This is a genomic window from Ensifer sp. VA4 (genome assembly GCF_055710065.1).
Genome location: NZ_JBVQPO010000016.1, coordinates 55876 through 109313, shown reverse-complemented (window position 1 = coordinate 109313; position 53438 = coordinate 55876). Strand labels below are relative to the sequence as shown.

45 protein-coding genes and 10 pseudogenes (1 of these 55 running past the window's edge) are annotated in these 53438 nt (G+C 61.6%); 26 read left to right on the top strand and 29 right to left on the bottom strand.

Annotated elements, in window-relative coordinates; all coding sequences use genetic code 11:
- Positions 1 to 397 (bottom strand): aldehyde dehydrogenase family protein (locus AC0C6X_RS26205; RefSeq protein WP_472955978.1); only part of this gene is annotated, 397 nt, incomplete at its 3' end.
- Positions 398 to 618: 221 nt separating this feature from the next.
- On the opposite strand from AC0C6X_RS26205, the gene AC0C6X_RS26200 reads away from it, so the two are divergent.
- The 8 genes from AC0C6X_RS26200 (at position 619) to AC0C6X_RS26165 (ending at position 9052) form a co-directional block, all read left to right on the top strand.
- The gene (locus tag AC0C6X_RS26200; protein ID WP_173519326.1) at positions 619 to 1653 is read left to right on the top strand and encodes an ABC transporter substrate-binding protein; all 1035 of its coding nucleotides are present in this window, start codon (positions 619 to 621) and stop codon (positions 1651 to 1653) included.
- A gap of 4 nt (positions 1654 to 1657) precedes the next feature.
- Complete coding sequence (locus tag AC0C6X_RS26195; RefSeq protein ID WP_247960778.1) at positions 1658 to 2461, top strand: ABC transporter ATP-binding protein; 804 nt, start codon at positions 1658 to 1660, stop codon at positions 2459 to 2461.
- A gap of 62 nt (positions 2462 to 2523) precedes the next feature.
- The gene (locus tag AC0C6X_RS26190) at positions 2524 to 3297 is read left to right on the top strand and encodes an ABC transporter permease (protein ID WP_376741718.1); all 774 of its coding nucleotides are present in this window, start codon (positions 2524 to 2526) and stop codon (positions 3295 to 3297) included.
- Between the two features lie 114 nt (positions 3298 to 3411).
- Entirely contained in the window at positions 3412 to 4767 is a 1356-nt protein-coding gene (locus AC0C6X_RS26185; RefSeq protein WP_247960779.1) for an FAD-dependent oxidoreductase, read from the top strand.
- Positions 4764 to 5921 (top strand): CaiB/BaiF CoA transferase family protein, encoded by a 1158-nt coding sequence (locus AC0C6X_RS26180; protein ID WP_173519322.1) that lies wholly within the window; start codon positions 4764 to 4766, stop codon positions 5919 to 5921. Before AC0C6X_RS26185 ends, AC0C6X_RS26180 begins: the two co-directional genes overlap by 4 nt.
- The gene (locus AC0C6X_RS26175) at positions 5918 to 6691 is read left to right on the top strand and encodes an enoyl-CoA hydratase-related protein (RefSeq protein ID WP_173519321.1); all 774 of its coding nucleotides are present in this window, start codon (positions 5918 to 5920) and stop codon (positions 6689 to 6691) included. Before AC0C6X_RS26180 ends, AC0C6X_RS26175 begins: the two co-directional genes overlap by 4 nt.
- Before the next feature lie 43 nt (positions 6692 to 6734).
- Complete coding sequence (locus tag AC0C6X_RS26170) at positions 6735 to 7658, top strand: LysR family transcriptional regulator (protein WP_472955975.1); 924 nt, start codon at positions 6735 to 6737, stop codon at positions 7656 to 7658.
- A 128-nt stretch (positions 7659 to 7786) separates the two neighbouring features.
- The gene (locus AC0C6X_RS26165; RefSeq protein WP_173519319.1) at positions 7787 to 9052 is read left to right on the top strand and encodes an amidohydrolase family protein; all 1266 of its coding nucleotides are present in this window, start codon (positions 7787 to 7789) and stop codon (positions 9050 to 9052) included.
- A gap of 126 nt (positions 9053 to 9178) precedes the next feature.
- On the opposite strand, the gene fdxA is transcribed toward AC0C6X_RS26165, so the two are convergent.
- From fdxA to AC0C6X_RS26150, 3 genes are all read right to left on the bottom strand, one after another.
- Positions 9179 to 9517 (bottom strand): ferredoxin, encoded by a 339-nt coding sequence (gene fdxA / locus AC0C6X_RS26160; protein WP_173519318.1) that lies wholly within the window; start codon positions 9515 to 9517, stop codon positions 9179 to 9181.
- Between the two features lie 1692 nt (positions 9518 to 11209).
- Entirely contained in the window at positions 11210 to 12544 is a 1335-nt protein-coding gene (locus tag AC0C6X_RS26155) for a TadE/TadG family type IV pilus assembly protein (protein WP_247960782.1), read from the bottom strand.
- A 242-nt stretch (positions 12545 to 12786) separates the two neighbouring features.
- Positions 12787 to 13392 carry a transposase gene (locus AC0C6X_RS26150; RefSeq protein WP_349508053.1) on the bottom strand — a complete coding sequence of 202 codons (606 nt, stop codon included), beginning with the start codon at positions 13390 to 13392 and terminating at the stop codon, positions 12787 to 12789.
- Between the two features lie 144 nt (positions 13393 to 13536).
- On the opposite strand from AC0C6X_RS26150, the pseudogene AC0C6X_RS26145 reads away from it, so the two are divergent.
- The 6 genes and pseudogenes from AC0C6X_RS26145 to AC0C6X_RS26120 form a co-directional block, all read left to right on the top strand.
- Positions 13537 to 14030 (top strand): annotated as a pseudogene (locus AC0C6X_RS26145) (NAD(P)H-dependent oxidoreductase); the annotation flags it as partial.
- A gap of 26 nt (positions 14031 to 14056) precedes the next feature.
- Positions 14057 to 15161, top strand: a pseudogene (gene sfnG, locus AC0C6X_RS26140) (dimethylsulfone monooxygenase SfnG).
- 60 nt (positions 15162 to 15221) lie between these two features.
- Positions 15222 to 15362, top strand: a pseudogene (locus AC0C6X_RS26135) (branched-chain amino acid ABC transporter permease); the annotation flags it as partial.
- Between the two features lie 94 nt (positions 15363 to 15456).
- Complete coding sequence (locus tag AC0C6X_RS26130; protein WP_247960783.1) at positions 15457 to 16791, top strand: ABC transporter substrate-binding protein; 1335 nt, start codon at positions 15457 to 15459, stop codon at positions 16789 to 16791.
- Positions 16792 to 16825: 34 nt separating this feature from the next.
- Positions 16826 to 17209: pseudogene (locus AC0C6X_RS26125) on the top strand (ATP-binding cassette domain-containing protein); the annotation flags it as partial.
- Positions 17210 to 17230: 21 nt separating this feature from the next.
- Positions 17231 to 18464: pseudogene (locus tag AC0C6X_RS26120) on the top strand (SfnB family sulfur acquisition oxidoreductase).
- Between the two features lie 389 nt (positions 18465 to 18853).
- Here AC0C6X_RS26120 and pqqE read toward each other — a convergent pair.
- The 10 genes from pqqE to AC0C6X_RS26070 all read right to left on the bottom strand — a co-directional run bounded on the left by pqqE (position 18854) and on the right by AC0C6X_RS26070 (position 28644).
- Complete coding sequence (gene pqqE, locus AC0C6X_RS26115; protein WP_472955971.1) at positions 18854 to 19942, bottom strand: pyrroloquinoline quinone biosynthesis protein PqqE; 1089 nt, start codon at positions 19940 to 19942, stop codon at positions 18854 to 18856.
- On the bottom strand, positions 19939 to 20211 hold the full coding sequence (gene pqqD / locus AC0C6X_RS26110) for a pyrroloquinoline quinone biosynthesis peptide chaperone PqqD (protein ID WP_173519315.1): 273 nt from the start codon (positions 20209 to 20211) through the stop codon (positions 19939 to 19941). Before pqqD ends, pqqE begins: the two co-directional genes overlap by 4 nt.
- Positions 20208 to 20978, bottom strand: coding sequence for a pyrroloquinoline-quinone synthase PqqC (gene pqqC / locus AC0C6X_RS26105; RefSeq protein WP_247960786.1), 771 nt, complete (start codon positions 20976 to 20978; stop codon positions 20208 to 20210). Before pqqC ends, pqqD begins: the two co-directional genes overlap by 4 nt.
- Positions 20975 to 21862 (bottom strand): pyrroloquinoline quinone biosynthesis protein PqqB, encoded by an 888-nt coding sequence (pqqB, locus tag AC0C6X_RS26100; protein WP_247960787.1) that lies wholly within the window; start codon positions 21860 to 21862, stop codon positions 20975 to 20977. The genes pqqC and pqqB overlap by 4 nt, the downstream gene beginning before the upstream one ends.
- A gap of 9 nt (positions 21863 to 21871) precedes the next feature.
- Positions 21872 to 21973 carry a pyrroloquinoline quinone precursor peptide PqqA gene (gene pqqA / locus AC0C6X_RS26095; protein ID WP_173519312.1) on the bottom strand — a complete coding sequence of 34 codons (102 nt, stop codon included), beginning with the start codon at positions 21971 to 21973 and terminating at the stop codon, positions 21872 to 21874.
- 133 nt (positions 21974 to 22106) lie between these two features.
- Entirely contained in the window at positions 22107 to 22547 is a 441-nt protein-coding gene (locus AC0C6X_RS26090; protein WP_247960788.1) for a pseudoazurin, read from the bottom strand.
- 83 nt (positions 22548 to 22630) lie between these two features.
- Positions 22631 to 24823, bottom strand: coding sequence for a PAS-domain containing protein (locus tag AC0C6X_RS26085; RefSeq protein ID WP_247960789.1), 2193 nt, complete (start codon positions 24821 to 24823; stop codon positions 22631 to 22633).
- Positions 24820 to 25971, bottom strand: a complete 1152-nt coding sequence (locus AC0C6X_RS26080; protein ID WP_173519309.1) for an FIST N-terminal domain-containing protein — start codon at positions 25969 to 25971, stop codon at positions 24820 to 24822. Before AC0C6X_RS26080 ends, AC0C6X_RS26085 begins: the two co-directional genes overlap by 4 nt.
- Before the next feature lie 103 nt (positions 25972 to 26074).
- Positions 26075 to 26764: a response regulator gene (locus AC0C6X_RS26075; RefSeq protein WP_246304542.1), complete on the bottom strand. Its 690-nt coding sequence runs from the start codon at positions 26762 to 26764 to the stop codon at positions 26075 to 26077.
- 113 nt (positions 26765 to 26877) lie between these two features.
- Complete coding sequence (locus AC0C6X_RS26070; RefSeq protein WP_247960790.1) at positions 26878 to 28644, bottom strand: PQQ-dependent methanol/ethanol family dehydrogenase; 1767 nt, start codon at positions 28642 to 28644, stop codon at positions 26878 to 26880.
- Between the two features lie 202 nt (positions 28645 to 28846).
- Here AC0C6X_RS26070 and AC0C6X_RS26065 point away from each other — a divergent pair, with 202 nt between their 5' ends.
- Entirely contained in the window at positions 28847 to 29821 is a 975-nt protein-coding gene (locus tag AC0C6X_RS26065; RefSeq protein WP_247960791.1) for an ABC transporter substrate-binding protein, read from the top strand.
- Positions 29793 to 30473, top strand: coding sequence for an ABC transporter ATP-binding protein (locus tag AC0C6X_RS26060; protein WP_246304540.1), 681 nt, complete (start codon positions 29793 to 29795; stop codon positions 30471 to 30473). The genes AC0C6X_RS26065 and AC0C6X_RS26060 overlap by 29 nt, the downstream gene beginning before the upstream one ends.
- A 400-nt stretch (positions 30474 to 30873) precedes the next feature.
- On the opposite strand, the gene AC0C6X_RS26055 is transcribed toward AC0C6X_RS26060, so the two are convergent.
- From AC0C6X_RS26055 to AC0C6X_RS26035, 5 genes are read right to left on the bottom strand one after another with little or no spacing between them, the layout of a single operon-like run.
- Positions 30874 to 31716 carry an ABC transporter permease gene (locus tag AC0C6X_RS26055; RefSeq protein ID WP_247960792.1) on the bottom strand — a complete coding sequence of 281 codons (843 nt, stop codon included), beginning with the start codon at positions 31714 to 31716 and terminating at the stop codon, positions 30874 to 30876.
- Complete coding sequence (locus AC0C6X_RS26050) at positions 31713 to 32426, bottom strand: ABC transporter ATP-binding protein (protein ID WP_247960793.1); 714 nt, start codon at positions 32424 to 32426, stop codon at positions 31713 to 31715. The genes AC0C6X_RS26055 and AC0C6X_RS26050 overlap by 4 nt, the downstream gene beginning before the upstream one ends.
- Before the next feature lie 6 nt (positions 32427 to 32432).
- The gene (locus tag AC0C6X_RS26045; RefSeq protein ID WP_472955967.1) at positions 32433 to 32888 is read right to left on the bottom strand and encodes a cupredoxin domain-containing protein; all 456 of its coding nucleotides are present in this window, start codon (positions 32886 to 32888) and stop codon (positions 32433 to 32435) included.
- Between the two features lie 18 nt (positions 32889 to 32906).
- Complete coding sequence (locus AC0C6X_RS26040; protein WP_247960795.1) at positions 32907 to 33869, bottom strand: YVTN family beta-propeller repeat protein; 963 nt, start codon at positions 33867 to 33869, stop codon at positions 32907 to 32909.
- Between the two features lies 1 nt (position 33870).
- Positions 33871 to 35058: an ABC transporter substrate-binding protein gene (locus tag AC0C6X_RS26035; RefSeq protein ID WP_472955966.1), complete on the bottom strand. Its 1188-nt coding sequence runs from the start codon at positions 35056 to 35058 to the stop codon at positions 33871 to 33873.
- Between the two features lie 150 nt (positions 35059 to 35208).
- Here AC0C6X_RS26035 and pedF point away from each other — a divergent pair, with 150 nt between their 5' ends.
- Both pedF and AC0C6X_RS26025 read left to right on the top strand, forming a co-directional pair.
- Positions 35209 to 35895, top strand: coding sequence for a cytochrome c-550 PedF (gene pedF / locus AC0C6X_RS26030; RefSeq protein WP_247960797.1), 687 nt, complete (start codon positions 35209 to 35211; stop codon positions 35893 to 35895).
- Between the two features lie 8 nt (positions 35896 to 35903).
- On the top strand, positions 35904 to 36797 hold the full coding sequence (locus tag AC0C6X_RS26025; RefSeq protein ID WP_173519299.1) for a substrate-binding periplasmic protein: 894 nt from the start codon (positions 35904 to 35906) through the stop codon (positions 36795 to 36797).
- Here the strand turns inward: AC0C6X_RS26025 and AC0C6X_RS26020 are convergent.
- Together AC0C6X_RS26020 and AC0C6X_RS26015 are read right to left on the bottom strand one after the other, a co-directional pair.
- On the bottom strand, positions 36794 to 37675 hold the full coding sequence (locus AC0C6X_RS26020) for an FAD:protein FMN transferase (protein ID WP_173519298.1): 882 nt from the start codon (positions 37673 to 37675) through the stop codon (positions 36794 to 36796). The two genes, AC0C6X_RS26025 and AC0C6X_RS26020, sit on opposite strands and share 4 nt — an antisense overlap.
- The gene (locus AC0C6X_RS26015) at positions 37672 to 39768 is read right to left on the bottom strand and encodes a 4Fe-4S binding protein (RefSeq protein WP_472955964.1); all 2097 of its coding nucleotides are present in this window, start codon (positions 39766 to 39768) and stop codon (positions 37672 to 37674) included. Before AC0C6X_RS26015 ends, AC0C6X_RS26020 begins: the two co-directional genes overlap by 4 nt.
- Before the next feature lie 116 nt (positions 39769 to 39884).
- Between AC0C6X_RS26015 and AC0C6X_RS26010 the strand changes: the two genes are divergently transcribed.
- Positions 39885 to 40658 (top strand): ABC transporter permease, encoded by a 774-nt coding sequence (locus tag AC0C6X_RS26010; protein ID WP_173519297.1) that lies wholly within the window; start codon positions 39885 to 39887, stop codon positions 40656 to 40658.
- A gap of 588 nt (positions 40659 to 41246) precedes the next feature.
- Here the strand turns inward: AC0C6X_RS26010 and AC0C6X_RS26005 are convergent.
- The 4 genes and pseudogenes from AC0C6X_RS26005 to AC0C6X_RS25990 form a co-directional block, all read right to left on the bottom strand.
- Entirely contained in the window at positions 41247 to 41525 is a 279-nt protein-coding gene (locus AC0C6X_RS26005; RefSeq protein WP_173519296.1) for a helix-turn-helix transcriptional regulator, read from the bottom strand.
- Between the two features lie 17 nt (positions 41526 to 41542).
- Positions 41543 to 42865, bottom strand: a complete 1323-nt coding sequence (locus AC0C6X_RS26000) for a type II toxin-antitoxin system HipA family toxin (protein WP_173519295.1) — start codon at positions 42863 to 42865, stop codon at positions 41543 to 41545.
- 406 nt (positions 42866 to 43271) lie between these two features.
- Positions 43272 to 43571, bottom strand: coding sequence for a HigA family addiction module antitoxin (locus AC0C6X_RS25995; protein ID WP_173519294.1), 300 nt, complete (start codon positions 43569 to 43571; stop codon positions 43272 to 43274).
- Between the two features lie 30 nt (positions 43572 to 43601).
- Positions 43602 to 43878: pseudogene (locus AC0C6X_RS25990) on the bottom strand (type II toxin-antitoxin system RelE/ParE family toxin).
- A gap of 361 nt (positions 43879 to 44239) precedes the next feature.
- Between AC0C6X_RS25990 and AC0C6X_RS25985 the strand changes: the two are divergent.
- Positions 44240 to 44419 (top strand): annotated as a pseudogene (locus AC0C6X_RS25985) (adenylate/guanylate cyclase domain-containing protein); the annotation flags it as partial.
- 176 nt (positions 44420 to 44595) lie between these two features.
- Here AC0C6X_RS25985 and AC0C6X_RS25980 read toward each other — a convergent pair.
- A pseudogene (locus AC0C6X_RS25980) lies at positions 44596 to 44790 on the bottom strand (IS30 family transposase); the annotation flags it as partial.
- Positions 44791 to 45909: 1119 nt separating this feature from the next.
- Positions 45910 to 46800 carry a LysR family transcriptional regulator gene (locus AC0C6X_RS25975; protein ID WP_173519289.1) on the bottom strand — a complete coding sequence of 297 codons (891 nt, stop codon included), beginning with the start codon at positions 46798 to 46800 and terminating at the stop codon, positions 45910 to 45912.
- A 99-nt stretch (positions 46801 to 46899) separates the two neighbouring features.
- On the opposite strand from AC0C6X_RS25975, the gene AC0C6X_RS25970 reads away from it, so the two are divergent.
- The gene (locus AC0C6X_RS25970) at positions 46900 to 48354 is read left to right on the top strand and encodes an LVIVD repeat-containing protein (RefSeq protein ID WP_472955961.1); all 1455 of its coding nucleotides are present in this window, start codon (positions 46900 to 46902) and stop codon (positions 48352 to 48354) included.
- A gap of 175 nt (positions 48355 to 48529) precedes the next feature.
- Here AC0C6X_RS25970 and AC0C6X_RS25965 read toward each other — a convergent pair whose 3' ends face one another.
- Entirely contained in the window at positions 48530 to 49459 is a 930-nt protein-coding gene (locus AC0C6X_RS25965; protein WP_173519287.1) for a LysR family transcriptional regulator, read from the bottom strand.
- Between the two features lie 200 nt (positions 49460 to 49659).
- Here AC0C6X_RS25965 and AC0C6X_RS25960 point away from each other — a divergent pair, with 200 nt between their 5' ends.
- From AC0C6X_RS25960 to AC0C6X_RS25950, 3 genes and pseudogenes are all read left to right on the top strand, one after another.
- The gene (locus AC0C6X_RS25960; RefSeq protein ID WP_247960806.1) at positions 49660 to 50646 is read left to right on the top strand and encodes an alpha/beta fold hydrolase; all 987 of its coding nucleotides are present in this window, start codon (positions 49660 to 49662) and stop codon (positions 50644 to 50646) included.
- A 76-nt stretch (positions 50647 to 50722) separates the two neighbouring features.
- A pseudogene (locus AC0C6X_RS25955) lies at positions 50723 to 51157 on the top strand (IS21 family transposase); the annotation flags it as partial.
- Positions 51158 to 51173: 16 nt separating this feature from the next.
- Positions 51174 to 51468, top strand: a pseudogene (locus AC0C6X_RS25950) (ATP-binding protein); the annotation flags it as partial.
- 287 nt (positions 51469 to 51755) lie between these two features.
- Here the strand turns inward: AC0C6X_RS25950 and AC0C6X_RS25945 are convergent.
- A complete protein-coding gene (locus AC0C6X_RS25945) occupies positions 51756 to 52712 on the bottom strand; it encodes a LysR substrate-binding domain-containing protein (protein ID WP_472955960.1) in 957 nt (318 codons plus the stop codon).
- A 59-nt stretch (positions 52713 to 52771) separates the two neighbouring features.
- Between AC0C6X_RS25945 and AC0C6X_RS25940 the strand changes: the two genes are divergently transcribed.
- On the top strand, positions 52772 to 53278 hold the full coding sequence (locus tag AC0C6X_RS25940; protein ID WP_312033060.1) for a RidA family protein: 507 nt from the start codon (positions 52772 to 52774) through the stop codon (positions 53276 to 53278).
- Positions 53272 to 53438, top strand: the start of a protein-coding gene (locus tag AC0C6X_RS25935) for an aminotransferase class V-fold PLP-dependent enzyme (protein WP_173519285.1). 1030 nt of this gene lie beyond the right edge of the window; 167 of the gene's 1197 nt are visible here — the first part of the coding sequence; it begins with the start codon at positions 53272 to 53274; the stop codon falls past the right edge of the window. The genes AC0C6X_RS25940 and AC0C6X_RS25935 overlap by 7 nt, the downstream gene beginning before the upstream one ends.

Here is a 53438-nt window from a genome sequence, read left to right as displayed (position 1 = left end):
TCTCGACGCCGATATTGGGCCGGGCGGACGGCAGGACTTCGCCGGCCAGGCGCAGGCACTCGCCGGCGAAGAAGTCGAAGATCTGGCCGGCGCGCACGGTCTCGCCGATGCCTTCGACCAGCGTCTTGCCTTCCTCGCGCGATAGAAGCTTTCCGAGCTCGTCCTTGCGGGCGAGGATCTCGTCGGCGGTCTTCCTCAGGATCGCATGGCGCTCGAGGATGCCGGAGCGCGACCAGGCGGGAAACGCCGCCTTGGCCGCCGCGATAGCAGCTCGCGCATCGTCAGCCGAGGCGCGGGCATATTCGCCCACCACGTCATTGGTGTTCGACGGGTTGATGCTGCGGAACGCTTCGCTACCGGCGATCCACTCCCCATCGATCAGGTTTTTCTGCACCATATCTATCCTCCGCGGCGCTCAGACTTTGACTATGTCTTCGCTTATCGGACGCGGTCGAGCTCGCACAAAGAACAATCTTTAGACCTCACCATTGCCAAAACGGCAAACCCCGGCACGCCTCGTGGGTGTTGCCATATCGGCAACGCGAACCGCTAAAAATTGTGCTTTATGAGATGCCAAATTCCATCATCATCGATCCCATAACAAGCAAGGGGAACGATATGTCTCGTTTTATGATGAACCGCCGAGGTTTCCTTTCGAATGCAGCCGCCGTGGGCGCGATCGCTGCGACCCATAGCCTTATCAATGTTTCGCCCGGCCTGGCTGGCGATTCCACGACGATTCGGATGCAGCTCGGTTGGCTGCCTTCCAACGGGCTTCTCGGAGAACTCGTTGCCCGCAAGAAGGGCTATTACGCCGAGAAGGGCATCGAGCTCGAAATCGTGCCTGGCGGACCGAATGTCGATGGCGTGGCGGGCGTTGCCGTCGGCCAGTCGACCATCGGTCAGATCTCATCCAGCCCGTCGGTGATGCTCGCCCGTTCGGCCGGCGCGCCGATCAAGGCATTCGCGGCCGGCTACCAGAAACATCCCTTCGCCTATTTCTCCCGCAAGGCAAACCCGATCGCCAAGCCGCAGGACATGATCGGTAAGACGATCGCCGCGATCCCGACTTCGGTCATTCTGCTGCGGGCGCTTCTTGCCAAGAACGGGATATCGGAAGACCAGGTCAAGATCGTCAACATGGGCTCGGACATGAACCAGCTCGTAACCGGCCAGGCCGATGCGGTCTGTGGCTGGCTGACGAACGTCAACGCCCTGAAGGTGCTGGGCGACGACCGGGTTGATCTGACCCTCTGGGATGGCGGCATCCGCCTTTATGCCAACGTCTACTATACCACCGACGACCAGTTGCAAAATCACGCGGACCAGCTTGCGGCGTTCGTATCCGGCTCGGCTCGCGGATGGGGCTATGCGCGCGATCATCACGAAGAGGCCGTCGATATCCTGCTCGAATCCTATCCGAACCTAGACAAGGCGAGCGAACTCGAAGCGATCGGGCCGCTGATGAAGTTCGTATTCAACGAAACCACAGCGACCGAGGGCTGGGGTGGCATGGACCGGGCAAACTGGGAAGAGCAGATCAAGACCTATGCGGACCTCGGCCAGTTCACCGGCTTCGTCCCGAATGCGAACGACGTCTACACGATGGCGATCCTGGATGCGACAGCCGACGTCCGCAAGAGCGTAGGATAAGTCAATGCTGGAAACGCTGAATAGATCCGGCCAGGATTCGGTCGGTAACTCCGCAGTGTCGGTGAAGAACCTTCATATTCGCTTCGGCGCAGATGATTCCGGCTTCACCGCGCTCTCCGACGTTTCGGTCGAGATCCCGGCCGGATCGCTTGTGACCATGCTTGGTCCGTCCGGCTGCGGTAAGTCCACCTTGTTGCGAACTGTCGCGGATCTCGTCCACATCACCGACGGTTCGGTGTCGGTGCATGGCCAGACGCCACGCAAGGCGCGCGAGGGACGCGACTTCGCCTTCGTCTTCCAGGAAGCGACGCTGCTGCCGTGGCGCAATGTGATCGACAACGTGCGTCTCCCCCTGCTGGTGGGGAAACGCGAGGCGGGCGCGACATATGCCGATCCGGAAGAGCTTCTGGCGCTCGTGGGGCTCAAGGGACGCGAGAAGTCGATGCCGCACGAATTGTCGGGCGGCCAGCGTCAGCGCGTGGCGATCGCCCGGGCGCTGGTGACCCGCCCCCGCATCCTGCTGATGGACGAGCCCTTCGGCGCGCTCGACGAGATCACGCGCGACAAGCTGAACGAAGAACTGCTGCGCCTGTGGCAGGAAACCGGGACGACGATCCTCTTCGTCACCCATTCGATCCCCGAGGCGGTCTTTCTCGGTCAACACGTGCTGATGCTCGCCGCCCATCCCGGCCGCGTCAAAGAGTTCATGAGGGTCGACTTGCCCTATCCGCGATCCCTGGCGATGCGCGACACGGTCGAGTTCATCCAGGTGACCGCCCACCTGCGCAAACTTTTGGGAGAATGCTGATGGCGAATGCCCTTCCTTCACAGGCGGAAGGCCGCGCCTTGACCGACGGCAACCGCTTCCGAATGCTCGATACGGCTGCCGGCGCGGTCCTGCGGCATCTACCGGCAACACTCGCGATCCTTGGCTGCATCCTCTTGTGGCAACTGGTTGTCTGGGGCTTTTCCGTACCGACATTTATGGCGCCGGGGCCGGTCGACGTTATCAAGGCTTTTGGCGAAAATGCCGGCGTCTTGTGGACGAACTTCTGGCCGACGCTCATGGAAGCCGTTCTCGGCTTCATCTTCGGCAATGTCATTGCCGTCCTTCTGGCGGTCTGGTTCGTGTATAGCCCGCTCGCGGAGCGAGCCTTCTATCCGATCGCCGTCATCATCAAGTCGATCCCGATCATCGCGCTTGCGCCGATCCTGGTGCTCCTCGTCGGTAACGGCATCGCGCCGAAGATCATCATCGCCGGCCTGATCTGCTTCTTCCCGACGCTGGTCAACATGGTGCAGGGACTGAAGTCGGCGAGCCCCGCAATGCTCGATCTGATGCGGATTCTGTCTGCCAGCAATTCCGAGATCTTCTGGAAGGTTCGCCTGCCGGGCTCGCTGCCTTTCCTGTTCGCCGCGCTCAAGATTGCGGCAACCAGCAGCGTGATGGGCGCAATCGTCGCCGAATGGATCGGCTCCAGCTACGGTCTCGGTGCGCTCATCATCGAGGCGACCTACAATTTCCGCTCGCCGCTGCTCTATGCGACGGTGGTGATTGCGGCCTCGCTTGCCGTGGTTCTCTTCTTCGCCGTCTCCTACGCGGAATCGAAGATCGTCCGCTGGAAACCGACGACGGACCACTGATCCCAAACGCCTTTGCTGCCGGACCTGGATATCCGGGTCCGGTCAACCGACGAAGTCACTGGCTGTGAGCTCCCTCACATTTCGCCGGACACTTTCCCTATGGAGGAAACGATTATGGAAACCATCAGAGAACGCCTGCGCAATGCCCGGATCGTCGACCGCTCGGACGTGGTCGTCGTCGGCGGCGGACCGGCCGGGATCTCCGCCGCGGTTTCGGCAGCCCGCACCGGGGCCAGCGTCACGTTGCTCGAACGCTATCCCTATGTCGGCGGGCTTGCCGCAGGCGGCATGGTTCTGGTGCTCGACGACATGGTCAACGGCGTCGAGATCACCGTGCGCGGCATCTGCATGGAAATGATCGAGCGGATGAAGACGCTCGGTCTCTGCGTCACGCCGACGGACGGCGACCGCCAGCTCGACATTCGCGACACGCCGGAAGCCTGGCGTCGTTGGGCGCGCTGGGGCCTGTTCGACTTCCACACGCCGTCTGCACCGCATCCGATCTGCTATGCTGCGGCCTTTGATCCGGACGCTTTCAAGCGCGTCTCCTACGACATCCTTCGCGAATCCGGCGTGAAGCTCAGGACGCACAGCTGGTTCTCCTCGGCGATCGTCGAGAACGGCACGATCAAGGGTGTGGTTTGCCAGACGAAATCCGGCCGCGAGGCCATCATGGGCGACGTCGTCATCGACGCCTCGGGCGACCTCGACGTTGCGGCCGATGCCGGCGCCCAGCATACGGACGGCAATTTCATTCTGACGACGGTTTCTCGCTGGGGCGGCATCGACACTGAAGCCGCCGAGCGCTTTGAATTCGAGGAACCCGAAAAGTTCAAGGCAATCGATCACGAGGCCAAGCGCCTGATCGGTGGCTGCTGGTCGTTCTGGTGGTTGAAGACCCCGCTGCCGGGCGTCATCTGGCTCAACTGCCCGCACATGCCGAAGCTCTCCGGCCTCCGTGTCGAAGACTTAACCTATGCGGAACTCGAGGGCCGTGGCCGCATTGCCCGCCTGCTCGACTTCGCCCGCGCCAACCTGCCGGGCTTCGAAAATGCCCATGTGATCGACTTTGCGCCGCAGACGGGCGTGCGCCAGTCGCGACTGCTCCAGGGCGAATATGTCGTCACGAAGGACGACGTGATGAACCGCCAGCACTTCACCGACACGGTGTGCCGTGGCCGCGACTACTACACGCCCTATAGGGCCATGCTGCCCAAGGAGGTCGATCAGTTGATCGTCGCAGGCCGGCATTATTCCGCGACCATCCAGGCGCAGAAGTCGAGCCGCGAGATCCCGCCATGCATGGCGATGGGCGAGGCGGCCGGTGTTGCCGCCACCGTCGCGCTCAATGCCGGCGTCAAGGTGCGAGACGCCGATGTCAAGGCGATCCAGAAGCAGCTGCGGGCGCAGGGCGCCGATCCCGGCGACGTACCATCCGAAAATGCAACCTATTTGGAGGCCGCAGAATGACGTCTCTTCCTCTCGACGGTATCCGCGTCGTCGACTTCACCCAGGTCATGCTTGGCCCGTGCTGCACGCAGATGCTGGCCGACTACGGCGCCGAGGTCATCAAGGTCGAAAAGGCCAAGATAGGCGACCTCTCGCGCTGGTCGCTGGGCTCGGATCCGGATGGCCTCAACAATCCGGTGTTCTCGTCGCTCAACCGCAACAAGAAGAGTCTGGCGCTCGACCTCAAGCAGGAGGAGGCGCGAGCCGCCGTCCGCGCGTTGATCGACACGGCCGACGTGGTCGTCAACAATTTCCGTCCTGACGTCATGGAGCGCATGGGCTTCGGCTATGATGAGCTGAAGCGGACAAACCCACGGCTGATCTACGCTGTCGGCACAGGCTTCGGCCTTGAGGGTCCCTACCGGCACAAGGGCGGGCAGGACATCCTGGCGCAGGCGCTTTCCGGCGTCATGCGGCGCAAGTCCGATGCCAGCCATCCGCTGTCGATCTATGCGACGCCGCTTGCCGACTACTCGGCCGGCATGCACCTGGTGCAGGGCATTCTGCTGGCATTGCTGCATCGCGAGAAGACCGGGCACGGCCAGCAGGTGGCGGTCAGTCTCTACAGCTCGATGCTCGCGATGCAGATGCAGGAGGGCACGACACATATGATGCGGGAGAAAGACCTGAACTGGGGCGCTTTCCCGCTGACGGGCGTGTTCGAAACCACCGACGGCGCCATCGTCATGGTCGGGGCTTTCAAGCAGAACCCGCTGCGCGACATCTGCACTGCGCTCGAGATCGAGGACCTGTCCCCCCAACCGCAATTTGCCGACTTCGACGCGCAGATGCAGCGCCGCCCGGAATTGCAGCAAATCTTCCGCGAGGCGTTCGCAAAGAACAGCAGCGCCCATTGGCTCGGCCGCTTGGAACAGGTGGATATTCTCTGCGCACCGGTACGCTCGCTTTCCGAAGCACTCGACGACGAACAGACGACGATCAACGGCATGATCCTGGACGCGGGAGAGACGAAGGCCGGTCCGATCCGGCTGGTTGGTTCGCCTATCGACATGTCGGCGGCGACCGTGACGGTTCGCATCGCGCCGCCGAAGCTCGGCGAGCACAATGACGAGATCCTCGCGGGGCTTTCGGTTCGTCAGGGAGATGCGGCATGAGCGTCACCTTCGTCGTAGAGGATCGCGTCGCGAGCGTCACCCTCAACCGTCCGGAGCGGATGAACGCCGTGGACGTGGCTACCGAACGCGAACTGGAGGCGGTCTGGGAAGAGATCGAAGCGCGCGACGACATCAGTTGCGTCGTCTTGACGGGCGCCGGCCAACGGGCGTTCTGCGCCGGGGCGGATCTGAAGGGGGCTGAAAAGACCGGCCTTGATTACTGGACCGAAAGCCGGCCGAACGGCTTTGGAGGACTGGCCTTTCGCCGCTCTCTGGATGTTCCCGTCATCGCGAGGGTCAATGGCTATGCGCTCGGTGGTGGGTTCGAGATGGTTCTCGGCTGCGATATCGTCATAGCTTCGACGGAGGCGGCCTTCGGCCTCCCCGAGGCTCGCGTCGGGCGCCTGCCGCTCGATGGCGGTATGGTGCTTCTCCAGCGCAGGATCCCGCACAACCTTGCCATGGGTGTGCTGTTGACCGGTCGGCGGTTCTCCGCAGCCGAGATGCACGCCTTCGGTATTGTCAACGAACTTGCCGAACCGGGCGAGCTCGATTCTGCCGTCTCCCGCTGGGTGAAGGAAATCGTCGCCTGTGCGCCGCTCTCGCTGCGCGCCATCAAGCAGACGGTCAATCGCACTGGGCATCTGTCTCCGGCGGAGGCCCAGGGATTGCGTACGCCTGCGCTCGTGAGAGCGCTGAACAGCGAGGATGCCCTGGAAGGCGTCCGCGCCTTTCAGGAGAAGCGTGCGCCCGTTTGGAGGGGACGGTGAGCGTGTTATAGGTCGGGGCCTAGGGGAGGAGGGGTCCAATCGAATGCACGCCAGTATCCTGAAATACTTCGTCTCGGTCGCGCGGTCCGGGTCCATCCGCAAGGCCTCCGAGGAGCTTCACGTCGCATCCTCGGCGGTCAGCCGGCAGATCAAGAAACTGGAGGAAGAGCTCGGGATCGCGCTTTTCGAGCGGCTCTCGAACGGCCTGAGGTTGACCGTCGCGGGGGAAAACGTGCTGCGCCACGCCCGGGTGACGCTCGAGAATTTCGAACTGCTGCGCAGCGACCTCGGCGCCCTGCAGGGGAAGAAGACCGGTCGCGTGCAGATGTCCTGTCTCGACAGCCTGGCCATCCAGTTCCTGCCGGACATGGTCAACGCGTTCCACCGCATCCATCCCGGCGTGAGTTTTCACATCCACACCGCCGGTCACGGCAACATCAGCAGCCTGGTCGCCGAAGGCGATGTCGACATGGGTCTGACCTTCGATCTGGCCCGGCCTGATGATACCGAGATGCTCTTTCGCGTGCCGATGCCGCTGATGGCCTTCGTCGGACGGGACCACCCGCTGGCCAAGCTGCGGGAGGTGTCGCTCGCCGAGTGCGCCCAATACGACCTTCTTCTGCAACTGGATACACAACCGATCCGCTCGCTGATCGAGATCGAGCTTTCGGTCTTCGAACGGACTGGCCGGCCCTTTGTGCTCTCGAACAGCCAGATGATGCTCAAACCTTTCATCCTGTCCGGTCAGGGCGTGGCTTTCTTCACGCCGATCGGTTTCCTCGCCGAGATCAGATCGGGCGATCTCGTCGCCATACCGCTTTCCGGCTCGCGCCTTCAGAACCTGCATGTCGGGATTCTGGTGCAGCGACGCCGGCAGCGCACGCACGCGGCTGAGGCCGTCATCGAATTCGTTGGCGCGGAACTGCAGAGGTTCAGCGACCAGATCATGGAGTCGATCCATCCGTGAATACAGCATCCGTTCCCGGGCGACTTCTCTTGCGACCGGGCCACGAGGCCGCAGGGCGCACGCAAAATCTGTTGGATCATTTGCCTGGGGGCGCCTCATGGACGACGATCCCGGCCGGTGCTCTGCTTATGCCGCCGCCCGTCAACGCCCATGACCATGGTTATGGCATCCGCACGCTCGATTTTGGCAACGCGGACGATGCCCTGGAAGTGTGGATCCCGGGACTTCGGCTTCGACCGCGAACCGAGCCCTATCTGGAAGCGCTGGTGGCCTTCTCAAGACTGGCGCAAAGGGGCGTCGGCGCCACCATGCATTGCCACAATTCTCTCAATGTCGACCGCCTCGTCGACGAGGCTGGCGCCGTGATGCGTGCGGCGCGCGACGTGGGCATAAGGCTTGCGATTTCCTGTCCGCTTCTCGACCATGATCCGTGGGCCTATGACGGCGGGCCTGAGCGATTGCGACCGTACCTCGCTCCGGCAGACTGGGACGAACTGAGTGTCTCGATACCCAGATATGCGCCACCCTCGGTGCAGATTACGGCGGCCGACGCCGTCGCTGCAGCCAATACCAGCCCATTGATCGATGTCCAGTATGGGCCGATCGGGCCGCAATGGTGCTCCAATGTACTGCTCGAAGCGATCGCCGAGGCCTCTCAGGCAACGGACCGGCGCATTCACATGCATCTCCTCGAAAGCCCGAGGCAGAGGCAGTGGCTGGATCGGCGCTTTCCGCAAGGGGTCGTCCGGTTTCTCGACGAGATCGGCTTCCTCTCGCCCCGCCTCGCCGTTGCCCATGGCGTCCAACTGCGGCCGGATGAGCTGGAGCTGCTGGCAGCAAGGGGCGTGCAGCTCGTGTCGAACCCGTCGGCGAACTTGCGGCTGCGTTCAGGCGTGGCACCGGTCGCCGCCATGCCGGCAAACGGTCCTCTCTTCGCTTTCGGTCTCGACGGGACAGGATTTGACGACGACCAGGATCTCTGGCGCGAATTGCGGCTCGCCCATCTGCTCCATGGCGGCCGCGGCTTGTCGCGGACCTTTACGGCAGGACGCGTTTTCGATGCCGCGATCCATGTCGGTGCCAAGGTTGTGAACGCGCCGGCGAACGAAGACTTGGTGCTCGTGGATTACGCTGCGCTGATTGCCGACAGCTTGATTGACGATCTGGATGAAGCGGAGGTTCTGCTCACCCGGATGACCGCCGCGCATGCGAAGGCGCTTTATGTAGCGGGACAGGAGGTCATGTGCGATGGGCGGCTGACCCGGGTTGATTTCGAGGCTGCCCGGGCCGAACTGCTGCAGCAGGCGCGTGCGGACCTTTCGCGGCTGACCGCCGAGCGCGGGCGCGTGACCAAACTGGCCGCCGCGACACGGGCCTATTATTCCGACTGGTGAGTGAGGGCAGCAAGCAAGTCGACGTATCCGTCGCATGCGAGCCGCCACTTGAAGGTTCGGTCTCTCAGTTTGGCGATCGGTTCGGAGTTGGCCGAACGCGAGCTGCCCTTCGCAGATCAGCACCTGCTACGCGATCACTGCCGCCTTCTCGAAGGCCGCAACGAACGGATGGTCCAGCTCCGTGGAGCACTCCTTGCTCCAGCCGCCTGGCGAGCCCAGCCCGGTGACGTCGGATCCGAAGAACTCCTTGTTCACAGCGATGAAATGGCGTTGTCCGTGCGATATCTCCTGATCCCAGACGATGGCATCGACGGGACAGATCGAGAGACAGAGGCCGCAATTGATGCACTCGTCCGGGTGGATGTAGAAGGTGCGCCCACCCTCGTAGATGCAGTCCACAGGGCAGGCGGCGGTACATTCGCCATCCTTCACGTCGATGCAGGGTTCGGTAATGACATAGGCCATCTTGCGGATCTCTGGAGGGTTGCTTGCACGGCCAATTATTCAGAGTTTCCCTTGCCGAAGAAGCACAGATATTCGCAAGGTCGATTGCCAAAAAGGCAACGTCCAATGCTTTTTCGATCTTGCGGGTCTATTTCTTCGAACTCGAGCGCGTCAACGAATCTTGAAATCTGGATGGTGAAATATCATCTGTCGGCCATCACCCGTTTCGATGCCGCTTTGCCGAGCAGCTTGGCTGCCGCGACGGTCGTCCGGGTCGGACAGGGCGCTCCCCGCAACGGGTTGAGCGCCCTGTCTTTTTTCAGCAGGCCGGTTTGGTCCAAGGCGAGGCGGATTTGCCGGCGCCGCCTTGCAGGCCAATAACGTGCGTCTCCGCCGCCGAGCAGAATGGCGCTTGAACGGCTGGTCTTCGCCGGTACGAGCTTAAAGCGACCGGATTTATGCCGGCTCCTATTTCTTCGGAAACAGGAAGGTGACGGCTAAGCGTACGCCGAAGCCGTCGGAGCGACGGGGCTGGATTGTCATCGGCCCAGCGGTAACGGTGGACGAAGCGCTGGCGCTGTTGGAAGAACAACTGCCATCTGTCACTATTCTCGACGTGACACTGAAGGACGGTATAGTGACCCCGGTTGGCAGAGGCACTTCGGGCAAGCAATATGTACCCTTTGTCATAGCCAGTGCGTATAAGACACCCGCGGAGGTCGGCGGATACGTCCTGGCGGGGGGCTCCCAATGTTGGTAAGCCCACAGACGCGCGCGATCTGCTCAGCGCTCTCGAACAGGTCGGTTAACCATGGGTCCTGCCCAGTTAACTTTATGGCCCACCCGTTTGAAGGCGGCCGACTCACAGTTTCGGCCATGCAGGAGGCGCGGCCTAGGGAAAGACCCCTCGCGCGGGTGGGCAAGGGGCCCAACAGCCGCGCCGTCGGTCATCTGCTGGTACCGGAGGCGCGAACCCCTACGGAGAGGAGAGAGTATATCGCCGTCAGATGAAGGAATGCTTGTCGCCTCGCGCGCAACGGGACAGAAAGAGTTGCTGTGGTCAGATTGGCCGCTATGGTGACGAGCCTTGTTACGACGCATCCACTCATTGCAGCGGAACTTCTTCGGTGTGAACCGGGCCGGCAAGGGCGGCTACGTCCGTTCCTGCACGGTAAGGACGGTTTCGGGCTCGACCTCTCCAACACGCATCGACGCCATGTTGGCGCAGTCGACTCTGAAACATCATTGACCTCTATGCGTTTTATGACGAGATCGGCCAATAGAGGTTTCAAATGTCCATGGCATGGTGCCACTGGAACAATCCGAGCACCGCCTCGCCGAGAGGACGAGCCCGAGTTGAATGACGATCAGCGTTTGCTTATTGAGGCTTATCGTTCTGGTCAGGTGCCTGAGGCGGCCTGGCGGGAGCACCTAGAGCACGACCCGCAGCTTGCACGATATTGGCGCGCGAATCCGCGGGACTAGTCATCTACCCGGATTGCGTTCGTAACAGGTTGCCGGCTAATTTGCGGCGTCTGCGAATTCGAACGCTCAGACAGAAGGCTCCAGATCATCCTCGTGGGATACTGGGGCCTTTTTCGACCTCAGATCGCCTCGCTCACGACTTGGGCTACAATCGACACCAACAAGGCCGCCAGTGCGACGGCCGTTCCAAATCGAATGATCTTCATCCGGCGCCCTGATTGATTTTTGTTATCTGACCAGACGAATTGCACCGGGGTTGTTAATGGTGTTGTTCGCGAGCGTCGCCTTGCAATCCAGCTTGAAGCTGCTGTTGCCGATCATGGTGATCTCCTGCGCGACGATGCGCACACATTCGCCGCCGGTGGAGCCACTGCCGGCATACTGGATCTCGCGTGATGCCGGCATGTAGATGATGCCCGCAAGCGACGAGGCGCTGTTGCCGTTGATCGTCGCGGTCGCCGTATTGTTCCGGGCGGCGACGATCGCGAAACCCGCCCAGTCCCCCGTCAGGGATGGTGTGATGTTGAAGGTCGAGCCGCCGTGAATGTCGAGTTGGGCGCCGTTCATCAGGAAGAACGTGACCCCCTCACCCGTGAGCACCGACTGGCTGGCAAGTTTCAGGACACCACCGTCGATGATGTAGGAGCCCGGCCGCAAGAGGACCTTGCCCTTGATCTCCAGACCGCCATAGGTGCCCGGCTTCAATTCGACGGTGTAGCCGACGGGTGCGTTGTTCGGCGTTTTGCTGGTGCCATTGCAGTCGCCATTGCCGCCACCGCCGGCCACGAAGTTCTGTCCGCATCCGGCGAGGTTCACCCAGCTCCCCGTCGTCGGCATTTTCCTGAACCGGAACGGGTCCAGGATCGGTGGAACATCCTCCACCGCCTTGCCGCAGGCGAGCTCGAGATGGGCCAGCGTTGCCGATACCTTGCCGGTGGCATAAAGACACTCGGCCTTCAAGCTGGCCGAACCACTGAGATAGATCGACTGGGCATCGCTCGAATTCGACGTGATGGTGCAGCCGGACGTATTGACGCTGGCACTGCCGCTCACTTCGAACGCCCGGGCTGCGGTCGAGCTAAGCGCCAGCATGCACGCTTCCCTTCCCGGCATGCGCGCCGCGACGCTTGCGCGGTCGATCGTATAGGGTTGAAGGCCCCAGAAGAGCGGATCGTATTTAAGCTCATAGGTCGCCGTTGCCGTGCTCTCCACGCCGGCTGTGCCGAAAGCGACCTTTATGGCCTGCGACGCCACCGGCGGCGAACTCCCCCCGTCGAGTTCGTCGACGAACTCCGGGATGCCAAAATTGGCAAGGAAGGTGTTGTTCGCCAGGTCTTTCGCCTGGGCTTCATCTTCCCCTTCTCCATAGGACTTGACCGCGGAGAAGGCGGCCGCATCGAGCGCGTCTTGCATCTTGGCGGCTTCGAGATTGATGCGGGCGAGATTGATGGCGATGGAAGCAGCCGTAAACAAGGGGACCATCGCCAGAGCTGTCATGACGGCAAAGTTGCCGTTTTCGTCCTTAAGGATGCGGATAAACGTGTTCTTCAGATCGCTTAGCATCTTGCTTCGTTGCCCCTGAACAGATCACGGCGGCCACACGTGACCCCCAAAGCAAAAAGGCGTCATCAATTGCACTGAGTTGGAGCGAGTGCGGCCAGTTGGAGTACCTTCCCTGCCGCCCCAATCCGTACATTAGGTATAGATAATGTTATGGGGACTAAGAAGTCGTTAAAGGAGGGCATAGCGTTGGATTCCCGCGAAACAACGCTAATGGGGAACCATCAGCATCATTTGATGGATGGTTAACACCGCGCGAGTTTCGGCCATGCGTTCAGAGCCAGTTTGGCGTCAGCCGTTGCAGTGCGTTCGGCCCGCCAGGTCGCGAGCTGTCCGGGATGGCAAGCCCCAGCTTTCCTTCCGCGCGCAGCAGGGCGAAGGTCGCGTATTGCAACAGATAATCCGATAACCTTGAAACTTCGCCATGCCCGGCTGCCATCGACCCAGATGCCGCCGGCCTGCAGACGATCGCGCAGGTGGACGAGGAGAGGACCGACACTTCCTAAGCGCGGAAGTCGATCTTCCGCCACCGGACGCCGGACACGTTGCCTCGGCACGTGCTTTGCGGCGAGCGCCGCCAAGAACTGCCAATACGGATTCTCCACCCAGCGCTCGACCGTCTCCTCGTCAGACAAGTCGTGGACATGCTTCAGGTAATGCAGCCCGACCATCAGCCGCGTCGGCTTGGCGGGGCGTTCGACCGGCCGATAGAACCCTCCGAACGCCTCGTCAAATCGTGCCCATGGGATCACGCCAGACAATCGCACCAGCGCGTGGCGCGGGTTGATGATCGCGTCCAGACGGTCGCGAAAAAGATCATTTCTACCGGAAGAGGGACGAGTTGGCCGCATACACGTCGCGTTCGGGGCCGAGAGCGGACTGACAGCTTTTAAGGCTTTGAACGGCGGAAGCGGACGCTCACTCGAACGTTTCTGGTTGTGAAGACCTCAACTCGACCTTAGTTCGAATGAAACCATCGTACCCAGAGACAATTGGGGGGCACAAAGCGTGTGATTGAGCTCGCACATGTAGCGCCCGTTCTCTTTCGCGTCTTGAGAGCCGACCAGCTCGACAATGAGGGACGAGACATCATCGATGCAGTCGAAGCTGCGGACCTTCTTGTCATAGGATCTCCTGTCTACCGCGCTTCCTATACGGGCGCACTGAAGCATCTCTTCGACCTGGTTGATTACCGAGCCCTTGCCGGAACGCCCGTCATCCTCGCTGCAACCGGCGGCACTCCACTCCATGGGCTGATGATAGAACATCAGTTGCGGCCACTTTTCGGTTTTTCAACGCACTCACGCTGCCGACCTCGATCTATGCGGTCGAAGCCGATTTCACCGATTACCGTCTTACCAACACCGCCCTGCTTGAACGCGTGGATCGTGCCATCGCCGACCTGGCGCGCGTGCTTCCCGCGGGCCAGCAGATCGGCGCAGACCATACCGCTGAAATCCGACCAGCCTTGGTTGCCGCCAACGCCTGAATAAATCTGAAGAGGGAGTTTTTGAAATGTCGAACTCAACAAGAGAACCGGTAAAATTCGCCTATTGGGTCCCGAACGTCTCGGGCGGGTTGGTGATCTCCAACATCGAACAGCGCACCAGCTGGACAATCGACTATAACCGCAAACTGGCGCAGATCGCCGAGGCAAGCGGTTTCGACTATGCGCTCAGCCAGATCCGATTTACGGGCTGGATATGGCGCCGAGTTCCAACATGAATCAGTTTCCTTCAGTCATGCACTTCTGGAGGCGACGACGAAGCTGAAGGTCATTGCGGCAATCCTGCCGGGACCATGGAACCCGGCACTAGCGGCCAAACAGATTGCTACAATCAACCACCTCACAAACGGGCGCGTCGCGGTCAACGTCGTCAGCGGCTGGTTCCGGGGCGAGTTCGCGGCGATCGGCGAGCATTGGCTCGATCATGACGAGAGGTACCGCCGTTCCGAAGAGTTCATTCGCGCGTTGCGGGGCATTTGGACAGAGGACAACTTTACCTTCCGAGGAGACTTCTACCGTTTCAACAATTACTCGCTGAAACCCAAGCCACTCGATCCGCAGCCGGAAATCTTCCAGGGCGGTTCCTCGCGCGCTGCACGCGACATGGCGGCCCGTGTGTCCGATTGGTATTTCACCAACGGCAATACGCCGGACCAAATCGCCAGGCAGGTGGATGATATCCGGGCGAAGGCCAAGGAGAACAACCACTCGGTCCGCGTCGGCGTCAACGCTTTCGCGATTGTGCGAGAGACGGAAGAAGAGGCCAGGGCCATTCTTGCCGAAATTATCGAGAAGGCCAATCCGGAGGCTGTCAATGCCTTTGGTCATGAAGTCAAGAACGCCGGCAAGGCTTCGCCCGAAGGCGAAGGCAATTGGGCGAAATCCACCTTCGAGGACCTGGTCCAATACAATGACGGCTTCCGGTCCAACCTGATCGGCACCCCACGGCAGGTGGCCGAGCGTATCGTCGGCCTGAAGCGGGCAGGGGCGGACCTCATCCTGCTCGGTTTCCTGCATTTCCAGGAAGAGGTCGAATACTTCGGAAAGCACGTCATTCCGCTCGTGCGCGAGCTCGAAGCGAGCGAAGCAGTCCAGCCGGTGGCGGCCGAATAGCCGTATTAAAACAGCGGGTCTCAACGCGACCCGCAACTTGAATGGAATGATCGGGATCTTGATTCCGGTGCGCTCGACATGAGCCAGCGTATCGTGCTCGGCGGCCTGATCATTCTCTTTCTCGTTCTTGAACCGGATGGGCTTGTCGCCCTCTGGGACAGAAGCGTGAGACGCCTCGGTTCCGTTTTCGCACGGAACTGAGGGCTCGGAGCGTCCGCTCCCAAAAGCAAGAAATCCATTTTCACCCAACAGGTCCGGTCAACGGCACCGGCCAACACCCGGAGTGTGTCCAAAAATGACGATCCTCAGCAAACTCAAGATCGCGGCCCTCGCCGCTGGCGTCGCCCTCACGATCTCACTTCCGGCAGCGCATGCGGACGAACAGTATTTCCCGCTGCAAAGCTACCGGGTCGGTCCCTATGCGGCTGGCGGGACCGGCTTCTTCGGCGGGTTCATCGACTACTTGAACCTGATCAACACCCGCGACGGCGGCGTTAACGGCGTCAAGCTCACCTGGTCGGAAGCCGAGACCCAATATGAGGTCGAACGTGGCGTTGAGGCCTACGAGAGGCTGAAGAGCAATCCGAATGTTGCCGCATGGAACCCGCTTTCGGTCGGCATCGCCTATGCGATGATCGACAGGATCACGGCCGATAGGGTGCCCTTGATCACCATCAACCACGGACGCACCGATAGCACCGAAGGCCGCGTCTTCCCCTACGTCTTTCCCCTGCTTCTCAACCCCTACAGCGAGACGTCCGGCATCGTGAACTACATCGCGTCGAAGGAAGGTGGGCTCGAAAATCTCAAGGGCAAGAAGATCGTCGTGCTCTATCACGGCTCGCCCTACGGCAAGGAGACGATCCCGATCTATCAGCTGCTTGCCGAGAAGTACGGCTTCGAACTTCAGCAGATCGAGGTGCCCCATCCGGGCAACGAGCAGCAATCACAGTGGCTGACGATCCGCCGCGCCAAGGCTGACTACGTCGTGCTGCGCGGCTGGGGCGTGATGAACCCGGTCGCTTTGAAGACCGCGGCCAAGACCGGCTTCCCGGTCGACCATATCATCGGCAATGTCTGGTCGAATTCGGAAGAAGATGTCATTCCCGCCGGCGAGGCCGCCAAGGGCTATACGGCGATCACCACCCAGGCTTCGGGTACCGAGTATCCGGTGGTCAAAGAGATCGTTTCGACCCTTTACGACAAGGGCCAGGGTAACCTGGAAGACAAAAACCGCATCGGCTCGGTTTACCACAATCTCGGCATCGTCAACGGTATCTTGAACGTTGAGGCGATCCGTATCGCCCAGGAAAAGTTCGGGAAGCGGACGCTGACCGGCGACGAGGTGCGTTGGGGTTTCGAGCACCTGCAGCTTGATCCGGCGCGGGTCGAGGCGCTTGGCGCCAAGAACCTGTTCCACTCGATCAACGTCACCTGGGACAACCACGAGGGCAACGGTTACGTCACCTTCCAGCAATGGGACGGCAAGAAGTGGAATGTCGTTTCCGACTGGATTGCTCCGGACTGGGCGCTGTTGCGTCCGATCATCGAAAAATCCTCCGAAGCCTATGCCGCGGAAAAAGGCATCAAGTTGAGAACGGTCGAAGAAGCGCAGGCCGCGACCAACTGATGGCGTCGGGCCGGGATGGCTAAGGGGGCCCACCTGGTTTCCGCGCCTCAAGGAAAAACGCCGTGTAGCCTCCGGCCTGACGTCTGGAGGCGAACAGCAGATGACCGCGATCGGCCGGGCACTGATGTCGCGGCCGCGCCTGCTTGTTCTCGACGAGCCTTCGATGGGGCTCGCCCCCCTCGTCGTCCAGGACATTTTTCGCACTCTGCGCCGGCTGAACCGCGAGGAGGGGCTCTCCATTCTTGTCGCCGAACAGAACTCGGCGGTGGCGCTGACCCATGCCGATCAGGCCGTCATTCTCGAAAACGGCGCCAGCGTCCTTGCTGGCGATGCCCGCGAGTTAAGGGCCCGTGATGAGGTGAAAGCCTTCTACCTCGGGCAAAAGTCGGGTGCTTCGGCTCTCGCCGCCAATTCATAACCCATCGAAAGGAGCAACAGGATGACCATTTCCAACATCAAGACTCAGGATGCGGCCCGAGGCGTCCCGGCAGTGGCGCGCCCAAGCGAGCCGGCCCACGTGATCAAGAGCGATGCCGAGGCGATTGAAGTGGCGAAAAGGCTCGCTGCCGAATTCGGTCCAGGTTCAGCGGCGCGCGACCGCGAGCGGATCTGGCCGGTGCGCGAACTTGATGCCTTCTCGCAGAGTGGGCTCTGGTCGATCAACGTGCCGAAGGAGTTCGGCGGCCCGGAAGTCTCCTACGCGACACTCGCCAAGGTGATCGAGATCATTTCCGCAGCCGACCCCTCGATTGGCCAGATCGCCCAGAACCATCTCGGCGTGGTTGCAGCGATCCGCACCGTATCCGATGAAGAACAGCAGAAACTCCTCTTTGCCGAAGTCCTTCGCGGCACGCGGTTCGGCAACGCCTTCTCGGAATTCGGCTCCAAGCGCGCCGTCGATTTCGAGACCAAATTCGTCGATGCAGGCGATCATGTCATCGTCAACGGTCGGAAGTTCTATTCGTCCGGAGCCCTCCTTGCTCATCTGGTGCCGATCGTCGCACTCGACGATGAGGGACGCGCCTGGTACGCGATTGCCGAACGTGATGCCCCGGGTCTGACTGTCGTTGATGACTGGTCTTCCTTCGGCCAGCGCACGACACTTTCCGGCACGGTCATTCTCGACAACGTCAACGTGGCGAAGTCGCACCTCGTTCCAGGGTACAAGGGCTATGACGTTCCGACGGCCGACGGTGCAATCTTTCAGATCATCCAGGTTGCGGTGGATACCGGCATTGCCCAGGCCGCGATCGATGAGACAGTCTCCTTCGTCCGCACGAAGAGCCGCGCCTGGGTGGACAGCGGTCTCGAAAACGCCTGGGATGATCCCGATCGGGGATTTGACGCTGAGGCTCCACGCGGCGCAGGCACTGCTTGAAAAAGCCGGATATGCGATCGACCGTGCGGTGGCAAACCCGACGATCGAGACGGTGGCGCAAGCCCAGATCACGACTGCGGAAGCCAAGATCCTCTCGACGGAAATCGCTATCGCTGCCACCAACAAGCTTTTCGAACTGGCCGGTACGCGCTCGACGCTGGCCGAGCACAATCTTGACCGACATTGGCGCAATGCCCGGACGCACACGCTCCATGACCCGGTGCGCTGGAAATACGCCATTCTTGGCAAGTACTTCCTGAACGGGGAGAACCCGCCCCTTCACGCCTGGAGTTGAACGCAAAGGCTGGAGCGCGCCCCATCGGACGCACTCCAGCTTCACGCCTGCCGCGCTGGCATGAGCGTTCTTTTCTACAAATTGCTCAGGAAAGAGTGGCGGATTTCTTTAATCCACAAAGTTTATGGAGAATTATTGAGCCAAATTGGAGGATCCACATGTCCACACTTCGGCTTGTAAGTCTCACAGGCAGTTTCAATCGCCCATCCAGAGATGTTGGGCCGTCGTTATTAGCCTGCATGCAGGTGCGCGCGGCTTGGCTGGTTCATCGGAGTTGGTTCGTAGCTTCACTTGGCGGATCGGCGACGTGGATGAAGTGCCTCATATCGCCAACGCAACGCACGCCGAAAATCGGTCTTTTCTCTGGCGGCGTTGGCCACGCTCGTCAGTTAACGCTTGCTGCCACGATAAATGAATGCTGATACCGACGGAGCCTGCTGCTCGAGAATGTGATCGACGGCAGGTCGGGCAGGCGCGTGGCGGCAGACCGGGTCGGTGGCGGTGGGGTCGGCGGCGAGGGTCATGGCCTGGCAGCGGCAGCCTCCGTGATCATGATCGCGACGGGCGCAGCTCCGGCAAGGCTCCTGCATCCAGGCATGGCCGCGAAACGCGTTAAAGGCCGCTCCGTCATACCAGATCGCCGAAAGGGGTTTTTCGGTGACCCGGTCGAAGACGAGGCCGGGAATCGTCGCGGCGGCATGGCAGGGCAGGACCGTGCCATCGGGCGCGACATTGATGCCGGTCGAGCCCCAGCCGCCCATGCAGGCCTTGGGATAATCCGCGTAATAATCCGGTGGGACGAAGTCGATCATCATCCGGCCGGCATAGACGAGTCGGGCTTCGGCCACCGCGTCCTTTGCCTGCTCTACTTGGGCGCGGGTCGGCAGAAGCGCATCGCGGTTGACAAGCGCCCAGCCATAGAACTGGACGCAGGCGACCTCGATACGCCGCGCGCCGAGATTGGCAGCGAAATCGATCGCTGTCCTGACATCATCGATCGTGTGCCGGTGCATGACGGCATTGACCGTCAGCGGAATGCCACGCCGAAGGACCTCTTCTGCCAAAGCAAGCTTGCGCGCGAAGCTTCCCCTGTAGCCGCCGATCCAGTCGGCCTTGTCGGCGGTCGTCGCCTGCAGTGACAGCTGGAGATGGTCGAGCCCGGCGGTTTCCAGGGCATTGAGACGCGTCGGCGTCAGCCCGATGCCCGATGTGATGAGGTTGACATAGAGGCCGGCGTCCCGCGCCGCCTTCACCAAAATTTCGAGATCGCGCCGCGATGCCGGCTCGCCGCCGGACAAGTGCAATTGCAGCACGCCGAGCTTGGCAGCTTGGCGAAACACATCGATCCAGCCTTCAGTCGTCAGTTCCCGCGTCCGTTCCGTCAGCTCCAGCGGGTTGGAGCAATAGGAGCAGGACAGGGGGCAGCGATGCGTCAGCTCCGCAAGCATGGCGATCGGTGGGGCAGGGCGGTCCGTCATTGATAATCCACCAATCGCTGGCCGGCGAGGCCGTCGAGGAAATCGCGAACGTCGGATGCGACGTCTGCCTTCGGTGCGCCGTAGCGCTCCGCGAGACGGCTGGAGATCGCGCCGAGCGTGGAGCGGCCATCGACCTCCCGAAGGATGGCAGCACCGATATCGTCGAGCAGCAGCGCCCGCTCCGGGACGAGCAGCACCATTGTGTCGCGGACGCGGTCATGATGCAGGCGCGTTCCGCGCGGCAGAAGGGGAACGGGATCGGTCGTCATGGGCGGATTGTCCGTTGCGCCTCGCCGGGCCGCCAGGCGCCGGGCGGGATGTGACCATCGACATAGCTGCTCCACAGCGCGTCGAGTTGCGCCCACAGGACATCCGTCTTGAATGTCAGCGCCGCGATAGCCGCCTCCTGCTCGGTGCGGGTTACGGCGTGGGTCAAGACCCAATCGAGTGTGAAACGTACGTCCTTCGGCGCCTCGTTCAGGCGGTGGCGGAAATAGGCGATCGTGTCGCGATCGGCAAAATCATAATGTTCCAGCAGGCCGGAAATTCGCTGCGTGTGGATCGCCGGCGCAAACATCTCGGTGAGCGAGCTTGCCATCGCGGCGATGAGCGGCTCGTCGCGCACGAAGCGGATATAAGCGTCGACGATGAAACGCGTGGCCGGCATCACGCCGCGGCCGGAGGCGACATAGGCGGGATCCAGCCCGACGCCCTCGGCCAGTCTGAGCCAGCGTCGGATCCCGCCGCCGTCTTCGGTGCCGCCGTCATGATCCTCGATGCGGGAGCGCCAGATGCGCCGCAGATCCGGATCAGGGCAGCGCGACAGGAACGCGGCATCCTTCATGGGAATGGAGCACTGATACTGCCAGCGATTGATCACCCAGGCCTGGACCTCATCTATCGTGCAAGCTCCGCCGTGTAGTCTGTCATGGAAGCGGTGCTTGTCGTGATAGCGCTCCTCGCCGACACGGCGCAGCCGCGCCTCGAATTCCGCGCGGCTCAGGGGCCAGTCTTCCTGTTTCGGGGTCAGGTTCAAAGGACGATCTCCATGCCATCGTTGGCGATTTCCCATCCGGCGGCCATGATCGTTGCGCGGGCCTCGCTGTCGGGCATCAATGCCGGATTTGTATTGTTCACGTGCGTATAGATGCGCCGACCTTGCAGCGGGCCGAGGCGCGCGAGCGAACCGGCGGGCCCGCGCATCGCCACATGCCCCATGCGCACGCCGGTCTTGGCGCCGGTGCCAGAGAGCGGCATGTCATCGTCGCTCCAGACCGTGCCGTCGAACAGCACCACGGCCGCCTGCGAGAGGTGATCCACGAGCCAGTCGGGGAGGGCGGCGCAGCCTGGAACATAGTGGGCTTCGCGTCCGCCGGCTTGCAGGCGCAGCCCCACGGTCTGTTCGCCCATCGCCTCCAATTCCGGCGTTTCGCCTTCCAGGTAGAGAGGGGTCTTTCCCGGAACGGCATAGGCGGTGACCGTCAGGCCCGGTAGCGGGCTGAAGGGATGGTCCAGAAATACGGTCTCCCGCCGCACCAGGACCGGATCGAGCACGCCGAACACCGTGTTTTCGGACAAAACCTGATGCGTTGCGTCGGTGGCGTAGAGGGTGAAGCCGGTCTTTTCCCTCAAGGTCAGCAGGCCCGCGATGTGATCGACATCGCCATTGGTCAGCACTACGGCCTTCACCGGACTGCCGCGAAGGCTGGTCGGGTGTAGCGCCGGCCAGGTGGCGAGCTGCTGACGCAGATCCGGCGACGCATTGAGCAAGGCCCAGGTCGAGCCATCGACGCTGACGGCCAATGTGCTCTGCGTCATCGGAGCGATCAGCCCCCGCCGTGCGGCGGAGCATTGGGTGCAGCCGCAGTTCCATTGGGGCAGGCCGCCACCGGCGCCTGCCCCGAGTATGACGATACGCATTGTTCCGGTTCAGAACGGATGGTCCGGACGCGGTTCATCTTCCGACGGGCCATACATGTTGATTTCCATGCCGCAGGCGATGTTTTTGATAACGGGTTTCTTCCAAGCCATAGCTTTTCTCCTCCAACTGTGAACGGCCACGGTGTCAGCTTGCGCTTCTTGCAGGTGTCTCGACAATGCGACCAAGGTCTCGGTGTTCACGGAGCAGTTGGGGTTGAGCTGCCCGGCAACCGAGGTCTTGCGCCTATTTCGCGGTTGCCAGGGTCTCAAAAGCGGCCTTGATGCGCTCGCCCGCCTTGGCGGGGAGCTTGACCGCCTTGGCAGCGTCGGCATTCGGCGAACCATCGCCGACGCGGATAAGGGCCACCATGCCCATGCTGAAATGCGGTGAGCATTTAACGCCATAATAGCCCGGCTCGGTGACACTCAGGACATATTCCTCGTTCACCTTGCTCTTGAAGGGTTTTACGCCGTCCGGAAGCATGCCCTTGATGCCCTCGACATTGTGGCTGTTGTCGGTGGGGATGAAGTGAACGGTATCGCCGGGTTGCGCGGCCACAGCGGCGGGTTCGAAGACCATGTTGCCGCTCTCGCCCTTGTTCATCATCTTGATCATGTGCTCGGCGGCATCAGCGGTGCCGCTTGCAAGGATCACCAGGGCTGCCGAAGCCAGAAATTTCTTCATGTCCATCTCCTCCAGTTCAGGTGGAAGGGATGTCCCATGGGGCGGCTGGTGTCGCAATGCGACCTTGGTGGCGGACGAGAGCGTTAGCTGGCGTGGAGCACGAAGGCTTCCAGCGCATCAGCGGCGATCGGCTTGTACAGGATCTCGATTCCAGCGGCTTCGGCGGCCATGCGCGTCTGCGGTTTGCGGTCGGCGGTCAGGATGCGGGTTGGGCGCTCGCCATATTCGGCATGCAGCGCTTCCACCGTTTCGATGCCGGTAAACGCGCCGTCGAGCTGCTGGTCGACGAGATAGAGGTCGGGCACGATGCCGATCTCCTCCAGGAGCGAGAGCGCTTCCTCGCCGCTGCCCGCTTCCAAGACACTGACACCGCGTCGCTCCAGCAACAGTGCGATCGCCCGGCGCAGGTCCACGTCGTTTTCGACGAGAAGGGCGATCCGGTCGCTGTTTCCGCCCGGTTCCTCCGGGATGACCGGCGCTACTTCGCCGTAGTTCGGACAGGCATGCTGCGCCACCGGCTTCAGTTCAACGGAAAAACACGTGCCGCGCCCGAGGTCCGAGCGCAGCACAAGCCTATGACCGAGCAGGGCGCAGGCTCTTTCTACAATGGCAAGGCCGAGCCCCATCCCCTCGGAGGCCGAGGCGGAACCCTGGACGCGATGGAACTCGCGAAAGATCGACTGTTGCTGGTCCGCCGCGATGCCAGGTCCTGTGTCATGGACCTCTATTCGCACCTGCCCGTTCGAGCGGCGTGGGCCGACGAGGACACGGCCGCTCGCGGTGTAGCGAATGGCGTTGCTGATGAGGTTCTGCAGGATGCGGCGCAGATAGGTCGAGTCGCTCAAAACGGTGAGTTCGCAGGGGAGGATATTAAGTCGCAGGCCCTTGCGGGCGGCAACGGGGGCGAATTCGTCGGTGAGTTGCTTCAGGAGCAGGGAGAGCGGCACTGGACCGACATCCATCGCAGCACCACCCGCTTCCAATCGCGAAATGTCGAGCAGTGCCCCGAGGATACCCTCGACGCTCACAAGCGCATTGTGCGCCTTTTCCAGCGTTCCCCGCATCGGCGTCGCGTCCGCGTCATCCCTTGCAGCAGCTACGAAGAGCTTGGCGGCGGAAAGTGGTTGCAGCAGATCGTGACTCGCGGCCGCAACGAAGCGGACGCGAGCGGAGTTGGCGCGTTCGGCTTCGGCAAGGGCGGCAGCAAGATCACCGGTCCGAGCGGCGACCCGCGCCTCCAACGAAGTGTTGGCGCGGATCATTGCGTGGATTGCGTGCCGCTCGCGCGTTACGTCGGCAAAGGACATGACGAAACCACGGCCCGGCATTTCCTGGGCGAAGACGTCAAGGATGATGCCAGATGCGTGCATGATCTCGAAGGAGAGCGGTCCGCGCTGCAAATCCCCGTCAATCCATTGGCGCAGCGCGGCACCGGAAAAGCCGTCGCCGAGGGTAATGGCCTGGTTGATATGGTTTGCCAGCAGCTCGAACGGGACGCCCAGCCGCAGGAGGCGCGGTGGAATATCCAGCAATTGCGCGATCCGGCTGTTCCAGCCGACGAGGCGGCGGTTGGCGTCGAAGATGCCGACGCCCTGATTGATGTGCTCAAGGGTGGCGCGGATCATGCGGGCCTGGTTGTCGAGTAGCTTGCCGCGTTCCGAACGCTCCATGCGGATGAGGTCGGTAATGTCTGTCTGGAGGATGACGGTGCCTCCATCAGCGGTGCGCTGCTCGCTGACCTGGAGCCAGCGGTCGCCGGAAAGTCCGACATTGAAGACCTGCCGTGCCCGGTGCAGCCGCATGCGCTCGGCCGCCCAGCTCTTCGGCGTCACGCCCCGCGGCAGCGCGAGTTTCACAGAGCGGCTGACCGTTTCAACATAATCTGCAAACGTGATACCTGGCGACAGTTTCGGGCGCACATCCGCAAGATCGCGGCAGAAACGCGAATTGCACAGCACGAGGACTTCTGCCGGATCGAAGAGTGCGAAGCCTTCCTCGATCGCCTCGATGGCCTGCGACAGGTCGCGGCGCGCGCGCTCGGCCGCGCTGTTAGCCTCGTTGAGCAGCTTCAGCGTCGCTTCGAGGTCGCGCGTTCGCTGGCGGACCCGCTCCTCCAGCATGGCCGCGCGGCGGAACTGTTCGAAGGCGGCGCTCCGATCGCCGGTGTTCTGCTCGACATGACGCATTAGAGCGTCGGCGATGACGAGCATCTTTTCGAGGTTGCGGGCCTCGCCATCGGCAGGATCGAACAGGCCATCGGAAAGGCGATCGTTCATGGGGCATTTTCCGAAAAGACGGTGCCGGGCGGGTAGAAGGCAAAGCCTGTCATCGTATGGTTGATATGCATGGGACCGATCTGCTCACCATAGGTGGAAAAGCCGATGACGCCATGCTGGCTTAAGAGTTCCGAGACGGGGCCGATCATCTGCCGTTCTTGCGCTTCTATGCGGCGCAGGATGCAGTCGAAGGCTAACACGGCAACGGGATTGGCCGGTTGCTTGAGCGCCTTCAGTTCCGCCGAGAGGTGCCCGACGAGGTCGTGCGGCTCGGCGATGGTCAGCACCATGCCTTCGTCGATTGCAGAGAAGAACAGAAGTTCGCCCGATGGCAGGACGCGCTGGATGGCGCGAACGTGGTGACGTTCGCCCATGCGCACGGTGAGCGGATGAATGGCGAAGGTCAGCGTATTGACGCTTTCCGGCTGCATGCCGATGAGGCGGGCATATTCCTTTACCGCCGGTTCGGCATTGATGCGCCGCACGATCCGGGCCTGCGGATCCGCATCCGTCACGACCATGCGCCGTTCGGTCGGCTTGATGTGGTCCATCTTGAACGGACGCAGCGGACAGGCGCCCCGCATGATGGAGATGACGGCGGCATTGGCGAGCAGTTGCTTGCCATCAAAGACCAGCGTTTCGCGGAAACGCGTGCCGTCGCCCGCCGAGCCGCCAATCAGCGGCATCGCGCCGGTCGCCGCTGCCAGCGCGGAGGCAAGCTCATCCTCCCGCGCCGAAAGCCCGTCGACAAACAGGAGGGCGAACTCTTCCGGCAGGTGGCCATGGTCGCGGGCCAGAGCCTGACGGATGTGCAGTAGCGTGTCGGAAAGGTCGCTTGCCACGAGTTTCGAGAGGTCGGGGACTAGCAAGGTCTCGGCGGCGAAGTGGCGGGCATGGAAACCGACGGCGACAATGCTTTCTTCGTCATAACCATCGCCGGAAATCTCGCCCGCGGTGGTGCAGCCGGCAATCTTCGCGCCCTTCCAGACCCTTCGGGCCTCGGTAACGGCGGACGATACATCCGCCTCGGGCGACACGAAGAGCAGCACGAGTGAAAAGGGGCCGGGGCCAAGGCTTTTCGCCAGGTGCTCGACAGGGCAGGTCTCGTGCGCGGAAACGAGCGCACGCGATACGTAATGTTCGTCCACGGGCGATGGCCTCCTCCGCCGTTCCCCCGTCCTCTATTTTAAACCATTCGGCGCGCCTCGGCGCCAGCGTGGAATGCGATTCTTAGCCGATGGTCTTAGAGCCTCAAGCGTCCGTGATCATCGTGTTGAAACTTGCCTCTTGCGCGAAGAGCACAGCCTGCATGCGCGTCTGGACACCGAGCTTGCGCATGATCGCGGTAACATGCGCCTTCACCGTCGTCTCGGCGATCGAAAGCTCGTAGGCGATCTGCTTGTTCATGCGCCCGGCGCAGACGAGTTGCAAGATACGCGCCTGTTGCCGCGTCAAGAGCGCCAGCCGCTTGACCGCTTCCTCTGACAGACTCGGCGGGACGGATCCCTCAAGCGTGAGATGGCTGGCGTGGATTTCGCCACGCGCGATGACGGAGAATGCCTCGCGGAACTCTTCGCGCGATGCGTGCTTCGGCACAAAAGCATTGACGCCGGCTTTCAGCGCGGCGCGCACGATGCGCACCTCGTCCAAGGACGAGACGACGACGATCGGCGTTTCCGGAGCAGCTTGGCGCAGGCGCACCACGCCGTCGAGCCCGTTGACGTCGGGAAGGTTGAGATCGAGCACCACGACATCGGGCAGCGGGCACGTGGCAAGTCGCGTGAGCGCGGCCTCCAGCGTGCCGACGGCCTGAACGTCCGGAATACCGACCGGCCCTGTCAGTGTCATCGCCAGCGCGTCGCAGAAAAGGGGGTGATCGTCAACGATCAGCGCCGATGTCAGCTTACGCACAGGCTTTTGCGGTATAAGAACTGGCAACATGCGAAATTCCCGATAGGGCTGGCGATAGCTTAGCATTGAATTCGTCCGTCTTCATCGGCCTATTGGCCAGAGCAAAAGCAGCAAAGCCGGGCGTTTTCGCCCGGCTCCAAATTTCAGTTCAGCGAAGCCAGCTGTTTTGGCAGGCGGAAGGTCCAGACCATGCCGCCTTGATTAAGATAATTGACTTTCTTGGCGACTTCCCCACCCCAGAGCGGAACGGCGCCGCCCCAGCCGGAGATGATCGAGACATATTGCTCGCCGTCCTGTTCCCAGGTCACCGGCTGGCCGACGATGCCCGAGCCCGTCTGAAACTTCCAAAGTTCCTCGCCCGTCTCGTTGTTCAGCGCGATGAAATCACCTTCCGGCGTGCCGAAGAAGACGAGGCCACCGGCCGTGGTCATCGCGCCGCCCCAGAGTGGAGCGCCGTTCTTGTACACCCACTTGATCTCGCCGGTGTTTGGATCGATCGCCTTCAGGCTGCCGATATGGTCCTCGAAGAGCGGCTTGATTGTGAAGCCGGCGCCGAGATAGGCAGCCCCCTTCTTGTAGCTGATCGGCTCGTTCCAGATGTCCATGCCCCATTCGTTTGAGGGCACGTAGAACAGGCCCGTCTTCGGGCTATAGGCCATCGGCATCCAGTTCTTGCCGCCGAGGAACGAGGGCACGGCAAAGACCTGCTGGCCTTTGGCGCCGTCCGCCGCCGCAGCGGCATCGCCCGGACGGTTGTCCTCGTTGTAGATCGGGCGGCCGGTCTCGTCGATGCCCTTCGCCCAGGAAATGTTCTTCACGAAGGGATGGGCTGAGACGAATTTGCCGTCCTCGCGGTTCAGCACGTAGAAGAAGCCGTTGCGGTCGGCGGTGGCGAAGCGCTTGTTTCCGTCCTTGTCGACGAAGGGAACGACCTCGTTCACACCGTCGAAGTCCCAGCCTTCACGGGGTGTCGTCTGGAAGTACCATTTGATCTCGCCGTTTTCCGGATCAATGCCGAGGCGCGAGGCGGCATAGAGATTGTCGCCCTTGTTTCCTTCGACAGGCTTGCCGGCATTGCGCAGGTGGCTGTTCCAGGGCGAGGGATTGCCTGTGCCGAAGACGAGCGTCTTGGTGTCCTCGTCATAGGAGCCGCCGAGCCAGGTTGCTCCGCCGCCGGTCTTCCACATGTCGCCTGGCCAGGTCGCGTTCAGCGTCCCGGTCATCGTGCTTTCCTTGCCTTTGAAGGTGCCCATGTGACCTTCAATCACGGGGCGGGTCCAGATGAGCTCGCCGGTCTCGGCATTGCGTGCCTGCACCTCGCCGACGATGCCGAACTCGCCTCCGGAATTGCCGGTCACAACGAGACCGTTCACAATCAGCGGTGCTGCGGTGTAGCTATAGCCCTCCTTGTAGTTGGCGAGCTTCTTGCTCCAGACGACATCACCGGTCTTGCGGTTCAGCGCGACAAGGCGCGCATCGAGTGTGCCGAAATAGATGTTGTCGCCGTAAATGGCAGCGCCGCGATTGACCACGTCGCAGCAGGGTAGGATGCCCTCCGGCAGCCGGGCGTCGTATTGCCAGACTTCCTTGCCGGTCTTGACGTCGATGGCATAGAGACGGCTATAGGAGCCGGTAATGTACATGATGCCGTCATAGATGATCGGCTGGCTTTCCTGGCCGCGCTGCTTTTCGCCGCCAAGCGAGAAGGCCCAGGCGGGCATCAGGTTCTTGACGTTCTTGGTGTTCAGCGTCTCCATCGGCGAAAAGCGCTGCAGGTTGCGCCCCATGCCGTTGGTCAGGACGTCGCCGACGGTTTCGGCGTCCTTGGCAAGATCTTGTTCGGTCACGCCGGCATAAGCGGCGCTTGAACAGGTGAGGGCCGCGATCGCGGCCAGAACGAGTTTCCTCATGGCATCCTCCCACTCCACGCCCGCAGCAGCACGCGGGCTCCACGATTGGGATCATCGGCGCAGTTGCGGAACGACTGAATTGTACCTTGGTCGTAAAATGCCGGTTTCGCCGAGGGTCGCACGGGTTCGACCCCTGTCAATAGGTCGTATATCGGCGCCAAGGAGGAGCGGTTAGCCTCATCCGATCAGGGAGGAGGAGCCCATGAGAATCCTGAAATCGCTCGCCAGCGCCGCAGCCGCAGCGCTTCTATCCTTTGCGCCGGCGCTGGCCGAAACGCCGGTGGTGCGCGCCGCGCTGCAGCTTTCCGGCACGGTCAACTGGGAAGCTGACACGATCCGCCACTACCGTTTCGACGAAGCGACCGGCTTTTCCCTTGAGGTGAGCGACGTCGCCGGTGCGCCGGCGGCACAGATCGCGCTCGTTGCCGGCCAGGTCGACATGATCGTCTCCGACTGGCTCTGGGTGGCGCGCGAGCGCGCCGCTGGCCGTGATCTCGTCTTCATTCCCTATTCCCGTGCTGTCGGTGGCCTGATGGTGCCGGCCAACGGCGCGGCCAAGGCGTTGGGAGACCTCAAGGGGCAGAAGATCGGTGTTGCCGGCAGCCCGATCGATAAGAGCTGGCTGATCCTGCGCGCCTATGCGCAGAAGGTGGAGGGGTTTGATCTCGCCGGCTCGACGGAGCAGGTTTTTGCCGCACCGCCGCTGGTCTACAAGGCGGCGCTTGATGGCGAGGTGCAGGCCGCCCTGAACTTCTGGAACTTCGGGGCCCGAATGCAGGCGGCGGGCATGCGTCCGCTGCTGACCATCGACCAGGCCACAAAAGCCTTGGGGCTTGATCCGGAAACGCCGCTCGTCGGCTATGTCGTGCGCGGCGAGTTGCTGAAGACACATCCTGGTCTTGGCGAAGCGATTGCGGCGGCGTCCCGTGCCGCCAAGGAAAAGCTCGCCTCCGATCCTGCCGCCTTTGAGCGCATTCGCTCGATGATGAAGGCGGCGAACGATGTGGAATTCGAGGCGCTGAAGGCCGGCTTTCTGGCCGGAACACCGAAAACAGGCGCGGTCGATGAACAGGCGGCTGCCCGGATGCTCGCTCTCATGACGGAGCTTGGCGGCGCCGATCTCGTCGGGGACCTGAAGGAACTTCCCGATGGCGTTTTCCTTCATCCCGGCAGCTGAGCCGGTTCTCCGACTTGATCTCGAACGCGGCGGGCCGGGCCATTTGCTCGGCCGGATGGTGCTTTCGCTGCTTCCGGGTGAAACGGTAGCGCTGACCGGCCCGTCCGGCGTCGGCAAGACCTCGCTGCTGCGCATCATCGCCGGTCTCGACCGCGCCTTTGACGGCCGGTGTGAAACGAGCGAACGGATCGCCATGGTCTTTCAGGAGCCCGTGCTCTTGCCCTGGCGCACGGCCATCCAGAATCTCACCATCGTCGGGCGTATTGGCGAAAAGGAGGCGTGGCACTGGCTGGAGGATGTGGGGTTGGCGGGGCTTGGCGATCGTTTTCCCGGTATGCTCTCCCTCGGCCAGCAGCGGCGGCTGTCGCTTGCCCGCGCTTTCGCCTGCGCGCCTGACCTGCTTCTCATGGACGAGCCTTTCGTCAGCCTCGATCCGGCTCTGGCATCGGAAATGATGGCCCTGTTCGAACGCCTGATCGAAGCACGCCCCTGTGCGACCTTGCTCGTTACGCATGTGCGGGCCGAGGCCGAGCGGTTGGCCGGACGCGTCCTGCGGCTTGAGGGGCGGCCCGCGCGGCTCGTCGAGGACCGCCAGAAGGCCGGCGCATATTTCCAGTTGCCAGTATCGGGCGTCACGATGTCGAGATCGTAGCCGGTCTCGTTGACACGCCGTGCGGTTGGAAGACTGCTCTTCGCTGCCTCATCGACGAACCGGCGGCCGAGCGCCTGGTGTTCGACGAAACCACGCCCCGCGCATCAGGTTGAGCCCGCAGTTGAGCTCGCCAATGGGCGCCGGCCTCCGCAGCGCGACGGTCCCAGTCGGCGGCGGCGTCCGGGTCTTCGTGGTTGCCAAGGCCGTTGTCGTCGAGCTGGACATCTAGGTCATCGCCCCCGTCCAACCGGCGGCGGCGCAGCTACTTCATCACACAGCGTCAGCTCCTCGGGTTTGAGCGTGCCGCCGCCCTCCGTATCCGTTTGGGCAGCTAGCGCGGCATTGGCGGGAAACAGCAGGCTGGCGGCGAGAGTGACGAGGCGCACGGCGTTTTTTCTGTTCAGGCTTTTCGCGCGGTGAGGCCACGGGCAGGGTCGTAACCCCAGATGGCAACGAGGCCGAAGATGACGAAGGCGGCGAGCGTGACGGCGAGCGCCGTGAGGTTGCCCTTGGCATAGAGGGCAAAGCGGATCAGCTCGACGGCATGGGTGAAGGGATTGAGCGCGCAGAGATCCCTGAGGTGCGGCGAGGCCTCGGCCATCTTCCACAGCGGGTAGAGGGCGGAGGACAGAAAAAACATCGGGAAGATGACGAAGTTCATGACGCCAGCGAAGTTTTCGAGTCGTCGGATGAAGGAGGACAGCAGCAGGCCGAGCGCGCCGAGCATCATTGCGGCGGTTAGGATCGCCGGGGCAGCGGCGAGATAGCCGAACCAGGGGAAGCGAATGCCATAGAGTGCTGCGATGGCGAGGAAGGCGTAGGCCTGCACAACGGCCATCAGGCTACCTGCCAGCAGCCGGCAGAACAGCAGCCACCAGCGCGATAGCGGTGCTGTTAGCAGCAAGCGCATCGAGCCCATTTCCCGGTCATAGACGAGACTGAGCGAGGATTGCATGCCATTGAACAGCAGGATCATGCCGACCAGCCCCGGCACGATATAGATCTCATAGGTAATATAGGTCTGGTAGGGCGGCGTGATCGCAAGACCGAGGGCTGCGCGAAAGCCCGCGGCGAAGACGAAAAGCCAGACCAGCGGCCGCACCAGCGCCGCGACGAGCCGCCCGCGCTGGCCGATGAAGCGCAGCGCCTCGCGGTGAAGGATCGCCCGCAGCGCGACAAGGGGATGCGAGTGAAGGAAACCGCCCGTTTCTTCTTCGATTGACGGGAAAGCCTCGACCGTCATGCCTGTTCTCCTGTCAGAGCAAGGAAGCGGCTGGTGAGATCGCCGCCGGCGATGTCGCCGGCCTCGCCATCGGCGAGTACCTGGCCGCGATGGAGAATAATGAGGCGATCCTTCGCCCAAACCTCGTCCACCAGATGGGTCGCCCAGAGCACGGTCAGTCCCTGTGAGGCGAGATCATGCACATGCGCGGTGATCGCCGCGCGCGAAGCGGCGTCCAGTCCAACCGTTGGCTCGTCGAGCAGCAGCACCTTCGGCCGGTGAAGGAGGGCGCGGGCGATCTCCATGCGCCGGCGGTGGCCGCCGTTGAGTTTCGAGGCTTTTTCCCCGGCACGTTCTGCCATACCGAGCCGGTCGAGTGCGGCCATGGCGCGTGTCTCTGCTTCACGCCCCGAAAGACCGTGCAGGGCGGCGAAGTACAGGAGGTTGCGCTTGACGGTGAGATCGGGATCGAGCGTCGAGGCCTGAAAGACGACGCCCATCCGGGCGAGCGCTGCGCGCGGTTCGCGCGCCAAGTCATGCCCCGCGACGGCAATACGGCCGCCGTGCGGCGTGAAGAGTCGTGTCAGCATGCCGAACAGCGTCGATTTTCCCGCACCATTCGGTCCAAGCAGGGCGCAGAAGCGGCCGGGCTCAACGGCAAAGGAAACATTGTCGAGCGCGCGGCGCGTTCCCCAATCATGGTTGATACCTTCGATCCTCAAACCGCTCATGGTGCCTCACTCTATGGTGATCTTGACCTGTTGTGTCTCGCCGGTGCTGCCCGGAATTTTCAGCTGGTAGCTGCCCGGCTTGATCGCGATGAAGCTGATTTCCGCTTCGCCGGCCTCGTCGAACTCGATGGAATCGACGCCGAGCGGGCGGATCTCGATGCCTTCGACGACGATCTCGTTGAGCCAGATGGCGCGGAAGAAGCCGGCGCCTTCCAGCGCCAGTTCCTGGCTGCCATCGGCCTCGATCTTCAGCGTGTAGTATCTGCCGGATTTCAGGGTCATCGGCCTTTGGGCGATCGGCTGGCCAGCCGAGAGCGTAAGGCCGGGCAGCGTCTCGCGGTTGGATTTTGACAGAAGGCCGGCAAGACCGATCATGGCCTCCGGCTTGGCCTCGTCATCGCTGGCGACCGCGGCGAGCGGGACGGCAGCGAGCAGCATGGTGGCAAAAATTGCTTTTTTCATCCCGCCCTGCCTCTCAAGTCATGGCCGGGTCGCCGCGCCCCAGGGGAAGCGGCCGACTCTGATGGATTTCACGGGCTCCAGCGTCGCGACATCAATGACGGTCACGTCGCCGGAGACGCCGTTGGTGGTGAAAAGCTGCGTGTGATCCGGCGAGAAGGCGAGGTGCCAAACACGGCGGCCGACGAGCACGTATTTCTCGACCGCAAAGGTTTCGGCATTGATGACGGCCACATGGTTGGCCGGGCCGAGTGCGACAAAGGCCGTCTTGCCGTCGGCGGTGAATTCGAAGCCGACGGGCTGGATAAGGTCGGCGTTCACGCCCGCGATCTCGAAGCGGATCTTTACCTTTTCGGTTTGCGTCGCAACATCGAAGATGGTGATCGTGCCGCCGATTTCCGAGGAGACCCAGAGCTCCGTGCCGCCCTTGGCGAATTCGGCATGGCGCGGGCGGGATTCGACCAGCGTGTTGGCGAAGATCGTTTTCTTCTCCGTATCGATCCAGTGCGCCATGTTCGTCGTTTCCGAAGTGGTGATGACGATCTTGCCGTCCGGCGAGATCGCCATGCCCTCGGGCTCGATGCCAACATTGATCTGGCCGACCACCTGCCGTGTGTCGACATCGACCACGGTCGTCACCGCATCGTCCTCGTTGGCGATCCAGAGATGCTTGTCGTCGGGCGCGAGAATGAACTGTTCCGGGTCCTCGCCGGAGGGCAGGTCGTGCAGGATTTCGCCGGTCGCCGGGTCCATCACCTGCACGGTGTCACTGTCGGAGGCGCAGATATAGACGCGACTGTGGTCGGAATTGAAGGTAATGCCGCGCGGCCGCTCGCCGGTCTTGATCGTGCGCACGACCTCGAGCTTGGCCGTGTCGATGACGGAGATCGTGTCGTCCTTCTCGTTCGTCACCCAGATTTCACCGGACGGATCCGATGCGGTCGCGGCGAGAAGGGGGGCGAGCAGCAGGAGCGGAAAACTCATCTCATTCTCCAAAGGCGGTGCAGGAGCTTTCGGGCTTGTCGAGGCCCAGCGTGTCCATGTCATTGGTCTGATGCAGATAACCGTCGAGTGGTGTCAGCTCGACGAGCGCGCGAGAATTGACGACCGCCATCGGCTGTCGCAACTGGCCGTTCCAACTGCGGTAGCTGAGGCTGCGGCCCTTGAAGCCGTCGAGGGCGAACTTGTCCGAGAGGATGAAGGCGCGCAGCACTGCCGGATCGGCGGAGTTGGTGCGCGTGACCGCCTCGCCGATGGTCCTGAGCGCCGCCCAGGCGGCATAGTCGCGTGAGTTCATCTCGCGGCCCGTGGTGTTCTCGAAACGGTTCTGCAGCTGTACGGCAGCCCATTGCTCCAAGACTGGAGCCCAACCTTCGCCACGGAGCCCATCCGCACCGGCTACCGGGCGCGGCAGCCAGGTATTGTCCTGCACATAGCGGGCGAAATCGTCGGATTCATCGGCGATCAGCAGCACGTCGTAATCTGGAAAGTCCTGCGTGAAGAGCGGGATTTCCTGGCCGGCGGCGCGGCGTAGATCCGTGTCGAAGGTCCAGTTCTTGGAAGCGAGGATATCCACCCCGAACTTTTGCGCGGAGGCGCGCAGCGTTTCGGCGTAGGCCGTGTCTTCCGGCTTCGGCCCGACGATCAGCACCGTGCGCGTCCAGCGCCGGGCCTTCAGCACCTGCATCAAGGCATCGGTGCGCATCGCATCTTCCGCCATCGTGTGCAGCAGATTCGAGCGGCAATCCATATCGCGCAGCCGCCGTGCACCGGAGGCGATGTCGAAGAGCAGGGCGTTCTTCGCTTCAGGCAGATCTGCGACGGCGAGCATGTCTTCGGGCGTGGCTTCGAGGAACAGGATTTTCGAGGTGGCAAGTGCCTTTCGCGCTGCGCTGGGGAAGTCGCCGCCGGCTTCGACCGAGACGACGGCAAGGCTGTAGTTCTGGCCTAGAAAGCCGCCAGTTGTTTTCGTGTCCGTCAGCGCCACTTCAGCACCGGCGATGCCGCGATCCGGCGGGATCGAATCGAGATTGGAGAGCACCGGCGGCGTCTCCACGACCTGCCTGATATAGGTCATCGGTATGGCGATCTCTGCCGCGGCCGACGACGCGAAGCAGACGATCGCGACCGCGAGGCAAAGCCTCCTACGGCACGCTGCAAGACTTGCCGACATCTCACGTCCTCCCGGCAAAGAGCATGGCGGCATGGCGCACACGCCGAAATACGACCTTGGTGCCATGGGGCGGGGCGACCTAGGTCGCATATCGGCGGCGACTGGTGTGCCGTAGAAAATAACCCGTGTGAAATGCAAGGGAGGGACCGCATGTCGGCCAACATCATTCGCGGCGGGATTGCCGCAGCCATCCTGCTGGCAACGACGGGCCTGGTGATCGCCCATGGCGACGTGGCGCCGCAACCGGTTAACACGGACGCGCTGCCGGACGTGGGCGAGGAGTGGCAGACCGAAAATCCCTATCGCGAGGCGAAGGCTGGTCACGAAGTCTGGCTAAAGGCGGTCGAAATCGGTGCCTCGGGCTTCAACCAGAATTGCGCCCGCTGTCATGGCCTGGGCGCGGTCTCCGGTGGTCTTGCACCCGACCTGCGCTTCCTCGAGGCGGAAGAGGCGGGTGACGAGTGGTTCATCGAGCGCTTCCGCCACGGATACACGCAGGACGGCACGACCAAGATGCCGGCCTTCGGCGACATTCTCGGTCAGAAGGCCGCGTGGGCGATCCGCACCTACGTGGAAACACGCCCGGAGGATGGTGCACTTGATGACCATGCTAAACGCCTGCACGAAATCCGCGACGAACTCGGCTCCGGTAAGGTCGCCGACACCGCCGCTTTGAAACAGGAACTCGAGACGATTGCTACCGCCGTGAAGACGGCCTCCGGCGCGCCGGTCGCCGACAGCGTCACCTATGAGGCGGCGCGCATACTCTCGGACAAGCCGGAAAGCTGGAAGAAGGCGGCGGAAGTTCTGACCGTCGGCCTTTCAGCCACGCAGTAAGAGCCGCCATGCGCCGCGCCTTTCTAGCCTGTCTCGTAAGCGTCGCCCTCCCGGGCGGCGCTTTTGCGCGTTGCGAAGGCTACAAGCCCCAGCCCAAGCCGCAGAACACCTTCGCGCAGGATGTCGGCCGGGATTTCGACCGAATCATCGACGAGGGCTGGATTGAGTTCGCCGTCTACGAGGACTATGCGCCCTGGTCCTATGAGGAAAAGGGTAAGCTGGCCGGCGTGGATATCGAGATCGGTCGCCTGATCGCCAAGGCCCTCGGCGTCGAGCCGAAGTTCCGGCTGGTTGCATCTGGTGAAAACCTGGAAGCCGACCTGCACAACTATGTCTGGAAGGGTGCCGCCGTCGGCGGGCGGGTGAGCGACGTCATGCTGCATGTGCCCTATGACAGTGCGCTCGTCTGCCGCATCGAACAAGTCACCTTCACCGGCCAATACGCCACCGAAAACGTTGCGATCGCCTATCGCGCGGCCGATTACGAAGACCAGGCGCCGACACCACCTTTCTTCCGGTTCGATCCCGTTGCCGTCGAGAACGACTCGATTGCCGATTTCTACCTGACGTCGCTGATCGGCCCGGTCGACAAGATCCATCGTTATCGTTCGACCACCGCTGCCATGGATGGGCTGGCGAAGCGCGAGACCAAGGCCGCGATGGGACCGCGCGCCGAGCTGGAGGCGGGTGCGTCCCGTCATCCGGATGACGGGTTGAAAGTTCATTCCCCGACGCTCGTCGGTTTCGGTCGAGGAAGTTGGACTCTCGGCGTCGGCGTCAATTTTCAGCACAAGGATCTCGGTTACGCCCTCGACGAGGCGATCGAAAGGGCCCTGGCCGATGGTGAAATTGCCCGCATCTTCGAAGGGCATGGCCTGACCTTCACCCCCCCGCAGCGCTAGTTCCAAACGGTCGAGACGTCTCCGGCGAGATCGACCGCCGTTACGCGGGTGATGGAGCGGGACTGGTGTAGCACGGCACGGATTTGTTCGGCCGACATTAGGCAGAAGGCGGTCGAAAAGCCGTCTGCCATGGCGGCACTGTCCCCCTCCACCGAGATCGTTGACCAGCATGGACGCTCGCCCCTTGGGCCGAGAATATGGAATGCGTTGCCGATCCGCATGGCGGAGGGACTGGAGGTGGCGATGGCGTTGCCGGCAAGGCGGCGGACGGCGATCTCGCCGAGGTGAGGGTCTTCCACCGCGACGCTGAATGGTCCGCCGATTGCGGCAAATTCCCCCATTTCGACGATGGCCTGGCCGTAGCCCGCCTCTCGCAGCAGCTCGCGCACGCGGTCCGCCGCATAGCCCTGCGCGATGCCGTTGAAGGTCAAGGCCTGGCCTCTGCCGAGCCGGACGGGCGATCCAATCTGTACCCTGTCCCAGCCAATTGTCACCTTTGCCTCCGTGCTGTCGCGCCCCTCGGCAAGCGCCCGCCAGAGCGGCTGCACCGTCGGGTCGAAACACCCGCCGGTCTCCTTGTAGAGGTGATCGGCGAGGCCGAACAGATCGATGAGGGCAGGGGGCGGATCGTCGAGATGGCCGGTGGCATTGAGCCGGCTAAGGGCAGAGTCGGGTTTGAACAGGCTCGCCGAGCCTTCGATCTCGGCGATCGTTTCTCCGATCCTGCGGGTCACTTCCTCTGAAATACCATGCGGGCCACGCAGATCGACGCGAACCGTGCCGCCGAACATGTCCGCCTGCCAGGTCGTCATCTCGCACCGGGCGGAACCAGCAAAGGCTACGGCCGCGGCGATGAAGATAAAACGCCGTCGTTTCATGCCCGTATTCCCATTGATATCGGTGCCCGCTTGCGTGCCGCGAGCACTAGCGGCACGCATTGCGCCTTGTCGTCATGGATCGATACGCAGTCGAGGCACTGGAAGCACTGCGAATAGGCGATCTCGCCGGTCTTTTGGATGGCGCCATAGGGGCAGCGCACGCGGCACAGCTGGCAGGGCAAACCGCATTCCACGCGCCGCGGTATCCATTTGCGCATGCGCAACAGGCCGCCCAGCGCCATCAATGCGCCCAGCGGACACAGATAGCGGCAGAAACCCTTGAAGGTGACCATGGCAAGCAGCAGCCAGAAGGCGGCATAAGCGATATAGTACCATTCGCGCTTAAAGAGCGTGGTGATGGCCGTTTTGAAGGGCTCGATCTCGGCCGCCGTTTCGGCCTTTTCTGGCGCGAGAACGGCGACGGCGATCAGGCCCGCGAGTGATAGCCAGGTGCCGGCTTTCAGTCGCTCGTCCCAGATTGGCGGCGGTTTCCATTGTGGCAGCCGTAGCAGGCGGCCGGCGTGATGGGCGAATTCCTGCATGGCACCGAAGGGGCAAAGCCAGCCGCAGAACAACCCGCGCCCGAAGAGCACGAAGCCGGCGATGGCTGCCCCCCAGATCATGAGAGAGAAGGGATCGTAGAGGAGGACGGCAAGATTGCCGCCGCCGCTGATCGTGCGGAGCACGGCCAGCGGTGTCACGATCGACAACTGACCCTGGCCCCACCAGCCAACGAAACCGATGACACCGGCAAGGAAGCCAAGCCGCGCGGGGCGCAGAACCGTCGGCGTTGACAGCCTGCGCATACCGGGGCCGACGGCGGCGAGCAGCCCGGTCAATAACAATCCGAATACCGCTAAGTCCCATTTGCGGGCGACCATAGCCTCTCGCCACGGGGGCATCGCGGCACCGATGTCGGGACGAATGAAGAACTTCTGGTCAGCTTTTAGCACCAGTGGAAAATGCACGGAACCCAGCTCCGGCTTCAGCATGCCATGTGTCCGCACGGCTTGGGCGGACAGCGTCCACTCCCGCGTCGGATCGAAGCCGAGGCGGCGGTCGACGCGCAGCAGCATGGTCGTCCCCTGGGGCACGCCGTCCCGTGCTTCCACCATCATGTCGGCATCGCGCAGCGCCACGGGCAGGCCGTCTTGCTCCGCCGAAAGCCGGTCCGGCGCTGTATTGCGCACGAAATCCGCCGAGACCAGGCCGTGACGGCCCGCATCGATGACGAGGATGGGCTCGTCATCCGGCGACATGCGCAGCAGGCGCTGAAGATCGGCGAAACTCTCTTCGCTAAGGACAGCCCGGGCAACGGCCGGTGGGCCGATATCCATGGCCCAGAGATCGAGATAAAGGCCTTCGGGATTGCCGGCGGCTTCGGGATCGTCATGCGCCCAGATCGTCGCCTTGAAGGCTGCGTCGAGTTTCGCGTTTGTGATCTTGAGGTTCCGGGCGTAGCCGCGTGCGATGAGCGTCGCCCAGTCGAGCTTCTCGTCGATGGCTGCATCGGGGCGGACCGGCGGGCCGCCTGCGATGCCCTGCATCTTTTCGCGCGCCACGGCGAGCGTCGCGGCGAGGATCGACTCGTGGGCGATCCGCACGGAGGCCGTCGCTTTCGTCACGCCGTCGAGATAGACGAGGTCCGAGCCGTTGCCGGCGTCGCCATAGGGTGTGCCGATGACCAGCGACTCGCGGATCGAATGACCGCGATATTGTTCAAGGAAAGCACGCAGCGGCGCTTCTCCAAGGCCGGAAACGAAGATCGGCTCGTTGTGCGAGATAAGCCGGACATCGAGAAAGCGGCCATCGCGATCGATCGTCACGAGCATGTCGATCGGCGCGCCGGAAAAGCCGGGCAACGGCGCGAGTGGTCCGGTTTCGAAGACATAGCCTGCATCCGCCCCGCCGGAATTGAGCAGTGTCCAGACGCCGTTGTTATTCACCGGCTCGCCAAGCGCATAGGGCGGCACGATCATGCCGGCTAGCGCTTCGCGATCGAGCGGGGCCGCGAAAGAGCTGCGGCCGAAGTGCATGAGGCTGAGAATGAGAATGCCACGCAGCGCGACACGCCGCACCAGCCCTTTCTTCATGACCAGATCCTCCCGGTCCGATTCCTATGCGCCTGCGAAAACACCGCCATACGACCAAGGTCGCGGATCGGCTGAAGGCCCGACGGGCTATAGTCATGACGGGAGAATTGGCTGAGATGCGCACCGAAGACCGCCCGTCGGGCACCGTGTACATTTTATCGCTTGGGCTATTCGGCCTGTTCTGGGCGGCGCTTGCCGGCCTGAAGGCGGATCCGACCGTCCTGCCCGGGCCGGACGATGTTGCGCGCGTGTTCTGCTTGGAGGCCGCTTCGGGACGCCTACCGCGCGAACTCCTGGCGACACTGCTGCGCGTCACCACTGCCTTCGTGCTCGCCATGACGGTTGGCAGCCTGCTCGGTTATCTGCTTGGCCGCTACCGGGCGTTTGACCGCTGGGCGGACCCGTGGGTGACGATCTTCATGAACCTGCCGGCGCTAGTGCTGATCGTGCTCTGCTACCTCTGGATCGGCCTTAACGAACCTGCAGCGATCGTCGCCGTGACGCTGAACAAGACGGCGATGGTGATGATCACCGTCCGTCAGGGCGTGCGTGCCTTCGCTCCGGCGCTGGAGGATCTCGCAACCGTTTCCCGCCTTTCCCGCCGCGACCGGCTGCGCCATCTCGTTTTGCCGCAACTCGCCCCCTGGCTCGCTGTCGCGGCGCGCAACGGAATCGCGGTGATCTGGAAGATCGTGCTCGTCGTCGAATTCCTCGGTCGCTCGAATGGCATAGGTTTTCGCGTCCACCTCTATTTCCAACAATTCGAGACCACCCATGTTCTCGTTTACTCCCTTGCTTTCGTCGCGGTCATGTTAGTCGTCGAGCACTTTGTCATCCAGCGCTGGGAAGCACATTCCGTCCGCTGGAAACGGGCGCTCAAAAACGGCTGACGCAGGCTTATAGCGACCTCTGGTGTTCGCGCGACGCAATGACATGTGGTCGGTTCACATCCCTTCAAGGCGAGACGCTGGGACGTTGGCCCAAAGCGGCCATCTCGCGTGGAAGACGAGAACGCAAGAAAGCGGCGCTACGCAGAGATTAAGACGATTGCGGATCTCCGCCTTGTTGATCTCCGCGAGGACCACGCAATCAGGATGGGAGTGTCGACGGATGTCGCGAAATCCTCCCGCGAAACCCTCGCGCGGACGTGGTCGCTTTCCATGAGCACCGATCCGTGCCGGACGGCATCATCTATCCATCCCGCCTGAATGGGCGTACGAATCTCGCGATCTTCGATCGCGCCATATCGAAATTGTCGGCGGTACGCGTCGTACCTTTGATCGGAGCACCAAGCCTTGAAGCGCAGAGAGACGAGCTCAACAAGGACCGATGGCGGTACGCGTAACTTTGCGGACGGGTATGATTACCTCCGATCAGTGATCGGTACTGATCCCCCGGCAAAATTCAGCAGTGAATCGATATCCCAAACTCGTTAAAGCACAACTTTTAATCGATGCGGCAAACTTAAAATTCTGCCTTCATTGCGCCTTTGGAACAAACCCCACAGCAAATCCGAACAGTCGGCCAATTTTCACTAAAGTTTCGAGCGTTGGGTTCGCCGCCCCGGCTTCAATTTCTGCGACTTGACGTCTTGTGAGCGCTAATGCTTTGGCAAACTCCTCCTGCGTCATGCCGAACCCTTTGCGGATCTCCGCCACAGCACCGGGCAGCCTCAGGTCACCGGTTCGAGCACGCTCGGCCAGTGTTCGCCGGTTTTCAAGAATCTCCTCTTTCGTCGGCTTCTTCCATCGAGCCATTTAGCAGTCCTTGGCCATCAGTGGCACGCCGCCAGAACGCTGTCTGCGATCGCGATGCCGCGTCCCATCGCATGGTCCAGAATATCCGGAGACGCTCCCATCTCTTTCGCCATGGCCGGAGCCTGGCGCAGATGTTCAGCAAATTCGGTAAGCGTAGTTGCGAGCGCTTTCTGCTCAGCAGGATCAGGCATCAGTTCACCGCAAATGTGCTTCCAATCGGGAAGATGATCACGACCACCGTCACGCATCATGGCCCAACGGGTGGAGCGAACAATCCCCTCTTTGGCGAGCCGCATTGGCGCAAAATCAAAGAGCGGAGACAGGCGGATCGTGCCGTTCTGGTGCTTGCTGAGTGCGGAATTCCGACCGTGATTGTCGGGATTACCGAGCGCCAGGTTGGCGATATCTCGCTTCAGGTATTCCACAATATCCGCGAAGGGATCAGCCGAGTATTGGCGCAGAACATCAAGATACGCCTCGTGCGTGCCAACATGGCCGAAATCGGCGACACCGATCGCCGACACGAGGCTTTCCTGGCCGAGGCGGATGCTTCCGCCGCCATCTCTCTTCTTCCGGTCGAAACGGGGAATGATCAGAACGCCTTCGGCGTAGGTCGAAGGTTCGCTGACATTCAGACCGATCTCTTGAGCGATCCGCGAATAGAGGGCTTCGCCTTCGAGAATCAGGCGGTCCACAGGCTCGTAGCTGCGTACCAGTTTGACGATGACGTGGCGTACGGCCTCATCATCAGTCACGAAGCTGTCGGGATAGTAGAGCCCATCATTCGCCTGTGTCATTGAGACCTTCGGCCATTCGCCTTGCAGGCCGCTTGAGCCGGATGCGAGCATTCCAAAGCGATCGGCGACTTCCATGAAGCGATCAGACCGCTCAAGAATTTCCGCTTCTGTCACCCCTTCGCGCTCAACACCGCGCAGCCGTTCCGCTTCGGCATCTGCAGCTTCTTTGATGCGGATATTGCCTATGCCGCCCGTTGCCGATCGCAGAAGTAGCTGCAGATCGGAAGCGCGCGAGCTTTCAGCAACGCCGAGGTGATCGGCAAGCTTTCGCCTTGCATGCCCCTGGGGCATAAGATCCAAGAGGAAGGGCGGCCAACTGCGGCTATATCGATTTTCGAGATCAACGGGATAACGGACTGACAAGGCGCGATGATCGCGGACAGTTTTCCCGGCGGCGAATTCCGCCGACGCCACGGTGACGAAATAGTCGAGATCGTAATCGACGATGGACGCGCCCTGAAAACCGGCCGCATCGTCCTTGAGTTCTAGCGTCGCAGCGTGATGCCACTCGCCATTAAAATGGGCTTGGAGCGTTAGGCGCATTAATTGACCCCTTCAATGGTTCAAATAATGCATCTTTGGAAGTTATTCAACCCACCACAGTGGGTTGAATAACTGCTGTCAGAACTGCCAGCTACCGAAACGGCTATGGAAGCTTCTGATCCGGCTGACCATCTTCCGGCCACGCAACGCACTCAAGTTGCGACCTTAATTTTACATGCAGCCGTGAGCGGAATCCGAACCCGCGGTCGATTTTGAGGACTTGCCTAGACCATCGGCATCGCAGTGACGCCTTCGGCTGCTCCGCAAAGGGGTTCACGCGGCGACATCGCCTTTGACGTGGGATACAGCGACAGCGCGCACCCCGAGTTCAGTCAATGTTCGCGTTCTGTGCGTCTGGGATCGCATAATGTATCGACTGGAAGGCGCCGTTTTGCGCAGGCTCCGGTTACGCCGCTCTATCGATTTCTGGGATCAACTCCAGTTCGCCATGAAGCGCTATTTCCTCTGTCTTGAGGTTGAAGCTGGTCTGCATGTTCATCCAAAATTCCGGCGTTGTGCGGAAGTACTTTGCAAGGCGCAGGGCGGTATCCGTGGTTATCGGTGTTTGCTCGGCCGCGATGCGTTCTATGCGGGTGCGAGGAACATGGAGCTTTTTCGCCAATGCACCGGCACTCATGTTCAGAGGACGCAGGTACTCCTCGCGGAGGATTTCGCCAGGATGGATCGGCGGAAGGATATGGGTCATCTCAAGCTCCCTGTCTGCCACGCTTGGCCTTCAATGGTAGTCAACTATTTCAACGTCCTCGATACCGGCATCAGTCCATGCAAAGCATATCCGCCACTGATCATTGATCCGGATTGAATGTTGGCCTTCTCTATTCCCCTTAAGCGCTTCTAGTCGATTGCCGGGAGGAGAGCGCAGGTCCTCAAGAGCTGCAGCGCAGGATTGTCAGTTTGCGGACGGCCGACCTCACGATGTCTGAGGGAAAACCTTTTGGCGGTTTGCCGCGGGCAACGGCTTCGGTTCTCGCACCCTTAAATGACCTGATCACGCCTGGCTCTTAATGTTTGTATCATATGGTGATACAGGTTGAAGTCAACCAATATGTATCATTGCACGATACAGATTCGCAATCGCGTTCCTGTTTACGCGATCTCAACGTGGTCGATCTCCGGTTCAGATCCCTTCAAGGCGGAGATGTGTGCCGGACCAGATGCGAACCAAATACGACATCGGGGTCATCGCAAAAATTCCCGGTCGCGCTCCGCACCACCACTATCTCCCGTGCGCTGACTACGGGCTTCGGTTGTGGTATTTTAGAAATACATCAAATAAAGTTTCGAATTGGGGGAGCCATGGATCGTGGGCTTGCCGCAATCTTGGTCGCGGATGTCGTCGGCTAGTCCAAGCTCATGGAGCGCGATGAACAAGGCACTTATGAGAGGCTGGTTGCAGGCCGCAAGGAATTGTTCGAGCCTGAAATCGCCCGTCACCACGGCCGCATTTTCAAGCCAATGGGCGACGGCCTTTTGGCTGAGTTCTCGAGTGTCGTCGATGCTGTGGAATGTGCTGTTGCCCTGCAGCAGGGACTCAGGTCGGGACGAGGAGATGGTCGCCAGCTGGCCGAACAAGGAGATGGGAAATGATTGTAGATCAGGCTTGACAAGAATTGCCCCATACAAGCGGGAAACCAACGCCATGCCCTCAAAAGGTCCCCCTCCGATGCCAAAACTCACCTGTCGAACATCAACCCGGTCCAAAATGTCGACCAGCTCGTGGCGCCGAGTCCATCTTCCAAGGCCCTGAAACCGCGAAACTCAGTACCGCGGTCAAAGGTGAAGCTCTGACGGGCAAAGGCCGGCAGTGGTGAAAAGGCATCGACGATCTTGTCGATGAGCGGCTGTGGGTGGCGGCTGCCATTCTTGATCATCACTGTGTAGCGGCTCTTGCGCTCGACTAGCGAGAGGGCATAGCGCTGTTTCCCGAGCTAGCACTTCTGCGCTATCCAGATCCAATCTCTTACTCGCGGTGTCGATTTGTTGCGGTCGGGCAGATGACGTATCTTATTGCCCCGGTACGCAATCAGCTGATCAATCGTTGTCAAGGGAGATATCGATGGCTAGAGGCTCGCTTCAGATACATGCGAAAAGTCGGGAATTGCCGGCCGGCGCGGGCCATTCCAGCTTCACAACCTGACGGTCGGCATCTTTCTTGTCGACCAGAACCATCATCGCCTTGCTGTAGGCACCGACATTACGTCATGCATACCGCTCCGTGCAGGCGAGGGATGGATTCTGCCGGCGCGGGCGAGCGGTATATGCGAGTTCGATGAGACCCTATCCTATCTCACGTTGGAGTTCCCGGACGACCTGCTGCGCGAGACAGGATGGGACCAGCCCGACTTCACGCCTCTCGTCGGGGGGCTCGATCCGCTGCTCGTCCAGATGGTGAAGAACGCTGTCGCCACGACCGAGACGTCGGACTCGCTCTATCGGCAGACCATGAGCATTTCGGCGGCAGCTCATCTGACCCACGTGTTGTCGCCGCGACATGTCCCAGCTATTTCGATCGACGACAGGCGTCTACGGAAGGCCATTGCCTACATCCATGACAACCTCATGGGAGAGTTGTCCCTCCACGCGATGGCGTCCGAAGCGGCGGACCTTGGGGCCGCTCCGGCCCAAGGCCCCCATCGACAAACTGGCCAAGTGAGACGCCGCTGGTCGGGCCGTCGAGTTAGGCAGGGAACGGCCTCAAGCGATGGGTTCAGCAAGTCTTTCATTTCCCCCGAGAGGGCGACGGGCCCGCGTGAAGACGAAACAAGCGCGCGGATGATGTCGCAGGAGATTATGTAGCAGGAGCGGTGGCAATCAGTGTTTTCCAGATAGGGTCGGGTTGTTCAAGCTCAACCTGATGGAAAGATCCCGATGACCGACGAGATGTCGCGGTGGGCCAGTCGGCGGCCGGTGCCTTCTTCCTGCAGGCCTGTCCGCTTCGCCAATCCCGGAACGCCTGGCGGACTGATCGGCATACCGGACGGCGAGCAGATCGTCCGCAGAGCGGCAAAGCTATCGGTCGACTTTCAGTAGCTCTTTCCTGCGACGGCGCGGACGACATCGATGAACGCTCCCGTCACAGGCCGTAACCGGTCGCTTCGGTAAACGATCGAGGTATCTATCGAGAGGTTCGATCCCGAAATGGGCCTGTACACGACCCCGTCGCGCTTCAGGTTCTCGAGACATTTCGGGAGGAGCGAAACGCCAAGGCCGACCGAAACGAGGCCGATGATCGTCTGCTTCGGCGTGGCCTCCCGGACGATTCTGGGACTGAAGCCAGAGCTTTGGCAAAGTCCGATTATCTGGTCATATAGAGTAGCATTGATGCTGCGAGGGAACTGGATCAGTGGTTCATCTGCAAGCTCTGCCAGCGGGATCTCAGCCTGAGACGCAAGTCTATGCTGCTGTGGCACCGCAATCACCAGAGGCTCGACAAGGATTGTTTCGATCACCAGGTGCTTGCCGCTGACTGGTGGATGAATGAAGCCGACATCCAGCCGGCCCTCGCTTACGCCGCGAACTTGATCCGGAATGCGGAGATCGGAGAGTTCAAGTGTTACATCCGGGTATGATCGGGTGAAGCGATCGACGATCGTGGGAATCACGCTATAGATCGCCGCATCGATGAAGCCGACGGAGAGATGTCCCGTCTCGCCGCGCTCGGTCTTCCGGACAAGTTCGGTGGCGGTTTCCGTCTGCCGCAGCAGGCTGCGTGCTTCCTCCAAAAGAACCGAGCCTGCCGCCGTCAGCTCGACCTTGCGTTTCGTCCTCTCAAGCAGTGCTACGCCGAGTTCACGCTCTAGCCGCTGGATCTGCTTGGTGAGTGGAGGCTGGGAGATGTTGAGCCTCTTTGCGGCACGGCCAAAATGCAGTTCCTCTGCGACGGCCACGAAGGATTGAAGCAGTCTGTGCTCCATTAGAGTTTCCGTTCCGGTATCACAGGCGGATGAAACAATATTGGACGGAATATATCTCCTCCAGCATCATGCGCAAAGGATGCTTCGCAGGGAGATAACATGAGCGATCAGAAGTTCTCGCGGCGGCAGATGCTGCAGGCACCTCTCGTCGGCGCAACCATTGTCGCGGCCTCACAATCCGGCTTCGCTTGCGAAGCCGTAGCGCAGCCGCAGCCGTCAAACTCGCCTGCCCCCGCTGGCGCCTATGCGCACAACGTCGAGGCGGTCGGCTACACCGACATGGAACACCGTCCGGCTTTCAAGATGGCTATCCGCGAGGTGAGAGGCCGGTGGCATCTCTATACGGGCCATTTCTGGGACTCCGGCTGGAGCATCGTTGACGTGACCGATCCTGCCAAACCGCAGGTGGCGAAGTTCATCTCGTACCCGACACCGAACACGTGGACGCTGCAGATCGATCTGTCGGGCGACACAATGGTGACGGCTCTGGAAAAGCCGTTCGCGAATTTCGGCGGCGAACCAGACGCTCCCTTTGATGAAGGCCTTCTCGTCTGGGACATCGCCGATCCGCTGAACCCGCAATTGCTGTCGCACTTCAAGACCGGCGCAAACGGCACCCACCGCAATCTCTATCCAGGCGGACGCTATGTTCACGTTGCCGCGTCCATGCCGGGTTATCGCGGTAACATCTACCTCATTCTAGATATTTCGGATCGCGCCAATCCGCGTGAAGCGGGACGCTGGTGGGTGCCGGGGCAGCACGAGGCAGGAGGTGAGAGCTTCTCCGATGCGCTGCTGACAAGTATCTCACGTTCAAGAGAGCGAGCGGAACCGATGCGGTTTCAGGCGCAATGCATATGCGGCGCATTTTGCTCCGGCGAGGACGTCTCACTGCACGGGCCCGCTTACGTCGTGGGAAACCACGTCTATCTGCCCTATGGGGCGGCCGGCATGATCGTGCTCGATATAAGCGATGTATCGCGGCCACGGAAGATCGGCGGACTAAGCTTCAGCCCACCGTTTCATTCCCGCTTCGGCGTGCACGGGGTCCTGCCGGTTCCGGAGCAGGGCATCGCTTTCGCAAATTCAGAGAATGTGACCTATGGGCAGGGCGCTGCCCATCACGCCTCGATCATCGACATATCGGACCCCAGCGAGCCTTTCCTGCTGTCGTTGCTCCCGGAGCCTGTGCCCCCGGCCGAGGCTCCTTACGCTGATTTCACGACGCGAGGCGGATGGCGCGGCCCGCACAACATCAACCATCATCAGCATCATCCGGATGTCGAAAAGCAAGGAGACCTCTTCTACATAGCCCATTTCAATGCGGGGCTGCGGATCTATGACGTCTCCAACAGACGCCTCCCGCGGGAAGTGGGCTATTTCATTCCGCCCGAGCCGGTGCGCCGTTACGGTCCAATACCGGAGGACAAGCTGGTCCTTCAGACGGAGGATGTCGTCGTTGACCGGCGAGGCTTCATCTACATTAGCGACAAGAACCAGGGCATCTGGGTCCTGCGCTACATCGGCGAGCGGCCGCAGGCGCGCCGCGCATGAGCGTCGGACTCATTGCAGTACGGCTGTTACTGCCGGAGCGGATCGCGAGGAAGCCATCCGCGACACTCGCCCGCCGTCCCCCTGTGGCGTTTCGAAGCGATTCGAACCAGACGACCACGTCCTCAATGTAATGGGGCCTCCCGACGGTAAGATCTCCGGCACATATCAGGTCCTGTCACGACCAAGCTTTGTGCCCTGGCTGTCTGCTTCTGCTCGACAGGGACCTGACCGTCTCCAGAAACGCGCCCGGCGCCCGGCGGACGCCGCGCGGCTTCCATACTATCGCGAGATCCCAGGTTAGGTCGTCCGGCATTCCCTCCAACGGCACCATAGCCACACCCTCCACCTGCATGGAGCGCGCCCCTTCCGGTACGAAGGCCACTCCCATATCGGCCGCGACAAGGCTCAGGATCGTATGCATCTGGCGGGCCTCCTGGCGCACGCGTGGCACGAAGCCGGCCTTCCGGCAGGCGCTCATTAACTGACTGTGGAGCGATGGTCCTTGCACATGCGGAAAGAGTACGAAGGACTCGTGCGAGAGTTCAGCCAAGCCGACCGGTTTCCCCGTCGCCAAGCGGCTCGTACGCGGCACTGCGAGGCAAAAGCGGTCGCGATCGATCACTTCGACCTCTAGCCCTGATTCCGTCTTCAGGGGCGGCGTAACAAACCCCACGTCGACCGTGCCCTCCAGCAATCCCTGGAGTTGTGCGTCGGTTGATCGTTCATCCAAGCGGACCTCGACCATCGGAAAGCGTTCGCGATGGGCGCGGAGCGCGGCGGGAAGAACGCGGTAGAGCGCCGCGCTCGTAAAGGTCACCGTGATTTCGGCCAGATCTTCCGATGCGGCCCGTCGCGCCATTCGTATGCTGTCGTCGGCCTGCTGTAGCGTGCGGCGCGCCTCATTCAGGAATACATGGCCTGCAGGGGTCAGTTCAACCCGCCGTTGCGTCCGGACGAAGAGCTGAAAACCGAGTGCGGTTTCAAGGCGTTTGATCGACTGCGAGAGTGGCGGCTGGGCCATGTGAAGACGGCTGGCGGCCCTGCCGAAGTGAAGCTCCTCGGCAACGGCCACGAAGTGGCGCATGTGATGCAAATCGACCATCATATCAATATCGTCTCAATAAACTGCCAATTGATATTGGAAGAAACCGCACAGAGGTGCCAAGTCAAGAGCCTGACAGCAGCAGAAAGGAGGTTCTAATGCGCTCGCAGCCAATAACTCCGCGTCTGAGCAGGGCGGTCCTCATCGGGGCTATTCTTCTTGGCGGTACCGCTCATGCAGCGATAATGCGCCAAGACTTTACCGTGACCAGCGATCCGGGCGTTGAACTGGCGGTCCGTGAGGTAAGCGATGACAAGCTTCAGCCAGGCAGACTGCCGGTTGTGCTGGTCCACGGCGCGCGCGTGCCCGGCGTTGCTTCCTTTGATCTTCCGGTGGAGGGAGGCTCTCTCGCAGCCGACTTGGTTCGCGCCGGGCATCACGTCTTCATCATTGATGTGCGCGGCTACGGTGGCTCAAGGAGGGGCGGGCAAGACGGAAGCCAAGATGGCCAACCGCTCGTACGCTCCGACGAAGTGGTTCGCGACATCGCCGCCGTAGTCGACGCCATACAGGCGAGGACAGGGCGGTCGCAAGTTGCAATCCTGGGCTGGGCCACCGGCGGTCATTGGGCGGGCATGTATTCCAGCCAGAACCCGGACGAGGTGAGCCATCTGGTGATCTACAACAGCCTCTACGGTGCGCACTCCGGTCACAAGACCCTGGGGCCAGGCTCTGACATGGCCGATCCGAATAAGCCCGACGAGTTCCACGTCAAGCGCTTTGGGGCTTACCGCCTGAACACGGCCGCCTCCTTGCTGCCATCGTGGGACCGCTCGATTCCGGTCGAGGACAAGGCCACCTGGCGCGATCCGAGGGTGGCGGAGGCCTATCAAGCTGCGGCGCTTGCCTCTGATCCGACCTCAGCCAGCCGCAACCCGCCTTCGTTCCGAGCTCCGTCGGGCGCCATGGCCGACTCATTTGAACTTGCTTCGGGGCGCAAACTTTGGGATGCCGGTCCGATCACTGCGCGTGTGCTGGTGATCCGCTCGGAAAATGATTTCTGGAGCCGACCGGAGGACGTCACGACGCTGGCTCAGGACTTGAGACGGGCTGCAAGCGTGCGCACGGTCACAATCCCCAGGGCAACGCATTACGTTCATCTCGACAGGCCGGAGCGCGGGCGCAGCAGGCTCATCGCCGAGGTGACCCGGACGCTCGCGCAGCCCGCCGACGTAAAACCGTTTGACTGAGAACGGATCATGGAGCCCATGCTCGTCTATCTGGAGAGCCGTTCTCCCAGCGTCTGGATGTGCGTATAGGCCGCATTGCGAGCACCGCCGTATCATCGAACGGTCGCATGACGGCCCCGGTCGAACCGTATCTGGCGGTTATCCAGCGCAAGCCCGGTGCTCTGCGCGACGGCGCTCCCTTCACAGAACTGCCCGAAGCTTTCAAGCAGTTGCAGCAGCATCTGCTCAGGAAGCCCGGAGGCGACCGGGAGATGGTCGAGAGCCTGGTTCTCGTTCTGCAACATGGCGAGCAGGCCGTGCTGGCCGCAGTGGAGATGGCACTCGAGGTCGGCGTCACCACCAAGGTCCACATCCTCAATGTGCTGCACAGGCTAGTCGATGGCAGGCCGCTCCCGACACCTGTCGCGGATGCACCGCAGGCGCTGAGCCTGGCCAAGCCAAGGAGCCGCAGGCTAATGTCGAGCGCTACGATGCACTGCGCCAGGCTCGGGAGGCGCGCCAAGCGTCATGATCCCGCCATCGTCATCATGCTCAGGCCTGAAGATGCACGGCATGGCGCAGGCCGTCGCCGAACTGACCGAGCAGGCATCTCCCGCCTGCGAAGCCGCCACCCTGGTCCTGTCGCAACTCCTGAAGGCCGAGATGGAGCGGGAGGTCAGGTCCGTCGCCTATCAGCTCAAGGCAGCCCCCTTCCAGGTCTACCGCGATCTGGCTGGCTTCGACTTCGCCAGCAGTGAGATCAGCGAGGCCCTCGTGCTCCAGCTCCATCGCTGTGAGTTCATGGCGGATGCCAACAACGTCGTGCTTGTCGGAGGTCCAGGCTGCGCGACGATCAGGATGAGAGTCTCACCTTGATTGTCGCCGCGCAGAACATCAGGTTTGTTCCAGAATATAACTCCTGTACAAACAATTACTTAGGCGACTTTCGCGTCGCACTGACCTTGAATTTGCCAAAGCCCGTGATCTGGCCCGGGGCGTAGAGTGAGAGTTGCGCTCTGCTCCTCTCAACGTGGCGATGGGCCTCCGACGTGAGGGAGGGACCAGAGATCATGGGCGCGCCGAGAGGTATCCGCCGGCAGATCTTATCGTTGGGACGGCGATTGCATCGATCAAAAAATGGGGCCGGACGTTCTCTGCGCCGATAGGGTCATCTCGTTTTTCAACCAGCCGACAAGAGCTTCTATCGCTGGAAGTTTCTTCGAGAGCGGGTCGAAGGCTGCCCAGTACGCTGCTTTCTGTGAGCTCAAGGACGCTGACAAGGGCCTGACCAGCCGCCCCGTCCGAATATGCTCCCGAACAAGAAGGCCTCGCCCCATGGCGACACCCTGACCATCAAGAGCAGCTTGCAATACAATGTTGTAGTCGGTCAGGCGGGTCTGTTTGGCCTTCTTAAGTGGAAATCCGGCTGCCTCCGACCACAGCTGCCACTCGAGGCCGCTCTTGGCCTGCAATATCTCGTGGTTGAGAAGGTCCAGGGGGGATTGAAACTGGGAGCCGTCTCCGTACAGCGCCGGGCTCAACACCGGAGACAAATCTTCGTTTGCGAGGTGCACACAGGACTGCTTGCTCGCGCCAAAATCGCCAAATCGAATCGCGATATCCGCTTCTCCGCGCCCTACATCGACAATACGCAGGGTCGGATCCAATTCGAGTTCGATCGCTGGATGGCTCTTGAGGAAACCGCCAAGTCTGTTGATCAGCCAGTTCGCGGCGAAGGAGGGGAGCAAGCTCACACGCAATCTGGTCTGCCCGGATTGCGAGCGTACCCTCGCGGTGCCCTCCGACAGCACAGTGAAGGCCTCGTCAACGGTGGCAAGAAACATCGTGCCTGCCTCGGTCAGCTCTATGCTCTTACTCTTGCGACGAAAGAGCGGAGTACCCAGAGCACTCTCGAGCTGCTTGATGTGGTGGCTCACCGCGCTTTGCGTAATCAGCAGTTCCTCGCCGGCCAATCGGAAGCTCCCTCGGTTCGCTACCACTTGAAAGACCCTGGCCGCGGAAAGGGGTGGGAGAAATGGGGAACTACGCAACTTGCCGATGCCTCGCGGATGAATGGCGGCTGACATTAACGAATTCGATCACAGGGCACAAAGCTTTGAATTGGTGGGCTCCTCGGATTTCTTCCATGAAGCAAGAAGAAAAGGAGAAAGCAATGACGATATCTATCCGTGACAAACTGGCTACTCTTGGCCTGGAACTCCCCGCACCGACTTCTCCGGCTGCGAACTACATTTCGGTGGTCCGCACGGGCAACCTCTTGTTCATATCAGGTCAGATCAGCAAGGCGCCAGATGGTGAGATCATTGCAGGCACCCTGGGTGCGGACATATCCCACGAGCAGGGGGTGCAAGCGGCGCTTATCGCAGCCCTTAACCTTCTCGGACTGATCGCCGCCAAAACAGACGGTTCGCTTTCGTCTGTCCGTCGCATCGTGAAGCTCGGCGTGTTCGTCACGGCAACGAGCGAGTTCAAGGATCAGTCGAAGATTGCAAACGGTGCCTCCGACCTTATGGTTGCGGTGTTCGGCGAAGCCGGGCAGCACACCAGAGCAGCCATTGGTGTCAGTTCGCTTCCCTCGGGGGCAGCCGTCGAGATCGATGCGGTCGTGGAACTGGAGGAGACCAGATGCTGACCGATGCAAAAATCGACAGCCTGCGCAACGACACACCCGGCTGCGCCGAGCGAAGGCACTTCAATCACGCCGGAGCTTCGCTCCCACCGAGGCGGGTCACCGAAGCAATTATCGGACACTTGATGCTGGAATCGAGGCGAGGTCCGATGGAAGCTGCCGC

Bases quoted from the DNA above. Each gene is read 5' to 3' on its own strand.
- AC0C6X_RS26200 (WP_173519326.1), top strand. From the start codon at position 619: ATGTCTCGTTTTATGATGAACCGCCGAGGTTTCCTTTCGAATGCAGCC.
- AC0C6X_RS26195 (WP_247960778.1), top strand. From the start codon at position 1,658: ATGCTGGAAACGCTGAATAGATCCGGCCAGGATTCGGTCGGTAACTCC.
- AC0C6X_RS26190 (WP_376741718.1), top strand. From the start codon at position 2,524: ATGCTCGATACGGCTGCCGGCGCGGTCCTGCGGCATCTACCGGCAACA.
- AC0C6X_RS26185 (WP_247960779.1), top strand. From the start codon at position 3,412: ATGGAAACCATCAGAGAACGCCTGCGCAATGCCCGGATCGTCGACCGC.
- AC0C6X_RS26180 (WP_173519322.1), top strand. From the start codon at position 4,764: ATGACGTCTCTTCCTCTCGACGGTATCCGCGTCGTCGACTTCACCCAG.
- AC0C6X_RS26175 (WP_173519321.1), top strand. From the start codon at position 5,918: ATGAGCGTCACCTTCGTCGTAGAGGATCGCGTCGCGAGCGTCACCCTC.
- AC0C6X_RS26170 (WP_472955975.1), top strand. From the start codon at position 6,735: ATGCACGCCAGTATCCTGAAATACTTCGTCTCGGTCGCGCGGTCCGGG.
- AC0C6X_RS26165 (WP_173519319.1), top strand. From the start codon at position 7,787: ATGCCGCCGCCCGTCAACGCCCATGACCATGGTTATGGCATCCGCACG.
- fdxA (WP_173519318.1), bottom strand. From the start codon at position 9,517: ATGGCCTATGTCATTACCGAACCCTGCATCGACGTGAAGGATGGCGAA.
- AC0C6X_RS26155 (WP_247960782.1), bottom strand. From the start codon at position 12,544: ATGCTAAGCGATCTGAAGAACACGTTTATCCGCATCCTTAAGGACGAA.
- AC0C6X_RS26150 (WP_349508053.1), bottom strand. From the start codon at position 13,392: ATGCGGCCAACTCGTCCCTCTTCCGGTAGAAATGATCTTTTTCGCGAC.
- AC0C6X_RS26130 (WP_247960783.1), top strand. From the start codon at position 15,457: ATGACGATCCTCAGCAAACTCAAGATCGCGGCCCTCGCCGCTGGCGTC.
- pqqE (WP_472955971.1), bottom strand. From the start codon at position 19,942: ATGACGGACCGCCCTGCCCCACCGATCGCCATGCTTGCGGAGCTGACG.
- pqqD (WP_173519315.1), bottom strand. From the start codon at position 20,211: ATGACGACCGATCCCGTTCCCCTTCTGCCGCGCGGAACGCGCCTGCAT.
- pqqB (WP_247960787.1), bottom strand. From the start codon at position 21,862: ATGCGTATCGTCATACTCGGGGCAGGCGCCGGTGGCGGCCTGCCCCAA.
- pqqA (WP_173519312.1), bottom strand. From the start codon at position 21,973: ATGGCTTGGAAGAAACCCGTTATCAAAAACATCGCCTGCGGCATGGAA.
- AC0C6X_RS26090 (WP_247960788.1), bottom strand. From the start codon at position 22,547: ATGAAGAAATTTCTGGCTTCGGCAGCCCTGGTGATCCTTGCAAGCGGC.
- AC0C6X_RS26085 (WP_247960789.1), bottom strand. From the start codon at position 24,823: ATGAACGATCGCCTTTCCGATGGCCTGTTCGATCCTGCCGATGGCGAG.
- AC0C6X_RS26075 (WP_246304542.1), bottom strand. From the start codon at position 26,764: ATGTTGCCAGTTCTTATACCGCAAAAGCCTGTGCGTAAGCTGACATCG.
- AC0C6X_RS26070 (WP_247960790.1), bottom strand. From the start codon at position 28,644: ATGAGGAAACTCGTTCTGGCCGCGATCGCGGCCCTCACCTGTTCAAGC.
- AC0C6X_RS26065 (WP_247960791.1), top strand. From the start codon at position 28,847: ATGAGAATCCTGAAATCGCTCGCCAGCGCCGCAGCCGCAGCGCTTCTA.
- AC0C6X_RS26060 (WP_246304540.1), top strand. From the start codon at position 29,793: ATGGCGTTTTCCTTCATCCCGGCAGCTGAGCCGGTTCTCCGACTTGAT.
- AC0C6X_RS26055 (WP_247960792.1), bottom strand. From the start codon at position 31,716: ATGACGGTCGAGGCTTTCCCGTCAATCGAAGAAGAAACGGGCGGTTTC.
- AC0C6X_RS26050 (WP_247960793.1), bottom strand. From the start codon at position 32,426: ATGAGCGGTTTGAGGATCGAAGGTATCAACCATGATTGGGGAACGCGC.
- AC0C6X_RS26045 (WP_472955967.1), bottom strand. From the start codon at position 32,888: ATGAAAAAAGCAATTTTTGCCACCATGCTGCTCGCTGCCGTCCCGCTC.
- AC0C6X_RS26040 (WP_247960795.1), bottom strand. From the start codon at position 33,869: ATGAGTTTTCCGCTCCTGCTGCTCGCCCCCCTTCTCGCCGCGACCGCA.
- AC0C6X_RS26035 (WP_472955966.1), bottom strand. From the start codon at position 35,058: ATGTCGGCAAGTCTTGCAGCGTGCCGTAGGAGGCTTTGCCTCGCGGTC.
- pedF (WP_247960797.1), top strand. From the start codon at position 35,209: ATGTCGGCCAACATCATTCGCGGCGGGATTGCCGCAGCCATCCTGCTG.
- AC0C6X_RS26025 (WP_173519299.1), top strand. From the start codon at position 35,904: ATGCGCCGCGCCTTTCTAGCCTGTCTCGTAAGCGTCGCCCTCCCGGGC.
- AC0C6X_RS26020 (WP_173519298.1), bottom strand. From the start codon at position 37,675: ATGAAACGACGGCGTTTTATCTTCATCGCCGCGGCCGTAGCCTTTGCT.
- AC0C6X_RS26015 (WP_472955964.1), bottom strand. From the start codon at position 39,768: ATGAAGAAAGGGCTGGTGCGGCGTGTCGCGCTGCGTGGCATTCTCATT.
- AC0C6X_RS26010 (WP_173519297.1), top strand. From the start codon at position 39,885: ATGCGCACCGAAGACCGCCCGTCGGGCACCGTGTACATTTTATCGCTT.
- AC0C6X_RS26005 (WP_173519296.1), bottom strand. From the start codon at position 41,525: ATGGCTCGATGGAAGAAGCCGACGAAAGAGGAGATTCTTGAAAACCGG.
- AC0C6X_RS26000 (WP_173519295.1), bottom strand. From the start codon at position 42,865: ATGCGCCTAACGCTCCAAGCCCATTTTAATGGCGAGTGGCATCACGCT.
- AC0C6X_RS25995 (WP_173519294.1), bottom strand. From the start codon at position 43,571: ATGACCCATATCCTTCCGCCGATCCATCCTGGCGAAATCCTCCGCGAG.
- AC0C6X_RS25975 (WP_173519289.1), bottom strand. From the start codon at position 46,800: ATGGAGCACAGACTGCTTCAATCCTTCGTGGCCGTCGCAGAGGAACTG.
- AC0C6X_RS25970 (WP_472955961.1), top strand. From the start codon at position 46,900: ATGAGCGATCAGAAGTTCTCGCGGCGGCAGATGCTGCAGGCACCTCTC.
- AC0C6X_RS25965 (WP_173519287.1), bottom strand. From the start codon at position 49,459: ATGATGGTCGATTTGCATCACATGCGCCACTTCGTGGCCGTTGCCGAG.
- AC0C6X_RS25945 (WP_472955960.1), bottom strand. From the start codon at position 52,712: ATGTCAGCCGCCATTCATCCGCGAGGCATCGGCAAGTTGCGTAGTTCC.
- AC0C6X_RS25940 (WP_312033060.1), top strand. From the start codon at position 52,772: ATGAAGCAAGAAGAAAAGGAGAAAGCAATGACGATATCTATCCGTGAC.